48 protein-coding genes and 1 pseudogene (1 of these 49 running past the window's edge) are annotated in these 57,671 nt (G+C 59.2%); 17 read left to right on the top strand and 32 right to left on the bottom strand.

Translation table 11 applies throughout. From position 1 onward, the window contains the following. From galE to ACW9IR_RS00230, 4 genes are all read left to right on the top strand, one after another. Positions 1-352, top strand: partial view of a UDP-glucose 4-epimerase GalE gene (gene galE, locus ACW9IR_RS00245; protein WP_457461040.1) — the 3' portion only. It extends 704 nt beyond the left edge of the window; 352 of the gene's 1,056 nt are visible here — the last part of the coding sequence; its start codon lies beyond the left edge, outside the window; it ends in the stop codon at positions 350-352. After that, positions 349-1,818: a LamG domain-containing protein; glycoside hydrolase family 16 protein gene (locus ACW9IR_RS00240; protein WP_457461038.1), complete on the top strand. Its 1,470-nt coding sequence runs from the start codon at positions 349-351 to the stop codon at positions 1,816-1,818. Before galE ends, ACW9IR_RS00240 begins: the two co-directional genes overlap by 4 nt. A gap of 153 nt (positions 1,819-1,971) precedes the next feature. Further along, a complete protein-coding gene (locus tag ACW9IR_RS00235) occupies positions 1,972-2,991 on the top strand; it encodes an acyltransferase family protein (RefSeq protein ID WP_457461036.1) in 1,020 nt (339 codons plus the stop codon). A 100-nt stretch (positions 2,992-3,091) separates the two neighbouring features. Further along, positions 3,092-3,994: a bestrophin family protein gene (locus ACW9IR_RS00230; protein WP_038361505.1), complete on the top strand. Its 903-nt coding sequence runs from the start codon at positions 3,092-3,094 to the stop codon at positions 3,992-3,994. 43 nt (positions 3,995-4,037) lie between these two features. On the opposite strand, the gene ACW9IR_RS00225 is transcribed toward ACW9IR_RS00230, so the two are convergent. Both ACW9IR_RS00225 and solA read right to left on the bottom strand, forming a co-directional pair. After that, positions 4,038-4,817 (bottom strand): MetQ/NlpA family ABC transporter substrate-binding protein, encoded by a 780-nt coding sequence (locus tag ACW9IR_RS00225; protein ID WP_457461034.1) that lies wholly within the window; start codon positions 4,815-4,817, stop codon positions 4,038-4,040. Continuing rightward, positions 4,814-5,992: an N-methyl-L-tryptophan oxidase gene (gene solA / locus ACW9IR_RS00220; protein WP_457461032.1), complete on the bottom strand. Its 1,179-nt coding sequence runs from the start codon at positions 5,990-5,992 to the stop codon at positions 4,814-4,816. The genes ACW9IR_RS00225 and solA overlap by 4 nt, the downstream gene beginning before the upstream one ends. Positions 5,993-6,365: 373 nt before the next feature. Between solA and ACW9IR_RS00215 the strand changes: the two genes are divergently transcribed. Beyond that, positions 6,366-8,771, top strand: coding sequence for a glucose/quinate/shikimate family membrane-bound PQQ-dependent dehydrogenase (locus ACW9IR_RS00215; RefSeq protein WP_457461030.1), 2,406 nt, complete (start codon positions 6,366-6,368; stop codon positions 8,769-8,771). Between the two features lie 86 nt (positions 8,772-8,857). Next, positions 8,858-10,156 carry a carbohydrate porin gene (locus ACW9IR_RS00210; RefSeq protein ID WP_457461028.1) on the top strand — a complete coding sequence of 433 codons (1,299 nt, stop codon included), beginning with the start codon at positions 8,858-8,860 and terminating at the stop codon, positions 10,154-10,156. 62 nt (positions 10,157-10,218) lie between these two features. Here ACW9IR_RS00210 and ACW9IR_RS00205 read toward each other — a convergent pair whose 3' ends face one another. Together ACW9IR_RS00205 and ACW9IR_RS00200 are read right to left on the bottom strand one after the other, a co-directional pair. Then, entirely contained in the window at positions 10,219-10,479 is a 261-nt protein-coding gene (locus ACW9IR_RS00205; protein ID WP_163013585.1) for a hypothetical protein, read from the bottom strand. A 169-nt stretch (positions 10,480-10,648) separates the two neighbouring features. Then, positions 10,649-11,296: a hydrolase gene (locus ACW9IR_RS00200; protein ID WP_457461026.1), complete on the bottom strand. Its 648-nt coding sequence runs from the start codon at positions 11,294-11,296 to the stop codon at positions 10,649-10,651. Positions 11,297-11,474: 178 nt separating this feature from the next. On the opposite strand from ACW9IR_RS00200, the gene ACW9IR_RS00195 reads away from it, so the two are divergent. Together ACW9IR_RS00195 and alaE are read left to right on the top strand one after the other, a co-directional pair. After that, on the top strand, positions 11,475-12,398 hold the full coding sequence (locus ACW9IR_RS00195; protein ID WP_457461024.1) for a LysR family transcriptional regulator: 924 nt from the start codon (positions 11,475-11,477) through the stop codon (positions 12,396-12,398). Positions 12,399-12,471: 73 nt separating this feature from the next. Next, complete coding sequence (gene alaE / locus ACW9IR_RS00190; RefSeq protein WP_457461022.1) at positions 12,472-12,891, top strand: L-alanine exporter AlaE; 420 nt, start codon at positions 12,472-12,474, stop codon at positions 12,889-12,891. 87 nt (positions 12,892-12,978) lie between these two features. On the opposite strand, the gene ACW9IR_RS00185 is transcribed toward alaE, so the two are convergent. The 14 genes from ACW9IR_RS00185 to gspE all read right to left on the bottom strand — a co-directional run bounded on the left by ACW9IR_RS00185 (position 12,979) and on the right by gspE (position 29,796). Continuing rightward, entirely contained in the window at positions 12,979-13,458 is a 480-nt protein-coding gene (locus tag ACW9IR_RS00185) for a hypothetical protein (protein WP_457461020.1), read from the bottom strand. Positions 13,459-14,132: 674 nt separating this feature from the next. Then, positions 14,133-18,512, bottom strand: coding sequence for a response regulator (locus ACW9IR_RS00180; RefSeq protein WP_457461018.1), 4,380 nt, complete (start codon positions 18,510-18,512; stop codon positions 14,133-14,135). A gap of 43 nt (positions 18,513-18,555) precedes the next feature. Further along, the gene (locus tag ACW9IR_RS00175) at positions 18,556-19,713 is read right to left on the bottom strand and encodes a response regulator (protein ID WP_095118978.1); all 1,158 of its coding nucleotides are present in this window, start codon (positions 19,711-19,713) and stop codon (positions 18,556-18,558) included. Between the two features lie 218 nt (positions 19,714-19,931). Continuing rightward, positions 19,932-22,184 carry a type II secretion system secretin GspD gene (gene gspD, locus ACW9IR_RS00170; RefSeq protein WP_457461016.1) on the bottom strand — a complete coding sequence of 751 codons (2,253 nt, stop codon included), beginning with the start codon at positions 22,182-22,184 and terminating at the stop codon, positions 19,932-19,934. Then, entirely contained in the window at positions 22,181-22,696 is a 516-nt protein-coding gene (locus ACW9IR_RS00165; protein ID WP_457461014.1) for a hypothetical protein, read from the bottom strand. Before ACW9IR_RS00165 ends, gspD begins: the two co-directional genes overlap by 4 nt. After that, positions 22,693-23,304 (bottom strand): type II secretion system protein GspM, encoded by a 612-nt coding sequence (gspM, locus tag ACW9IR_RS00160; RefSeq protein WP_457461012.1) that lies wholly within the window; start codon positions 23,302-23,304, stop codon positions 22,693-22,695. Before gspM ends, ACW9IR_RS00165 begins: the two co-directional genes overlap by 4 nt. Continuing rightward, positions 23,294-24,337, bottom strand: a complete 1,044-nt coding sequence (locus tag ACW9IR_RS00155; protein ID WP_457461010.1) for a type II secretion system protein GspL — start codon at positions 24,335-24,337, stop codon at positions 23,294-23,296. The genes gspM and ACW9IR_RS00155 overlap by 11 nt, the downstream gene beginning before the upstream one ends. Next, on the bottom strand, positions 24,334-25,056 hold the full coding sequence (locus ACW9IR_RS00150) for a type II secretion system minor pseudopilin GspK (RefSeq protein ID WP_457461008.1): 723 nt from the start codon (positions 25,054-25,056) through the stop codon (positions 24,334-24,336). Before ACW9IR_RS00150 ends, ACW9IR_RS00155 begins: the two co-directional genes overlap by 4 nt. Then, a complete protein-coding gene (locus ACW9IR_RS00145) occupies positions 25,053-25,661 on the bottom strand; it encodes a prepilin-type N-terminal cleavage/methylation domain-containing protein (RefSeq protein WP_457461006.1) in 609 nt (202 codons plus the stop codon). Before ACW9IR_RS00145 ends, ACW9IR_RS00150 begins: the two co-directional genes overlap by 4 nt. After that, positions 25,658-26,026 (bottom strand): type II secretion system protein, encoded by a 369-nt coding sequence (locus ACW9IR_RS00140; protein WP_457461004.1) that lies wholly within the window; start codon positions 26,024-26,026, stop codon positions 25,658-25,660. The genes ACW9IR_RS00145 and ACW9IR_RS00140 overlap by 4 nt, the downstream gene beginning before the upstream one ends. Next, positions 26,023-26,460 carry a pilus assembly FimT family protein gene (locus ACW9IR_RS00135; RefSeq protein WP_457461002.1) on the bottom strand — a complete coding sequence of 146 codons (438 nt, stop codon included), beginning with the start codon at positions 26,458-26,460 and terminating at the stop codon, positions 26,023-26,025. The genes ACW9IR_RS00140 and ACW9IR_RS00135 overlap by 4 nt, the downstream gene beginning before the upstream one ends. A 2-nt stretch (positions 26,461-26,462) precedes the next feature. Then, entirely contained in the window at positions 26,463-26,888 is a 426-nt protein-coding gene (gene gspG / locus ACW9IR_RS00130; RefSeq protein WP_110718299.1) for a type II secretion system major pseudopilin GspG, read from the bottom strand. Between the two features lie 9 nt (positions 26,889-26,897). Further along, on the bottom strand, positions 26,898-28,100 hold the full coding sequence (gspF, locus tag ACW9IR_RS00125) for a type II secretion system inner membrane protein GspF (RefSeq protein WP_457461000.1): 1,203 nt from the start codon (positions 28,098-28,100) through the stop codon (positions 26,898-26,900). A 1-nt stretch (position 28,101) separates the two neighbouring features. Beyond that, positions 28,102-29,796 carry a type II secretion system ATPase GspE gene (gene gspE, locus ACW9IR_RS00120; protein WP_457460998.1) on the bottom strand — a complete coding sequence of 565 codons (1,695 nt, stop codon included), beginning with the start codon at positions 29,794-29,796 and terminating at the stop codon, positions 28,102-28,104. 561 nt (positions 29,797-30,357) lie between these two features. Between gspE and ACW9IR_RS00115 the strand changes: the two genes are divergently transcribed. After that, positions 30,358-30,600, top strand: coding sequence for a hypothetical protein (locus ACW9IR_RS00115; protein ID WP_180988089.1), 243 nt, complete (start codon positions 30,358-30,360; stop codon positions 30,598-30,600). After that, positions 30,597-33,323, top strand: coding sequence for a glycoside hydrolase family 3 protein (locus tag ACW9IR_RS00110; RefSeq protein WP_457460996.1), 2,727 nt, complete (start codon positions 30,597-30,599; stop codon positions 33,321-33,323). Before ACW9IR_RS00115 ends, ACW9IR_RS00110 begins: the two co-directional genes overlap by 4 nt. A 14-nt stretch (positions 33,324-33,337) precedes the next feature. On the opposite strand, the gene ACW9IR_RS00105 is transcribed toward ACW9IR_RS00110, so the two are convergent. The 11 genes from ACW9IR_RS00105 to ACW9IR_RS00055 form a co-directional block, all read right to left on the bottom strand. Beyond that, entirely contained in the window at positions 33,338-34,000 is a 663-nt protein-coding gene (locus ACW9IR_RS00105; RefSeq protein ID WP_457460994.1) for a TetR/AcrR family transcriptional regulator, read from the bottom strand. Positions 34,001-34,061: 61 nt separating this feature from the next. Continuing rightward, on the bottom strand, positions 34,062-35,417 hold the full coding sequence (locus tag ACW9IR_RS00100; RefSeq protein ID WP_457460992.1) for an MATE family efflux transporter: 1,356 nt from the start codon (positions 35,415-35,417) through the stop codon (positions 34,062-34,064). Between the two features lie 126 nt (positions 35,418-35,543). Beyond that, positions 35,544-37,127: a phospholipase D family protein gene (locus ACW9IR_RS00095; protein ID WP_457460990.1), complete on the bottom strand. Its 1,584-nt coding sequence runs from the start codon at positions 37,125-37,127 to the stop codon at positions 35,544-35,546. A gap of 23 nt (positions 37,128-37,150) precedes the next feature. Further along, entirely contained in the window at positions 37,151-37,372 is a 222-nt protein-coding gene (locus ACW9IR_RS00090; RefSeq protein ID WP_457460988.1) for a hypothetical protein, read from the bottom strand. 107 nt (positions 37,373-37,479) lie between these two features. Next, the gene (locus tag ACW9IR_RS00085; protein WP_102899704.1) at positions 37,480-38,034 is read right to left on the bottom strand and encodes a hypothetical protein; all 555 of its coding nucleotides are present in this window, start codon (positions 38,032-38,034) and stop codon (positions 37,480-37,482) included. A gap of 87 nt (positions 38,035-38,121) precedes the next feature. Further along, the gene (locus ACW9IR_RS00080; protein WP_457460986.1) at positions 38,122-38,568 is read right to left on the bottom strand and encodes an SPOR domain-containing protein; all 447 of its coding nucleotides are present in this window, start codon (positions 38,566-38,568) and stop codon (positions 38,122-38,124) included. 16 nt (positions 38,569-38,584) lie between these two features. Beyond that, positions 38,585-39,931 carry a glutamine synthetase family protein gene (locus tag ACW9IR_RS00075; protein WP_457460984.1) on the bottom strand — a complete coding sequence of 449 codons (1,347 nt, stop codon included), beginning with the start codon at positions 39,929-39,931 and terminating at the stop codon, positions 38,585-38,587. Between the two features lie 20 nt (positions 39,932-39,951). Then, positions 39,952-40,509 (bottom strand): helix-turn-helix domain-containing protein, encoded by a 558-nt coding sequence (locus tag ACW9IR_RS00070; RefSeq protein WP_007913292.1) that lies wholly within the window; start codon positions 40,507-40,509, stop codon positions 39,952-39,954. A gap of 25 nt (positions 40,510-40,534) precedes the next feature. Beyond that, entirely contained in the window at positions 40,535-41,824 is a 1,290-nt protein-coding gene (locus tag ACW9IR_RS00065; RefSeq protein WP_457460981.1) for an NAD(P)/FAD-dependent oxidoreductase, read from the bottom strand. Between the two features lie 68 nt (positions 41,825-41,892). Beyond that, the gene (locus tag ACW9IR_RS00060; protein ID WP_457460979.1) at positions 41,893-43,227 is read right to left on the bottom strand and encodes an ATP-binding protein; all 1,335 of its coding nucleotides are present in this window, start codon (positions 43,225-43,227) and stop codon (positions 41,893-41,895) included. Continuing rightward, positions 43,224-43,946 carry a response regulator gene (locus ACW9IR_RS00055; RefSeq protein WP_457460977.1) on the bottom strand — a complete coding sequence of 241 codons (723 nt, stop codon included), beginning with the start codon at positions 43,944-43,946 and terminating at the stop codon, positions 43,224-43,226. Before ACW9IR_RS00055 ends, ACW9IR_RS00060 begins: the two co-directional genes overlap by 4 nt. Before the next feature lie 147 nt (positions 43,947-44,093). On the opposite strand from ACW9IR_RS00055, the gene ACW9IR_RS00050 reads away from it, so the two are divergent. From ACW9IR_RS00050 to proP, 3 genes are all read left to right on the top strand, one after another. Next, the gene (locus ACW9IR_RS00050) at positions 44,094-44,405 is read left to right on the top strand and encodes a hypothetical protein (protein WP_095118992.1); all 312 of its coding nucleotides are present in this window, start codon (positions 44,094-44,096) and stop codon (positions 44,403-44,405) included. Continuing rightward, positions 44,405-45,064 (top strand): DUF3313 domain-containing protein, encoded by a 660-nt coding sequence (locus tag ACW9IR_RS00045; RefSeq protein ID WP_102899695.1) that lies wholly within the window; start codon positions 44,405-44,407, stop codon positions 45,062-45,064. Before ACW9IR_RS00050 ends, ACW9IR_RS00045 begins: the two co-directional genes overlap by 1 nt. Positions 45,065-45,335: 271 nt before the next feature. Then, positions 45,336-46,838 (top strand): glycine betaine/L-proline transporter ProP, encoded by a 1,503-nt coding sequence (gene proP, locus ACW9IR_RS00040; protein ID WP_457460974.1) that lies wholly within the window; start codon positions 45,336-45,338, stop codon positions 46,836-46,838. Positions 46,839-46,938: 100 nt separating this feature from the next. On the opposite strand, the gene ACW9IR_RS00035 is transcribed toward proP, so the two are convergent. Further along, a complete protein-coding gene (locus tag ACW9IR_RS00035) occupies positions 46,939-50,763 on the bottom strand; it encodes an nSTAND3 domain-containing NTPase (RefSeq protein WP_457460972.1) in 3,825 nt (1,274 codons plus the stop codon). A 103-nt stretch (positions 50,764-50,866) separates the two neighbouring features. After that, on the bottom strand, positions 50,867-51,493 hold the full coding sequence (locus ACW9IR_RS00030) for a TetR/AcrR family transcriptional regulator (protein WP_457460970.1): 627 nt from the start codon (positions 51,491-51,493) through the stop codon (positions 50,867-50,869). A gap of 158 nt (positions 51,494-51,651) precedes the next feature. Here ACW9IR_RS00030 and ACW9IR_RS00025 point away from each other — a divergent pair, with 158 nt between their 5' ends. The 3 genes from ACW9IR_RS00025 to ACW9IR_RS00015 all read left to right on the top strand — a co-directional run bounded on the left by ACW9IR_RS00025 (position 51,652) and on the right by ACW9IR_RS00015 (position 56,638). After that, positions 51,652-53,034, top strand: coding sequence for an aspartate aminotransferase family protein (locus ACW9IR_RS00025; protein WP_457460968.1), 1,383 nt, complete (start codon positions 51,652-51,654; stop codon positions 53,032-53,034). 270 nt (positions 53,035-53,304) lie between these two features. Next, the gene (locus ACW9IR_RS00020; RefSeq protein ID WP_457460966.1) at positions 53,305-55,008 is read left to right on the top strand and encodes an amidase; all 1,704 of its coding nucleotides are present in this window, start codon (positions 53,305-53,307) and stop codon (positions 55,006-55,008) included. A gap of 334 nt (positions 55,009-55,342) precedes the next feature. After that, a complete protein-coding gene (locus ACW9IR_RS00015; RefSeq protein ID WP_457460964.1) occupies positions 55,343-56,638 on the top strand; it encodes an OprD family porin in 1,296 nt (431 codons plus the stop codon). Between the two features lie 104 nt (positions 56,639-56,742). On the opposite strand, the gene ACW9IR_RS00010 is transcribed toward ACW9IR_RS00015, so the two are convergent. Beyond that, positions 56,743-57,024, bottom strand: coding sequence for an AbrB/MazE/SpoVT family DNA-binding domain-containing protein (locus ACW9IR_RS00010; protein ID WP_150729265.1), 282 nt, complete (start codon positions 57,022-57,024; stop codon positions 56,743-56,745). Positions 57,025-57,585: 561 nt separating this feature from the next. On the opposite strand from ACW9IR_RS00010, the pseudogene ACW9IR_RS00005 reads away from it, so the two are divergent. Further along, positions 57,586-57,671 (top strand): annotated as a pseudogene (locus tag ACW9IR_RS00005) (DUF6124 family protein); the annotation flags it as partial.

Genomic DNA, 57,671 nt, shown 5'->3' with positions numbered 1-57,671 from the left:
CATCCACGTGGTCGACCTTGCCATTGGCCACCTCAAGGCACTGCTGGTGTTGCAGCACAGCCACGGCATCCATTTCTGGAACCTCGGCACGGGGGTCGGCTACAGCGTGCTGCAGATCATCCACAGTTTCGAGGACATCACCGGCATCAGCATTCCCTACCGCTTTGCACCGCGCCGTGAAGGTGACATCGCCAAGTGCTGGGCTGACCCCGCCAAGGCCGGACGGGAGCTGGGCTGGACCGCGCAACGCGACCTGCCACAGATGATTGTCGATGCCTGGCGCTGGCAGTCGTGTAATCCGCAGGGGTATCAGTCTTCCTTCGAAATCCCCGCGTTGCTTGCCTTCAAATGATGTTCTTACGATCGCTGCCGGCGCTGATGTTGCTGTGGGTTACGCTGACTGGCAGCGCCGCTCAAGCGCCTCCCAATGCCGGGCTGGTGCTGTGGCTGGACGCAGCCGATGCGTCCAGCCTGACCGTGAATGCGCAGAATCGCGTGCAGCGCTGGGGCGATAAATCCGGCCAGTCCCATGACGCGATGGTCGACGAAGGCGCCGAGCAGCCGCAACGCCTGGAAAACGCCGTGAATGGCCATGCGGTCGTGCGTTTCAGTGGTACTTCGGCGTTTCTGGGCAAAAGCATTCGCAGCGCAAAAGGACCTGTCACGGTGTTGATCGTGTCCCGCCGGTTGCCCGAACAGGCCGGGGTCGATGCGTGGCAACGGTTGTTCAGTTCACGGGCGCAACCCGCCCACAACGATAATGTCCTGCCGAACTTTGCCATCAGCCTGGCGCAAACCAGCGCGTATGAACCGACGGTGTCGGTCCTGGAACTGCAGGATGTGCCGATCGGCCCGTATGCCGTCGGGCGCAATGCCGTCGGCACGTCGGAAAACTTTCGCGGCGATATCGCCGAAGTGCTGGTCTACGATCGCCCGTTCGCGTCCCTCGAAGAGAGCCAGCAGGCATTTCAGTACCTGGCACAAAAGTGGTCAGTGGCCGTTCCCACCCACGCCGATACGTGGACCCGTGTCGGTCCACTCGGCAAAGTTCCGGCGCGTCAGCACGCCTATCTGCCGCTGTCCGACCAGGCCAATGCCGGGCGCTGGGCATTCAATACGACGCTGTCTGACGACTTCAACGGCAGCAGCCTCGATCCCGCGCGCTGGCACGTCAACAATGCCATCGGCAACGAATCGCTCGGACGCAAACCGGCGCTGTTCACGCCGCGCAATGCCAGCGTCAGCAACGGCCACCTGAACATTGTCTTTCGCAAGGAACCCCTGCCGCAGAAGTACGTCGAGCTTGGCTTCAAGGATTACACCTCAGCCATGGTCCGTACCCGTGAACGCGGTTTCTACGGCTACTACGAAGCACGCGCCAAACCGATGAACTCCGCAGCGTCGAGCGCATTCTGGCTGGCGTGGACGGGCATGGCCGACAACGCTACCGAGATCGACATCTTCGAAATTGGCGGCAAGACCAAAAACGCCGCCTCGGACCGCTCCTACAACATGAACGCCCACTTATGGGCCACGCCGCAGAGTAAAGAACATATCGCCAACGGCAGCACTTGGATCAGCCCTTGGCGCCTGGCCAGTGACTTTCATGTCTACGGCTTCGACTGGCAGCCCGACACCCTGCGCTGGTACGTCGATGGCGTGCTGGTCAGGGAATCGAAGAACCGCCACTTCTTCTTCCCGATGCAGATCGTCTTTGACAGTGAGGCCATGTGGAAATGGTTCGGCGTGGTCGACGACGCTGACCTGCCATCCACCTTCGAAGTCGACTACATCCGCATGTGGCAACGCGGTCCTTAACCGTCACACAACGCCGGGACAGTCGATGCCCCTCCTGCTGCCATAGCTTTCGCCTTGGGTCGAATTTCACTCGGCAGAGTCGTCAGTTCTCGATCAGCGCTAACACGTCCGGAGCGCCCAAACATGAACAACCGACGACTGAAGGAGCTGGATTTGCTGCGTTTCCTGGCAGCGCTCGCCGTGGTGATTTTTCACTACGCCTTTCGCGGGTATGCGCGGGGCGACATGTCGGTCATGCCCTATCCGCTGCTGGCCGAGGTGGCCAAGTACGGTTACCTGGGCGTGGAGCTGTTTTTCATGATCAGCGGTTTTGTCATCCTGATGACCGCGTCGAGCAACAATCTGCAGGTGTTTTTCATCTCCCGCGTGGTGCGCCTGTGCCCGGCATTCTGGGTGTGCTGCACGCTCACGTTTCTGATCACATTGGCTTTCGGACAGCCCCGATTCAGCGCTGATCTTTATCAATACCTGATCAACATGACGTTCCTTGGCGATCTGATCGGCGTCCCGCCCATCGACGGCGTGTACTGGTCACTGTTTGTCGAAATCAAGTTCTACCTGATGATCTCGATTCTCCTGGCCTTGAAGAAAATAGACAAAATCGAATCCTGCCTCGTGCTCTGGCTACTGGTGTCGGCCACAGCGGAAGTCCTCGCTTTTGAAAAGCTGCGCTCGATATTGATCACCGATTACGCGGCCTATTTCATCGCCGGTGCGACGTTCTACCTGATCTGGGCGAAGGGTATGACAAAACCGCGCATTGCCTTGGTGGCGGGAGCATTGGCCTTGGCCACCTTCACCGCCATTACCTGGGCCGAGTCGATCGAAAGCAAATATGCAACTGAATACGATCCCTCGATCATCGGCAGCGTCATCATCGTGTTCTTCATGACCTTCCTTCTGATCGCAACCAACAAAACAGCCGCCATCGGACGATTGAACTGGACGACCCTGGGAGCGCTCACATACCCGCTTTACCTGCTCCATCAAATGATCGGTTTCATCATCTTCAACATGGCCTATCCGGCGGTGAATGCGCACCTGCTGCTGTGGGGCACCGTGGCTTTGATGATCGCTGCGTCCTATGTCATTCACGAAAAGATCGAAACGCCGATGGCCAGACTGATGAAAAGGTCCCTGTCATTTTCCTTCAATCGTCTCCGGGCCGATTAGCCGGCGGCGACGAAAGCTGAAGCGATTTAGCGAACCTTTCCCGCGAAAACAGCGTCCGAGCTAAGGCGTTAACGCTTACCGCCCGCCACGAGGTCTCCGTTTGAAAGCTGCCATCGTCAGAAAATACCGTTTGATCATCAAGACTCTGGGCTATGTCGGCTGGGCGTTGTTCTGGCTGCTGCTCTGGGACATCGCCGTCACCGTCGATTTCATGCTGTTCCTCAACGCCAAACTGAATCTGCCATTGATGCCCCTGACGTTATTGGGTTCGGCATTGATCGTGCTGATCAGTTTCCGCAACAGCAGCGCTTACAACCGTTGGTGGGAAGCACGCACGCTGTGGGGTTCGATGATCAACAATTCGCGCAGCTTCGCCCGCCAGGTGCTGACGTTGCTGGATGATCCCGATGGCGAGGTCAATCCGGTCAAGTCGACCCTGTTGCGCCGCCACGTCGCCTATGTGAATTGCCTCGCGGCGCATCTGCAAGGCCAGCCTTGCCCTGAGGAAGTCCGCGCGTTTATTCCCGCCAATGAATTCGCCCGCAGTGGCACGACCAATAACTTTGCCAACGATATCCTCACCGGCTCGGCGACCTTGCTCGCGCGGGAATACAAGGCCGGGCGCCTGGACAGCATTCGCCTGGCGCGGCTGGAGTCGACATTGGTGGATTTGTCCAACAGTCAGGGCGGCATGGAGCGGATCGCGAATACGCCGCTGCCCTACCCTTATGTGTATTTCCCACGGCTGTTTATTTCGCTGTTCTGCCTGATCGTGCCTGTCGGGCTGGTTGAATCGTTGGGCTGGTTCACGCCGTTGGCCTCGACCGTGGTCGGTTTCATGCTGCTGGCCATCGAACGCATCGGCACCGATCTGCAAAGCCCGTTTCGCCACAGCGAACACCAGATTCAGATGGAAGCCCTGTGCGAAACCATCGAGAAAAACCTGCAGTCAATGCAGCGTGATTCCTTGGGCGATGTGCGCCGGCTTGAAGAGAACGCTTGAAGATGTCGGGAGCCGTCAGCATGTCTGGCGGCTCCCGACGGAGTCAGAACGCCGGCACCACGTCGCCGTGATAACGCTCAAGAATGAACTGCTTCACTTGCGGTGAGTTAAGCAGCGCGCCGAGCTTCTGCACCGCCGGGGCGTTGGCCTTGTCGCGACGCACGTACAGGTAATTGGCGTACGGTGACTCCGAACTTTCGATAAACAACGCGTCTTTGTGCGGCACCAGTTTGGCTTCCAGCGCGTAGTTGGCGTTGATCAACGCCATGTCGACCTGATTCAACACCCGCGGCAACATCGCCGCTTCGAGTTCCTGAAACTTCAGATGCTTGGGATTGCTGACGATGTCCAGGCGCGTGGCCATGATGTTGTCAGGATCCTTCAGGGTGATCAGGCCTTGTTTGGCGATCAGCAGCAGCGCACGGCCGGAGTTGGCCGGGTCGTTGGGAATGGCGATCGTCGCGCCATCCTTGAGTTCGCTGATGCTTTTGATCTTCTTCGAATAGGCGCCGAATGGTTCGATGTGCACGGCGACGATCGGCACTTGATCGCTGCTCGGCCGGTCTTTTTTGTAGGCCTCGTAATACGGTTTGCTCTGGAAGTAATTGGCGTCGAGCAAGCCTTCATCGGTCTGCCGGTCGGGCTGAATGTAGTCAGAGAAGACTTTGACATCCAGCGTCACCCCTTCCTTGGCCAGCTCCGGCTTCAAGAACTCCAGAATCTCGGCATGGGGCACAGGCACCACGGCGATTTTCAGGGTTTCGGCATAGGCATTGCCCATGGCGGCGACCAGCAGTGCTACGGAGAGCGCGACGCGTTTCACGATAGTTTTCCTTCGAAGCGTTTCAGGGAGAAAGAGGACAGATCCAGATCGCTCGAGCCGCGCATGCACCACTGCGCAAATGCTTCGCCGAGCGCGGCGGAATGCTTGAAGCCGTGCCCGGAGCACGCCGAGACGAACAGGGTGTGTTGCAGCGACGGATGCTCGTCGATGATGAAGTGGCGATCCGGGGTCACGGTGTAGGCACAGACCGCCGACTTGAGCACTTTCGAGGTCACGCCGGCGATGCGCTCGTGCACCTGGTGCTCGTACATGTCCTGCGCTTCGGCTGCTGAAACCGTGCGGTCAATAGCCTGCGCGGACGTTGAGGTGTGGTACTGCGCGGTGGCGATTTTCATACTGCTTTCGCCGGGTAGTGCGGGAAAGCCGTAGTTGATTTTGTCGTCGCCGCGACCGTGGGTGAAGATGAACGTCGGTGAGTGGCCGACCAGTCCGGCGTTCTCTTCCAGTTCGAACCAGAACAGTTTCTGCCGGTAAACGCTGAGCAGATTCTCATACGGCTCACCGAGCCACTCGTCGTTCCAGTTGCCTGCGCTGATCACCAGTTTGTTGGCAAACAGCGTGCGCCGGTCGGTGGTGACCGTAACCCCCTCTTCGTTCGAGCTGATCGCCGTGACGGTCTCGCCTTTATAAAGCGTCGCACCGTGTTGCTCGGCCAGTTTGAGCTGAACATCGATGCAGCGCTCGGGGCGCACGAAGCCGCCGCCCGGTTCAAAATAGCCGATAGCCGAGTCGTGCACGTTGGCGAATTGCGGGAAGCGCTGGCGAATCTGTTCGGCGGACAGGACTTCGTGCTCGATGCCGTAAGTCCGCGCCAGGCCGATGGTGCGCAGGGTGAAGTCGGTCGGGTCTGCGGGATCGAACTCGGCGCTCGACGTCAGCACCAGCAAACCCGATTGCTCGAACAGCGATTCCCCGGTCAGTGCCTCCAGCTCACGCCAGATGCGATGAGAGTTGCGCACGATGGGCACATATTGCGCGCCCTCGCCGACCGAAAGCCGAGTGATTCGAGTATCGCCATGGCTGGAACCGAGGTTGTGCGGCGGGTGATGACGATCAATACCGACAACGTTCACTCCCGCTTTCGCCAACTGATAAACCGTCGCCGCGCCCATCGCGCCCAAGCCCAGAACCACCACCTCACATCGCTCGGACATAAATAGCCACCTATCAAAAAGGCGCCAGTTGAGCGGTAAACCGTGGCGAATTCCAAGATTAAAAAAGCATAACCATATAGCTCAGCGCATCCGTTGACCGCTCTGGGACGGGCTGCCGGGTGGTTATTCGTCGCATTTACAACCCGGCGCAAATGATTTACGCCTAAGTGCACGGCAGACGATATCTGTCACAACTCACAATCAATCTGACAGAACAGCTATTTTTGTGCGCATTTCGACAGACATTTCCACATCTGAGCCCCCAGCAGGCGCGAGTCGAAAGCTCGAACTACGCTTCACGTTGAAATTTGTGATTTAACTAGGTAGTTACCTAACTATATAATGCGCGCCTCATTTCAACGGGACACTCAACGTGAAGCAGAGTCAACGCCTCTCGGGCATATCAAAATTCATTCTGATCGGGCTGGGCGTCGTCATCGCCCTGCTCGGCTTGGCGCTGGCTGCGGGCGGCGTGAAGTTGGTCAGCCTGGGAGGCTCGTGGTACTTCCTGGTGGGTGGCTTGGTCATGGCCGTTTCCGGTCTGCTGATCGCGCGCTTCAAGCTGGCCGGCGCGTGGTTGTTCGCCGCGTTCCTGGTGGGCACCGCGATCTGGGCGGTGAGCGATGCCGGCCTGGTGTTCTGGCCGGTGTTCTCGCGCCTGTTCATGTTCAGTGTGATCGGCCTGGTGGTGGCGCTGGTTTATCCGCTGCTCAAGCGTGCCAACGGCGGTGTTGCCGGTCGCGGCGCTTACGCTGTGGCGGCGGTGCTGGCAGTCGGCGTGGTTGTAGCGGCCGGCAATATGTTTGTCGCCCATCCAACCGTGGCGGCAACCGGCACTGGCCCGGGCCTGACCCCGGTCGAGCCGGACAAGGCGCAAAAGGACTGGGCGCACTACGGTAATACCGAAGGTGGCAGCCGCTTCGCTGCGCTGGACCAGATCAACCGCACCAACGTCGACAAGCTGAAAGTCGCGTGGACCTACCACACCGGTGACGTCGCCGAGAGCGATGGCAACGGCGCTGAAGATCAGCTCACCCCGCTGCAGGTTGGCAACAAGGTGTTCATCTGCACCCCGCACAACAACCTGATCGCCCTCGATGCCGACACCGGTAAAGAGCTGTGGAAGAACGCGATCAACGCCCAGTCGAAAGTCTGGCAGCGCTGCCGTGGCATGGCTTATTTCGACGCGACTGCTGCCATCGCTCAGCCAAGCAACTCGACCATCATCGAAGCCAAACCTGCGCCGGCCGCCAATTGCCAGCGTCGTCTGCTGACCAACACCATTGATGCCCGTCTGATCGCAGTCGATGCGGACACCGGCGAGTTCTGCCAGGGTTTCGGCAACAATGGCCAGGTTGATCTGAAGGCTGGTCTGGGTAATGTCCCGGACAGCTACTACCAGTTGTCCTCCGCTCCGCTGATGGCCGGCACCACCGTGGTGGTTGGCGGTCGCGTAGCTGACAACGTGCAGACCGACATGCCCGGCGGCGTGATCCGTGGTTTCGACGTGATCACCGGCGCCATGCGTTGGGCCTTCGACCCGGGCAACCCGCAGGATAAAAAGGCTCCGGCCGACGGCAGCACTTATGTGCGCAGCACGCCGAACAGCTGGGCGCCGATGTCCTACGATCCGGCAACCAACACCGTGTTCCTGCCAATGGGCAGCTCGTCCACCGACATCTATGGTGTCGAGCGCAGCAAACTCGATCACACCTACGGTGCTTCGGTCCTCGCGCTAGACGCCACCAGCGGTGACGAGCGCTGGGTGTTCCAGACCGTGCACAACGATCTCTGGGACTTCGACCTGCCGATGCAGCCGAGCCTGATCGACTTCACCAAGGACGGCAAAAGCATTCCGGCGCTGGTCATCGGCACCAAGGCCGGGCAGATCTATGTGCTCGACCGCGCCACCGGCAAACCGCTGACTGACGTTAAAGAAGTGCCGGTCAAAGCGGCGAACATCCCGAACGAGCCGTACTCCCCGACTCAGCCGAAATCGGTAGGCATGCCAGAAATCGGTGCTCAGCACCTGACTGAATCGGACATGTGGGGCGCCACTCCGTACGATCAGTTGCTCTGCCGCATCGACTTCAAAGGCATGCGCTACGACGGCCTGTACACCGCGCCGGGCATGGACAAATCGCTGAGCTTCCCGGGTTCGCTGGGTGGCATGAACTGGGGCAGCATCTCCACTGACCCGGTGCACGGTTTCATCTTCGTCAACGACATGCGTCTGGGTCTGTGGATTCAGATGATCCCGTCGCAGAACAAAGGCCAGGCCGCTGGCGGTGGCGAAGCGCTGAACACCGGCATGGGCGCCGTGCCGCTGAAAGGCACGCCGTACGCCGTGAACAAGAACCGCTTCCTGTCGGTGGCCGGTATTCCGTGCCAGGCACCGCCGTTCGGCACGCTGACGGCGATCGACATGAAGACCCAGAAAATCGCTTGGCAGGTTCCGGTCGGCACCGTTGAAGACACCGGTCCGCTGGGCATCCGCATGCACCTGCCGATCAAGATCGGTCTGCCAACCCTCGGCGGCACCCTGTCGACCCAAGGTGGTTTGATCTTCATCGCCGGCACCCAGGACTTCTACCTGCGCGCCTTCAACAGCGGCAACGGTGAAGAAGTCTGGAAAGCACGTCTGCCAGTCGGCAGCCAGGGCGGCCCGATGACCTATGTTTCGCCGAAAACCGGCAAGCAGTACATCGTCATCACCGCCGGTGGTGCGCGTCAGTCGACCGATCGCGGCGACTACGTGATGGCTTACGCTCTGCCGTAAACCACGGTGTTCACGTAAAGCGCGGCACCTTCGGGTGCCGCGCTGCTTTCCCCCCTATTGCTCATGTTTTCTGCAGGAAGATTTACATGCTCTCGGCTGTTGGTTTTTCCCGTTCCGACCTGTTCAAAGGCCTGTTGCTGGGCGTCGCATGCACCACTACCCTCCCCGCGCTGGCCGACAACGATTCCGATCTGTTGACTCGCAGCACCCTCACCGGTGACTGGGGTGGCTTGCGTCACCAGATGGATGAACAAGGTGTCAAATTCACCGGCGATTACAGCGGTGAAATGGCTTACAACGCCGATGGCGGTTTGCATCGCTCGGCGCGTTACTCGCAGAACATCAAGCTCGGCGTGCAGTTCGACCTGAGCAAACTGTACGGCGTCGACAATGCCGGCAAGGTCCAGTTGACCATCAACGACCGTCGCGGCAACAGCGCTTCCGAAGACCTCGTCGGCAACCGTCTGCCGATCCAGGAAAACTACGGTGGCCTCTACACGCGCCTGACCGAACTGAGTTACGAGCGCAGCCTGTTTACCCCGGCGCTCAACGTGAAGCTTGGTTACATGGCCATGGGCAACGACCTCGGCGGCCTCGACAGCGGCATTCTGTGCAACTTCATGAACGCCGGTTTCTGTGGCCATCCGTTGAACATGTCCGGTGGCAGCGGCTGGACCAACTACCCCAATGCGCATTTGGGCGTGCGGGTGAAATACGACCTGTCGTCCTCGTGGCAACTGCGCGTAGCCGCGTTCAACGTCGACCCGGAAAGCAACGGCAACTCCAGCCGCGCCTGGCATCTTGGCCCGAAACACACCACCGGCACCGTGGTGCCGATCGAGCTGGTGTACAAGCACGCGGGCACCCTGCCCGGCGAATACAAACTCGGCTACTACTACGACAGCTCCGACGTAAAGCGTATCGGCAGCGACGACGAAGTCTCCGGCCGTGGCGGTCATTACCTGCTGATCGATCAGGCCGTGTGGCGCTCGCCGACTTCCGAAGGCCGCAGCCTGCATGCCTTCGGCCAATACTCGGCGGCCAGCGAAGCGGCTTCGCCGTTCAGCAAGTGGTATGGCACCGGGGTGGTTTTGTACAAACCATTCGAAGGTCGTCCGCGTGACACCGTTGCGCTGGGTTATGGTCGCGCCGTGCCTAACCCGCGCAGCCGTGACGTGCTCCAAGACGCCGCTTTGAACAACGGCACGGCGTTCCCGAACCTGGACAGCGCCGAGCAACTGATCGAACTCGGCTACGGTTATCAGGCCACGCCCTGGCTGACGCTGCGACCGAATATGCAGTACATCATCGAGCCGGGCGCGTTTTCCGGGCAGGACATCGACAATGCGCTGGTGTTTGGTTTGCAGGTCAAAGCGGCGCTCTGATCTCCAAATAGCAGGCAATAAAAAACCCGGTTTGAATGCAGGGTTTTTTATTGTCTTCAAGATCACTTTTTCTTTTTAGCCGGCTTGTCAGCCTTCTTTGAATCCTTGGCCTTCTCAGGCTTGCTGTCCGCTTTTTTGGCAGACTTCTTGGGCTCGGCATCTTTTTTCTTGTCTTTCTTGTCCTTGTCGGAGGACTTTGAAAGCGCCGAAGCCGCCGCTGATTTCTTCTCGGGTGATGACTTTTTGTCTTTCAAGTCCTTGCTGGCTTTCGAAGCGTCACCTTTGTCTTTGCTTTTCTTTTCGTCTTTAGCCACGTTGACCACCTCTCGGAGTGTGCCGTTATTGACACGGGGCCTGTGCGATTGACCACAAGCTAATCATTAGGCGAGCAGGTCTCGGAGCGGTTCAGATTATTTTGCGGCATTAGAAACAAGCCAAAAATGAAGGCCGCGCCAGCTGTCGCCAGCGCCACCTTCAACAACGGCCGGTTGATCAGGCCTTGTTGCCCGCCTCCTGAAGCGCCTTCTCAGCATTGAAGCCGTCGAAGTTTTCAAACACACCCATGAAACCTGGCACGGTTACCTCTCGCGCCCAGTCGCGCTGCAGTTCGCAGTACATCTGCACCCGGCTGATCAGCTTCGCCCCCGCCTGCTCCATTCGGCGCAACGCTGCCTCGTGAGCGGCCAGCGACGTGCCGCCCACCGCATCGATCGGCACATAAACCTCATAGCCTTCCTGAATCGCGTCGAGCACCGGGAAGGTCAGACAGGCTTCAGTCCACAGCGCGGTCATGATCAGTTTCTTGCGCCCGAGCGCTTTGACTGCCTGCTTGAACTCGGTGTCCTCCCAACTGTTGATCGCCGTGCGGTCATAGGTGGGCAGATGGCCGAGTACCGCTTGCAACTCTTGAATTGGCGGTTTGTTGCGGCCGGTCGCGACATTGACGGTCGAGTGGATGATCGGCAGGTTGTAGTTGACCGCCGCCTTCGCGACGCTGGTGATGTTGAAGACCAGTTCATCCCGTGGCATCGAGCGGATCGAAGACACCTGAACCGGTTGATAGTCGATGACGATCAACGCTGAATTCTCGGGTGTCAGCAGTTGATCGGTGTGGGGGTTGCGGATTGCTTCGCTTGCCATTTGCAGGTCCTTTTGTATGGGTAACGCACGTCGATGGAACGGCCGGAGCCCGTGCGGTTTGTGGTTCCAGAACGCATGCGAGTGACGCCGTGCCTGGAAAACCCATTGTGCTGTTCCCCTATCCGCGGCAGTAGTAGCATCCCGAGGCGAACTGTGTCGCGCCAAGGGGAACGCGAAAATGGATATCGAAGAACTGCAAACCTTCGTCGAAGTGGCGGATGCCGGGGGCATTTCCCAGGCGGCGCTGCGGCTCGGTGTTTCGAAATCAATCGTCAGCCGCCGACTGGCCCGGCTTGAAGCAGAACTGGGCGTGCAACTGCTGGCACGCTCGACGCGCGGAGCATCGCTCACCGAGGCCGGTGCGACGTTCCGCGATTACGCCGCCCGAGTCTGCAGCGAAATCGATATCGCCAGGGAAACCATCCTGCCCGCCGGCGCCCTTCGCGGTCGCTTGCGCGTAGCGGTGCCGTTGTCGTTCGGGCCGACGCACTTCGCCCCGGTGCTGGCGGAAATGGCTCGCCGTCACCCTCAGTTGCACATGCAGACCTGCTACAGCGATCGCTTCGTTGACCTCATTACCGAGGGCTACGATTGCGCCATTCGCGTCGGTTATCTGCAGGACTCCAACTTGATCGCAAGGCGTATCGGCCCGGTCTACACCAAGCTCGTCGCGAGCCCGGACTACATCAGAGCGCACGGCGCCCCGGAAACCCCGGACGAGCTGCACGCCCATCAGGCGCTCATGCAAGGCACCGAAGCCTGGCAATTCATGGCGGCTGACAAGGTCATCACGGTTCGCCCGCAAGGACGCTTCAAGGCTGACAATGGCACGGCCCTCGCCGCAGCCGCGGCTGCCGGCCTCGGCGTCGCCTACTTACCCGATTGCCTCACTCACGAACACATCGCCTCGGGTGCACTCGTGCCGATCATGACCAACCATCCACCGCCCCCCGCCGGTGCCTACCTCCTCCGCGCGCCAGGCCCGCATCCCGCGCGCAAGATCCGCGTGCTCACCGAACTGCTGATCGAGTACTTCGGCGAATCTCCGCACCTCGCGGTGCAGCCGCTGTCACAGCACGAAGAAGCGCCGGCGTTTAGCTGAGGAAAGCTGAAGCCATGAAAGGAGAATTGAGGTGCCGCAACGCCTGCAAAGCCCAACGCGTCGGACTGCCTTCTTGGCAGACACCACGGCGCTGATCCTGTTTTTCACCACCACCGGCATCATCAATGAACGTTTCATTGCCGGCATGAACTGGGATCAGGTTCTGCAGGCGCGCCTGCTGGGCGCGGCGCTGATGATTCCGGTCGCGCGACCTTACGGTGTCTGGCGCGATTGGCTAATGACGCGCGCCGGAGAGGGTCGAGTGTCCCGGTTGCTCTGGGACAGCATCGCCCTGGTCAGTTTTCAGGTGCCGATCTATGCGGCGATCATTGCCTTCAGTGGTGCATCGGGAGAAGGTCTGGTGCGCGGCACACTGGGTGCGGCGGTAATGATGCTGGTGCTGGGTCGACCTTATGGGGCGTTTCTTAACGGGGTGCGGAGGCTGTTTGGCTTGCCTCCGGGTGGGGACAAGCCGATGTCGTTGAAGGGTTGAGTGGCTGGGGGAGATTTCAGGGACAGACCACACTCAGAAAAACGTGATCCGTCCTTTAATCCCGCTCTTCTGACCAGTTTAAACGGCTCAACCTCTCGCTCCGGTTTCATAGAAATGGTCAACGCAATAGGCTCGTCCCTTGAGTACACGTTGCTCGCAGTCCTTCGCCAGACAAGCAGAAGTATCCAGACCTCCATGATTCTCGACGATGCGTAGCTTGATCAAGGATTCCATATCAGCTGATTCCCAGCCCTCGGGCGAGTCCAGCTTGCGCGCGTACAGCGGTTGATACTTATCCCACTCGTCGGTTCGCCAAAGCTGCCCACACCCGGGGCATTGCAATAGTTTGACCCAGTCCGCCGTTGCAAGGCAGCGCATTCCTGCGACAAACGCCGTGTACTTCTGACCAACCTCTACCAGGTCCCCCTTAGCGTTGCAGGTACATTGCATTTTCCTACTCCGAATCTTCTTGCTTCTACTCGTTTCAAGGTGAGGGTCTGCTTCTGGCCGAAAGCTCGCTAAAAAAAGCTTGCGATCAACACGCCAGGTTGCAGATTTGCGGTTCAAAGACTTGACTCCGACTGCGCCGTTAAATTGCGGACAAGTCTTTTGCAAAGCGCTCAACCTGGCTGGGGAGGACCAACAAAGACCCATTTATTTGCCAATCACAGTCGTCATCTGACGTTGAACCCAAGTAGACGCGCAAGAACACCAAACCCGGGAAATGAGGATCTAAACAGGCCGAAAGTGCAAAATCCTCGCTCTCAGAAAGCCACTCTTTAGAAACCCCTTCCTCAAGCTGCCCAACCGACGCGAAGAATCCGTCGAGTCGAGGCAGGTGATCTGCAGAGGAGGTCCATTCCGTTGTAATTTCCGCGTGTAGATCAGTGCCCGCGAGTCGAACGACGATACATCCAATCCGGCTGCTACACGGCGTGATGGTCAGCTTCAGCCCATCCTGTTGCATTATTTCTGCTGGCATTTCCGTACCAATGTCACGAGTGAAGTGCCGATATTACTACGTGACCGTGCAGGGGATAGGCAAGTTAGTCTTAGGTTGAAGAATCTGCTTCCGACCGGGAATTGCCCATCACGAATGTCCGCTACTGGCTGGCAGCAATAGACTGAAGCAGAGTTTTCTTTCGCTTAGGCTTCAGCTTTTTTTCGCCATGCAACAAAGAGCAGCATGCCGGCCCCAACCAGCTGCCGTTAAAGGTGAGCGGCCTACCTGCTCACCCGGTTCATTTATCCTGAAGAAGCTGCAAGGCGCGATCAAAGTCGAACAGTTCCACTTGCGCCGCCGCGAGTGTCAGACGTTCTGCCAACGCTCGATCGAGTGGCCTGTTGCGCAGTGCCGCCAGCACGTCCAAAGCCGCCGTATCACCTTCGTCCAAAAGAACAATAAGCCTGTTCATCTGCTCGCTGATTGCCGATTCGTCCAGCAGCTCGTCATCCGTGGAGGCCGTTGTGTCCGCTTTAAGGTCGGCCAGAGCCGCGAGGATCGGGCGCAAGCACTGCTCGACCTGCATCGCTAGCGCTTGCACTACCGTAGCCGGCTCGCCGTTCTGGCAGGCCTGTTCTAACAACGCGCAAGCCTGCGCCACGGCCTTGGCGCCGAGGTTGCCGGCGCTACCGCGCAAACTGTGCGCCAGCCGCCCGGCGGCAGCAGGATCCGGATCGATTCGTGCGGCCTGGAATTGCTCGGCAAAGTTTTTCTGCGTATCGCGAAACTTGCAGAGCAGACGTAAGTAGAGATCCCGCCGGCCCATGCAGGTGGCGAGACCCGCCGCCAGGTCAATGCCCTCAAGACGCTCTGGCAAGCCATCGGCGAAACCTGAGATCAGCGGTGCTTGAGCGGTTCTTGGTTTGATCCACTTTGCCATCGTCGCGAACATGGTTTCGACATTCAGTGGCTTGGAAATATGGTCGTTCATGCCGCATTCGAGCGCGCGCTCGCGGTCACCGTCCATGGCATTGGCGGTCATGGCGATCACCGGAAGCGTGCTGAAGCGCGGTTGCTGGCGAATTTGCCGGGTGGCCGTGTAGCCATCCATCACCGGCATCTGGCAATCCATCAGCACGCCATCGAAGTCATCATCCTCGCCGAGAATATCCAAGGCCTCCTGGCCGTGCGTGGCGAGTCGCAAGTGTATTCCGACGCTCTCCAGCAGCTCGCTGGCCAGTTCCTGATTCAGCTCGTTATCTTCGACTAGAAGCAGCCGCGCGCCATTGAGACTGGCTACGGTACTGGCATTGTGTTGGGAGCGTTCGCCAGCCCGAGTATCGCTGTGCGTGTCTCTGCCCAGCACGACACCGATGGCTTCGAGCAACGATGACGGCGTGACGGGTTTGGTCAGTACCACCGGCAGCTGGATACCCTGGCGTTCGGCTTCTTCGCGGGCTTCCTCGCGGCCAAAAGCCGTCACCATGATGACCGATGGCGTGCGACTCAGACTGGCGGAATGCATTCTGCTCACGGTTTCCATGCCATCCATGCCGGGCATGCGCCAGTCCATCAAGACCAGATCGTAAGGCAGTGCCTTGCGCTCGGCGTCGGCCAACATGCGCAGCGCCAGACTACCGTTCTGCGCGACGTCCACTTCCAGGCCAAAGCTGCGTGCCATGCCCGAGAGAATTTCACGGGCACTGGTGTTGTCATCCACGACAAGCACGCGCATGCCCAACAGCTCGCCAGCCTTGAACATGCGACGCGGCAGAACATTTTGCTGTACGCCGAGTTGAACCTGGAAGTGGAATGTGGAGCCGATTCCCGGCTCGCTCTCGACCCAGATTCGGCCGGCCATCAGCTCCACCAGTTTCTTGGAAATAGATAATCCCAAACCGGTGCCGCCATATTTGCGGGTGATCGAAGTGTCCGCCTGACTGAACGACTGGAACAGGCGTGAACACTGCTCGACGGTCATGCCGATGCCGGTGTCGCGCACCCAGAAATGCAGCTCTACGCTGTCGGTGTGCGCACCCACTTCTTCCAGACCGACCACGATCTCGCCGTGCTCGGTGAATTTGGCCGCGTTGTTGCCGAGGTTGATCAGCACTTGCCCCAACCGCAGAGGATCGCCCAGCAGCGCCGTGGGCAAGTCGGGCGGGATCTGGAACAACAACTCGAGGCCCTTGTCCTCGGTCTTCAGGCCAATCATGGCAGCGAAGCTGTCGAGTACGTCTTCGAGGCGGAACGGCACCTGTTCGAGGTTCATTCTGCCGGCCTCGATCTTGGAGAAGTCGAGGATGTCGTTGATGATCCCCAACAGGTTCTCCGCCGAGCGGTGGACCTTTTCAATGTAGTTGCGCTGGCGTTTGTCCAGATCGGTACGCAGTGCCAGGTGGCTCATGCCGATGATGGCGTTCATCGGCGTACGGATTTCATGGCTCATGTTGGCGAGGAACTCGCTCTTGGCCTGCGTGGCTTCTTCGGCCGCAGCCCTTGCCTCTGCCAGTGCGGTGACGTCGATGTTGATGCCGGTTGCGCGCAATGGCTTACCGTCAGGCGTGCGTGAGAAGCGGTTCAGCGACCGCAGCGTGCGCACCAGGCCATCGTTTTTGCGGACGATCCGGAAGTCGAACTCGACGCGGTCATTGCCACTCTGGATGGCGCTCTCGAACGCGCTGCTGACCCGTGCCACATCTTCGGGGTGCATCAGCGCCTGCCAGTGCGCCAACGTGCCACCGAATCCGCCAGGCTCAAGTCCGAACAGGGTTTCGAGCTGCGGCGTCCAATAATTTGTGCCGCTGACCAGATCGACGTCGAACAGCCCGATGTCACCGGCCTCTTGTGCCAGGTTCAGGCGATCGCTGGCGGTTCGCAGCCGGGCTTCCATCGCGCGGCGATCACTCACGTCACGCACCGAGGCACACACGCAGACGCCACGACCCTCGAGGCGGGGCAAATGGGAAAGGCCGATTTCCACGGAGAACAGACTGCCGTCTTTGCGTACCCCGCTCAGATCGTCAAGATCGCCGCCCATCTGCCGGGTTCCGCCGCTGGCAATGAAGCCGTCACGTAACTTGACATGGCGCTCGCGGGCAGCCTGCGGTACCAGACGCTCGATGCTGGCGCCAATCAGCTCGCCGGGGGCGTAGCCAAACAAGGTGTCCATTTGCGGGTTGGTCATCAGGATGCGGCCGTCGGCCCCCAGCACCAGCATGCCGTCCGGTGCTGCCTCGATGATGCCGCGATACCAGGCCTCGGTGGCGCGCAGTGCTGCCTGCTGGGCCTCCAGCTCTCTGGCCTGGTGTTCCAGTTGCAAGGTTTGCGCGCCCATTTCGTCAGCCTGACGTCGAGTTTCCTGCAGCAGCGCCTGGGCTGCCTCGCTGCGTTCCATAATGGCCATCGCACCGGCCAGCCTGGGCAGGACTTCTTGCAAGAGCAACACCTCGTTCTCCTCCAGCGAGCGAAAGCCTGCCATTTCCACAACGCCGAGCAGGCGCTCGCCACGCAGCACCGGCTGCACCAGCAGATGGCTGGCGGCAACTGCGCCCAACTGCGCGCGCACATGCCAGAACGATTCGGGCAGATCCTCAAGCTGACGGGGTTGGCGATCCAGTGCGCACTGGCCAAGCAACCCCTCACCGAGTTCAAGCTCGGCGGGCAACGGGTGCTCACTGTCCAGCGCATAACCGCCGACTAATTGCAGGCGCGACGCGCCCTCATAGAGCACGTAAAGCGCCCCCTGGCACATGCCCAAACGGGGCGCGATGCGGCTGAAAAAAGCCTGAGCCAATTGTTGCGGTGTCTCGGCCTGTTGCAGATCGACTTGCAGGAGCGAGGCGTGAGCTTTCACCCAACGCTGGCGTTCAAGTTGACAAGCCTCCACCTGCAGCGTCGCAATGGCCCGCGCCAGGTCGCCGGTTTCATTGCGCAGGTCGGTGTGCGGGATCTGGCCGTCCAGCTTGCCCGACGCCAATTCGTCCACGGCCACGCGTACGCGGTTCAGCGGCACGCGAATGGAATAGCTCACCAGCCAGGTCAACAGCAAGGCCAGCGTCGAACCACCCAACAGCAAGATGTACGTGATCGCAGTACTACGCTCTGCGTATTCAGCCAGGTTCTTCGCTGTATCGTGGATGTCGGTTTCCTTGTTTTTCTCGATCTGGTTGAGCAGCCCGTCGCCGCCCTGTTCCAGCGCAAGAAAATCCTTGCTGTTGAGCAACATCAAGGCTTGACCCAAGGAACCCTTGCCGGCGAACTCCAACGCTTCATCGCCATCTTTTTGCAGACGCTGCAATACCCGTTCGAATTCCAGCAGGCTGCTGATGCTGCTCTGTCGGCGCAGTGTTGGACGAACCTGCTCCAGCGCTTCATGGAGTCGTGTTTGGGCGACATTCATCTGGGCTCTGGCGCTGATACGGATGTCCGCGTTGTTGGTAGCGATTGCACGTTGCATGGCGAGCAACAGATGCGGCAACTGCACCCGAACCTCTTGCACATGCTGGATGCCCACCAGATCCTGTTGGTACAGCAGCTGCATTTCATTTCTGAGCGAATACTGGGTGCGCAGGCTTTGCACGCCCAGTATCAGGATCAATATCAGCAGCGCGGCGAAGCCGATGATCAATTTGCTGCGCAGGGACAGGCGCTCGAGCATCTCGAACAGTCTGTTCATAAACGGCCTCTTTCAACTGGATGTGCAAACGGATTCGCGAGGTTCAGGGACGGTCGGCAATCTGCTCAAGCAGAGCTACCTGCCTGGCCATGTCCTGGTCGCTGTCGGCGAAGCGCTCAGCAATTTCGCGGAACTGCTCGGCATTGGCCAGAAACGCGTCACAGATGTCCGGATCAAAATGCGAACCCCGGCCTTCACGGATGATTTTCACCGCTTGCTCGTGGGGCATGCCGGGCTTGTACACGCGACGACTGATCAGCGCATCGTAGACATCCGCCACAGCCATCAAGCGGGCGCTGATCGGGATGTCATCGGTGGCCACGCCTTGCGGATAGCCACTGCCATCCCATTTTTCTTGATGGCCGTAGGCAATTTCCTTGGCCAGATGAAGGAAGTCGACATTTATTCCCAACTGATCCTCGGCGTGCTGGATGGCGTCGCGCCCCAAGGTGGTGTGGGTCTTCATGATTTCGAACTCTTCGGCGGTGAGTCGTCCCGGTTTGAGCAGGATGCGATCGGGAATGCCAATCTTGCCAATATCGTGCAGCGGTGCCGATTTGAAGAGCAGCTTGATCGTGTCCTCGTCGAGGAAGTCGCGGAAGCGCGGGTGATTGCGCAACAGTTCAGCCAGGCGTTTGATGTAGTGCTGGGTGCGGCGAATGTGGTTGCCGGTTTCGTTGTCACGGGTTTCGGCCAGCGAGGCCATGGCGTGGATCGTGACATCCTGGATGGCGATCACCTCGCGGGTACGCCGTTGCACTTCCTGCTCCAGAAAATCGTTCTGATTGCGCAGGAAATCGGCAACGGCCTTGAGCTTGATCTGAGTCTCGACCCTGGCCATGAGCACCGGCGGGATGATCGGCTTGGTGATGTAATCCGCAGCACCGAGGCTCAAGCCGCGAATCTCGTCCTCCGTAGCGGTCATCGAGGTCAGGAAAATGATCGGAATATGGCGAATGCGAGCGTCAAGCTTGAGCTGTTCGGCAACGTCATAACCGGACAGGCCGGGCATCATGATGTCCAGCAGGATCAGATCGGGGAGCGGGTCGGCCTGAAGAAGGCGCAGGGCTTTTTCGCCGCTGTTGGCGGCTTTGACCCGATATTTGTCCTTGAGCAACTCGGCGATGAGCATCAGGTTATCAGGGGTATCGTCGACCACCAGAACAGTCGCTGATGGATAAACGCCGTGAGTGCTATCCATGGTTGTTGGCTCCCTTGCCAGGCAATTAAGGAGTCGGCGTACTTGCACCAATCTCTTGCTGGCAAGCGTAGCTAGAAAAGCTGCAATCGCTAGGTGGATATCTGCAGATGGGTTCGAAGAGGCACTCAATCGAATGCCTGCCACTGGCCGAAGAGCGACGGTCTAGCATCGACCGTCACTATGGGTGGTCAGACTGCCGTCTGCTCCGCCATTACTTGTCACTTGAGCAATTGCATCTGCTGGCGATAGTCATCCGTAACCTGCCGCGCTTGACTCGCACTGGTCACGACCCGTGGGGTGATCAGGACAATCAACTCGGTTCTATCGCGCGACTTTGACGTATTGCCGAACAGCCATTTCAGACCAGGAATTTTCGACAGACCCGGCACGCTGGAGGTGGACTCCGCATTGTCCTGCTTGATCAACCCGCCGAGCAGCACCGTCTGCCCGCTCTGCACAGCGATTTGCGTGGAGACCGAACGGGTCGAGATGCGCGGATTGGGTTGAGCGGTGGTAACTCCGCTGGTATCGGCATCGCTTACCTGTTGCTGGATGTCCATGTACACCAGGCCACCCGGATTGATTCGCGGAACCACATCAAGGATCACCCCCGTCTGCACATACTCCACGCTGCTCAAGGTCGTGTCGGAATTGCTCGTATTGACGGTCGTCTGGCTGATGGGAATATTGTCACCGACCTGAATCTGCGCTTGCTGGTTGTTCATCACCACCAGCGACGGCGCCGACAACACCTGCGTGCGACCGTTGGTTTCGAGTGCATGCAGTGCCACTTGCAGGTTATTGCTGACGAAGGAATAGAACAGCGAATCCGCTGCACCGAGCCCCGCCCCGCCAGCGCCAAGCGCGCCTTGGTTGCCGCTGGTGTTGGCGACGGTTGTGCTCGATGAATTGCCGGCCAGGTTGCCCAAATACCACTGCACACCGAGATCCAGTTCGCCGGTCAGTTTGACCTCAAGGATTCGCGTCTCGATCTGCACTTGCATGGGCAGGTTGTCCAACCGTTTGATAGCCGACTCGATCTCTTTCCACTGCGCCGGACGCGTGCGTACCAGCAACTGGTTGGTGCTCTTCTGCGCGGTGATGCGCACGCTTTGTTGCAGACTCTGCTCCGCCGCTTGACCGCCGGACTCTGCAGTGTCGGCGCTTTCGCTTTCGCCCAGTTCGCCGCCGGACGAATCGTCCTCGGCCTCCTCCTCTTCACCGCTCGATTGCGCACGATTGTTTTCTGCGCCCAGACCGGCAGATGCTTGCGACGTCGTGCCGGAAAGCCCATTACCGCTGCCATTGAGCGACGACAGTGAGGCGGTGCGCAAACCCGGCGCGACCTTGGCGGCAGCGTCTTCCTTGATCGCGCCGTTGCCGTAGATCTGGCGCAAGTACTTGGCCAGATCCGCGGCTTTCATATTGCGCACGTCGTAGACGTACATCTGCGGTTCGTTGCCGCCACCCTCGTCAATGGTCGCGATCCAGTCGCCGACTTCCTGCAGATACGCCGGTTGCGACGAGATGGCGACGATGGAGTTGGTGCGCTCGTTGGGCATGAACTTGACCATGCTCGCCAACGGAATGCCGCTGTCAGGCCCGAACAGCTTTTGCAGTTGCGGCATCAATTCGGCCACCGACGCCCGTTGCAGACCGTAGACGCCGATGGACATGCCCTTGAGCCAGTCGACGTCGAAGGTATCGATGGTGTCCTGATAGTTGGCCAACTCATCCGGGGTGCCGGCCAGACTCAGCACGTTGCGCGCCGGATCCACCAGCAGGAATGCGTTCTCCCGGGCAAACGGTTTGAGCAGCTTCTGCATTTCCGTGGCGGAGATAAAGCGCAGCGGAAACAGTCGCGCGGTGAGGCCGGTGGAAGGCCGGGCGACCGGCATTTCCGGTACCAGTTTGCCCGCGACCGCCTGATTCGACGGCAGGATGACGTAGCGGTCGCCCTGGCGGATCATCGCGTTTTCTGTCCAGGACAGCAGGGTTTCCAGAATCGACAAGGCTTGCTGCTTGTTCACCGGTTTCGAAGTGGAAAAGCTCACATTGCCTTTGACGCCTTGAGCGATGCTGTAATTTTCGTGCAGCAAGTCGCCCATGACGCTGTTGATCACCGCGTCGATTGGCTGGTCGGTGAAGTTGAAGACGATGTCCCCGCCTGGCTCGGCGCCGGCCTTCGCGCCGGCAGCAGGTGCCGCCGGACGCACGAAGTTCTGGCTGCCGCGAATGATCTGCCGACGCGCCGGTGTGGCGTTATCGGACGCTGACGCGCTTGGCGAATCGGCGGGCGCATCCACCACTGGCGCGCGTTGCGAGCCGGTACCGTTGAGTGCTTCCTGCATCAGGGCCGGGTCATTTTGCGTCGACGACGGCGTGGACGCGCAGCCAGCCAAGGCCACGGCGGTGGCCAGGCAAATCAACGGGCTGCGCAAACGAAGGATTTCAGGGAAGCAATTGTTCATGGTCTCGGTACGTTGGGAAGAGTGATAAGAGGCGCCGTTGATGGCGGCGGAAGACGTAGCACGGGCAGGCTCAGCTGGCGGGTCTGGCCCTGGTACATGAAAGTGGCTTGCAGTGGGCTGAGCGCAGTCAGGGTCCAGCCGTTATCCAGCGCTTTGCCGACTGCGAGCTTGAGTGTGCGTTTGTTGGCCAGGCGTAGCAGCGCCCACTGCGCCTGGCCATTGATGACCACACCGGTCAGCGCAACGCCTTGCAGCGCGGCCGTCTCGCCTTTACCACTGACGAGGTCGGGTTTGCGCTCGGGACTGAAAATCGATTGCTGCCAGCTCAGGTTCAAGTCTTGCGCGGTCAATGTCGGCAGCGGCTTTGGCGCGGCACTGGCCGGCAGATCACGTGGTTGACCGGCAGGCAGCCACTGTTCAGCTCGTCCCGCGCCAAGTAACAGCACCACAAAAACTGCGCCCAGCGCCGCGGCGATGGTGAGCAGGAGCAGATCCATACGACTGAACCTCATGCTCCGGGCTCCTTACCGTTGGCCGCTTGCAGATAACCGCGCAATAGCAGATTCACCTGCAAGCGCCCTGCACCTCCGCTGGCTGGCGCGGAGGTTTGACGACGGATGCTCACATGGTCGACAAACAGAAACGGCTGACCATATTCGAGATCGTGCAGCAGCCCGGTCAGCGGCTCCATGGCACATTCGAGAGTGAGGCTGACTTTGACCTGTCGATACGGCTCGGCGCTGTTTTGCTCCGGTGTGATCGGCATGCGCTGCGTGACCTGACACCCGGGCCCCTGATCGGCATGTGCCTTGACCAGATCGAGGCTGCGTTGCATCAGGTCGGCCGCCACGGCGCTGGGGTCGGTGCCGGGCAGCAAGCTGCTGCGGCTGGCCGGGTCGCGCCGGGCTTGTTGCAACTGCTGTTGCAGAGCTTCGCGTTGCTGTAGTGCGCCGGCGTAGCGCTGCTGTTGTTCGCGCAAGCTGTCGGCCTGGTTTTCGATCGCCATAAGAGGATCGAGAAACCAGCTCTGCACCAGCAGCCACCACGCCGCCCACACGGCCAGTGCCAGCACGATCAGCGCTGCGCCGCGCCTTTCGCGGGCGGTCAATTCACGTCGCATCGGCCGGCTCCTTGCGCAACTGCGCGTGCAATGAAAAACGCTCCTTGCCCGTCTGTTCGTCGGGCTGAATGATCCCTTGGAACTGCGCATCGCTCAGGGTCCGGCAGTCTTTGGCGCGAGCAATCAAGGCACTGGCCCGGGCGCTCTGACCGGTGATCGAGACGCCGCCGTCTTCGCTGATGTCCAGTTGCTCGACCCAGGTATCGGCGCCGAGGCAACCGGTGAGGTCCAGCAACACACTGGACACACTGGGCCGGGCGGTCTTGCGTTGCGCCAGATAGCGAGCGGCACCCTGGGTGTTGGCCAGTTCATGACGCAGGTTTTGCAGCGCCTGCACTTGTTCGCGTTGTTGATCGACGGCGTCCTGCATCGTTTCCATTCGCGCCGAGCGCGCGCCCAGCCACATCATCATGCACGCCAGCAACAGACCAACACAGCTCATTGCCAGATAACGCGGAAGGTGGTTACGACGGGCGCCCTGTTGTTTGTATTCGTCGGGCAGCAGATCGACGCCCAAGGGTTCGCCGTTGCTGCCCCGGCAATCGATGGCGTGAACGTGCAAGCCGCGGGCGTGGCAGTGATCAAGCACGGTTTGCAAACGCTCCCGCACAATCGCCACCAGCAGCACCCGCGCGATGCTTTTTCCACGGCCTTGCACGCGGGTGACAAAGTGCATGTCCTCGCGGGGAAACGGCGTGTACTTGTCCAGTTCGAACCCGACCACACTGCGCAAATCGCGCGTGGCCGCGACAGGCAGATCCAGCGGCTGGGCCAGAACCATCGCATAAGGCAACAGCAACACTACCCGGTCACCGCCAGCGTCAGGCAGTGCCTCCGGCAGAGGCCAAGTCAACAGACGCTCGCGGTTGTGCGGCAGCAAACCGCGCTGCATTCGCGCCGGCAGTGCGTTGCGCAGCTCGTGCAACCACGCCTGCCACAAACGCTGGGCAAGGCTGCCGCGCCAGTGGCTTTGCCAATGGCCGTTGACCTGGGCAAATCGCCGAGCCAGAGGCGGTGAGATCAATTGCTTCATTCTTGCCAGCGCAAGACCCGGTAAGGTCGTGCCCCCTCCTTCGATGGATTCAATAACAACGTGACGCGAAGCGTCGTGGTGTAACCACCGGGCAAGGTCGCCCGGCTTTTAACCGTGAAGATCGACCCGGCGGGTGTGACGCTCGGACGTGCTCGCGGCAGGTTCAATGCCTGTTGCAGCCAGGGCGTCGCAAATTGCGGATCCGGCGCCGGCAACCCGCTCCACAACGTCACGTAGGGTGCGGCTCGCTGGTAAATCGCCTGGGTCATGCCCGGCAGCTCGCGCAGTTCCTCGACCATTCGCAGTGGCGCCTGATCATCGGCGCGACGGCGCTCGACGCTTTGCGCCAATTGCCGCGCCTCCCCGGGAGGCGCGCCGCATGCCTGTAACAACCGCGCGATTAACTCCACAGGTGCAACGTTGAGATCCACCTGACCCTGCTCGCTGCGCAGGCTGACGGCCAGTTCGGCATCCTCGAAACGCAAGACGTGCACTTGGTTGTCCGCCAGCCAGCGCCGTTGCGGGTCGTGATCGAGTTGGGCCAGCACCGCCATGGCGATGCCCGCCTCGGCAGCCAGTTGCCCCTGTAGGTGCTGGCGCTGCCAAAGGGCCTGACGGTTCTGCAAATGCACCCAACCCACCAGCCCGGCGAGCAAGGTGCCGAGCAGTGCCAACACCCACAGCACCAGAAGCAGCGCGACGCCGCGCTGACGCTTCATGGCGCAGTGTTCTCGCCGGACAAATCCAGACGCAGGCGAACCACCTGCCTCGGCCATACAACTGCGCCGGCCAATTGCGCATCGATGCGCACCGCGCGCGGCAGCCGTCCGGGCCATGGCCAGCGATCCAGCCACTCAGTGGTTTTCCCCTCGGGCGACACACCCCGATAGCTCAGGTGTAGCGCTCTAACCTGCTGCAACAGCACTTGCGGTTCTCTCGCTGGCTGTAAGGTTTCGCCCTGCAAACGCTGAAGGCTGACCTGCAAACGCCCCTCTACGAGACTCACTTGGTGCCGATAGACACCTCCGCCCACCGTTGCCGGAAGCGGCGCGTAAAACCTCAGGCGGTCAGCGTCGCCCTGAAACATCGGCGATTGGCTTTCACCCGGTTTTCCCGCTGCCAATGGCAAGGCCTGGCCGATCGCGCTGCGCAAGAAATTCTGCGTCGAGCGCACTTCATCGAGGCGGTTGCTGTAGCGTTCGGCCTTGGTCATGGCCCGGTTGGCACCCGATATCGCTGCGCCGATCAATGTCAGCAAGACGCCGAGCAAACTGATCACCACCAGCACTTCCAGCAGGGTGAAACCGCGCTGATTACGCTTCATTGGCCAGCACCGCTGCCTGCACTGCGCACTTGCACGGTGCTGTAGCGGGCATGCCGAGCGCCATCGTCCACTTGCAGATCCAGCCGAAAAGCGTTGGCCGATCCATTAGCGGCGGGGATAGCGCTGACATCCATCTGCCAGCGCACGCCACTCCACTCGCCGTTGCTGCGCCCGGTTACCAAGGCACGATCACTGGCATCGTCAATCAGCGAGCGCGCCACCAGAATCAAACGATCGCTGCGTTGCACTTGCTGCAAGGCGCGAGCGCCGTTGCCGAACGCCACGACCAGAACGCTGCTGCACACCCCCAGCACAGCAAGGGCTGCAAGCATTTCCAGCAATGTGAAACCGCGCTGGCGGTTCAATTGAGCGTGCGCAACTGAACGCTGCCCGTCAGCCAATTGATGTCGATCCGCCAACGCTTGTCGTTGCGCGACAACAACAGGTGCCCGCCGCTGGAGCCGCCATCCGGATAAAACTCGAACGCCGCGCCGAGTCCTTCGGCGGTGACCAGTTGCACCTGCATGTCCTGCGGCAAGCTGTGCGGCTTATGGTCGGGGCCGTTGAAGCGCGCCTTGCGCAGATCGAAACGTGTCTGCGCCGGTTGGCCGCTGACGATGGCTTGCACCCGCGCAGCACGCAGTGACTGCACCAATTGCGTCAGCGCCTGGCGTTCCTTCGCCGATTGCAGGCCCTTGCCTACGCCGAAGCTGATCAAGCCGATGCTGACGCCGATCAAGACGATCACCACCAGCAGTTCGATCAAGGTGAAGCCGCGCGAGCGCTGCAAGGCGTGCACGGTTATTGCCAGTTGCCGAGGTCGGCCTTGTAGCCGTCCCCACCGGGCTGACCGTCCTGGCCATAAAAAATCAGATCGAAACTGCCGTGCTCACCGGGGTAGCGATAGCCGAACGCATGGCCGAACGGATCCTTGAGATCCGAAGGCTTGGCATACGGCCCAGCCCAGCCAACCGCGTTGGCCGGTTTGCTCAGCAACTGCTGCAAGTTGGCCGGCGGGCTGCCGACATCGAGGCCGTAGCTTTCGACCTTCATGCTCAGGCTGGACAATTGCGCCTTGCCGGCGCCGTACTTGCCTTTGTCGACGTTACCGCCAACCTGACGCACGACGATGGTTGCGACGATGCCGAGCAAGACGATCACGGCGAGCATTTCCAGCAGGGTGAAACCGCCTTGCCGACGGCGGCCGGCAGCGTTTGAACGGGGCATGTTTTTTCCTCAAATGTTACTGGTTAGGCTCATCAGCGGGAGCATGATGGCGAGCATGATCACCGCGACCAGCACGGCCATGACCACGGTCAGACTGGGCACCAGGGCCGCGAGCAAACGGTCGATGCCGCGTTTGGCCTCGACATCGAAAACTTCGGCGACCTTGAGCAGCATGGCGTCGAGATTGCCGGCCTGTTCGCCGACCTCGATCATCTGCAGGGCGAGTTCCGGCAGCAGCGGTTGTTCGCCGAAAGCCTGGGCCAGCGTGCCGCCGCCCTTGACCCGCTGGGTGGCCTGCTCGACCTGGGCCCGCAAGGCGTGATTGCCGCAGACCTCGCGGACGATGATCATTGCTTGCAACAGCGCCACGCCATTGCTCAACAAGGTCCCCAGCGTGCGCGCCAGCCGAGCGGCCTCGATACGCTGCAACAATGGGCCGATGACCTTGATGAACAACAGGCGATGGTCATGACGTTGGCGGCGTTGCGGATCACGGCGTGCGACAGCGATGCCCCACGCCGCCATCACCAGAGTTGCCAGCACCAGCTGGCCATAGGCGCTGAGGAATTCGCCGAGAACGAGGATAGTCTGGGTGATCAGCGGAATCGGCACGCCGAGATCACGAAAGATCGGCACGAATTGCGGCACCACATACGCCAGCAATAGCGCCAGCGAACCGAGTACGCCGACGATGAGAAAGGCTGGATAAATCAGCGCATTGATGACTTCGCCACGCAATGTCTGGCTGCGTTCCAGATAATCGGCAAGCTGACGCAGCGTGTGTTCCAGCGAACCGCCCGCTTCACCGGCGCGCACCATGCTGATGTACAAACCGGAGAACTGGCCGTGCTCTTCTTCCAGTGCCTGGCTCAACGGTTTACCGGCCTTGACCTGCTCACGCACCCGCTCCAGCAACGCTCGGCGCCGCAGATCGGTGGCCTGCTTGAGCAGAATGCCCAACGAGCGCTCCAGCGGTTGGCCCGCACCCAACAATGTCGCCAATTGCTGAGTGAAGCTGACCAGCGCGGCGCCATTCGTCGCGCCACGCCGTAAAGAACCCGTCAGGCGATCACCGGCGCAGGCTTCGAGGCTGAGTAACAACAAGCCGCGTTTTTGCAGCGCAGTGATGGCGCCCGCTTCATCGGCGGCTTCCAGACTGCCTTGGCGAGAAACGCCATCGGCGTCCAGTGCGCGGTACTTGAAATGGCTCATGTCAGTCGCCGCGCGTCACGCGCAGCACCTCGTCAAGGGAGGTGATGCCGGCCACCGCCTGACGCAAACCTTCTTCGTACAAGGTGCGCAAACCACCGCGCCGAGCGGCCTGTTCAAGGGTGGCGGCATCGGCCTGGCGCATCAGCAATGAGCGCAGTTCTTCGTTCATCACCAGCAGTTCGGTGATCGCGCTGCGCCCGTGATATCCGCCACCAGCCGCTGTGGTATCGGCGCGATAAAGCAAAATCGGTCGCTGTTCGGTGAACTGCTCCAGCCCGTGTTCGGTGATCATTTGCGGCGGTGCTTCGAATGCGATCCGTGTCTGCGGATCGAGGCGGCGTACCAGACGCTGGGCCAGAATGCCTTTGACCGTGGACGCAATCAGGTAGCTCTCGACGCCCATGTCCAGCAGCCGGGTGATACTCGCCGCCGCACTGTTGGTGTGCAGGGTCGAGAGCACAAGGTGGCCGGTCAACGAGCTCTGGATGGCGATGCGGCAGGTCTCGAGATCGCGCATTTCACCGATCATGATCACGTCCGGATCCTGACGCACGATGGAGCGCAGCGCATTGGCAAAGTCCAGGCCAATGGCCGGTTTGACCTGAATCTGGTTGATGCCTTCGAGCTGGTACTCGACCGGATCTTCGACGGTGATGATCTTGCGCTCGGCGGTGTTGAGCCGGGACAGCGCGGTGTACAGCGTGGTGGTTTTGCCGGAGCCGGTGGGACCGGTGACCAGCAAGATGCCGTGTGGGCTTTCGAGCACGTCGAGGAAGCTGTTCAGGCGTTCACCGTCCATGCCAAGGCTGGGGAAATCGAAGCTCACCGTGCGCCGATCAAGCAGGCGCATCACCACCGACTCGCCGAAACTGGTGGGCACGGTCGACACGCGCAAATCCAGCTCCTTGCCCTGAATGCGCAACATGATGCGACCGTCCTGAGGCAGGCGCCGCTCGGCGATGTCGAGCCGCGCCATGATTTTCAAACGCGAGATGATCGCGGCGGATGAACTCGACGGCGGCGCTTCGGCTTCATGCAGGACTCCGTCGATGCGATAGCGCACCTTGAGCTGGCTCTCGAAGGGTTCGATGTGAATGTCCGATGCGCGCTGTTCCACCGCGCACTGCAGAATCAGGTTGACCAGGCGAATCACCGGCGCCTCGGAGGCCAGATCCTTGAGGTGTTCGATGTCGTCTTCGGCACCCTCGTTTTCGTCCAGCGATTCGATCAACGCGTCCATGGCGCTGCGGCCCTGACCGTAGAGACGTTCGATCAGCGTGCTGACATCAGCGGCTGTCGCCAGCCGCAACGACACACTTTTGCTCGCGCAGTAGCTCATGGCATCCAGGGCATATTGGCTGAGCGGCGGACTGGCGACCACCGTCACCGTTGCCGCATCCGCCGCCACCGCAACAACACCGTGATGACGCAAGAAACGCTCGCTGCCGATCAACAATGGCTCGATGTCCCAAGAGGCTTCATCGAGTTGCAGACGAGGGACGCCAAGCAACGTCGCGTAAGCCTCGACCGCCTGATCATCACGGACACTGCCCAGCCGCAGCAGATTGCGCAGCACCTCTTCTTCGCTATCGCTTTCAGCCAGGCACAGTTTGCGCGCGCGATTGACGTCGGAAGCCTTGACCTCGGCATTGTCGACCAACCATTGGCATATTACGGACTGCGAAGGAAGTTGCATCACACTGTACGTTTCTCTTGGGCGCAAGCAACTAACGAAAGAAATAGCCAAGTTCTTGAACACACTTGGTCAAATCGATCGATCATTAACTTATCTGTTATTGGCGCATTGCCAAAAAGGCTGCTGACAGATTGCACGGGATTAGTCGGCTGATATTTCAACCCATAAAAGACGTGTGCAACAGGCTGAAAATTGACTGCCGGGAAAGCTTATCAGAGCACTAAACCTAATTACAACTAGGTTTATGGCTTGGTTTTTTGTTGCTCATTAATCGAATAAAAAGATGCTTTAACGCTTTAAGCTGCCTTTTTTCGCCATAAAATCAATGAACAGTCGCAATACCGCGCAATCGATAGTAAAAACCTATCAATTTGCCAGCATCAAAAACAACCTCCGAACGTCGCTTTTTCCTCGCATCACTTCCAAACTGGAAAAATAGTTTTGCGAGTATTGAACTTTCATGTGCATGCTTCGGACTTATGTGCGATTTCAAGACTACAAGTCTGCAGTCGTGCATTAACGCTTCCTTCACCAATCGAGAACTGATCGATGCTTCGAATCATGTCGCCCGTTATGGGCGCAGTACTTTTGTGCGCGCAAAGTTTGCCCGTTATGGCAGCGGATTATTCCTCTTCGTCGAACGGCGGTAACGCGGATCAACAGCTTCGTGAACAGATCGAGGCCAAACGCGACCAACTGACCGGCGCCGCCAACCTCGCCCCTGCCACGCAAAACGGCGTTGGCACCCTGCTCGATGCCCCCGTGGAAACCGATGACGCTCCCGCGCAGGTCCAGCAACCATGAACCCGACCAACGCCAACAGGACTTTTGCCTTGTCAGCCTTCAAACACACCCTTGGCTTGAGCGTGCTGACCTTCAGTATCGTCCAGGCCAATCTCGCGCTCGCCGCCGTCACACCCGCTACCGGCAATGAAGTCGAAGCCCGCGTCAGTTCGATCCTCGACAACATGAACCTGTCCGAGAAGATCAACTTCACCCGCGTCAACGACGGCCACATGATCCCTTCCCTGCTCAAGTGGGGCATCAAGGGCACCACGGCGTACGACTCGTCGATGGGTGTGCACGTCAATAACGCCACCTTCGGCGCGCAATACCCGTCGCAGTCGGCACTCGCCGCGACCTGGAGCATCAACCGCGCCAAGGAGTTCGGCCTGGCAATCGCCTATGAAACGAAGATCTCCGGTGGTCAGCAGATGTTGTCCCCGGGCGTGAATCTCTATCGCACGCCTTACAACGGTCGCTCGGCGGAGTACGTCAGTGGCGAGGATCCGTTCCTCGGCGCAGTACTCGCGCCGGCGATTGTCAACGCGATCCAGGCCCAAGGCATCCAGGCCAGCGGCAAGCACTACTTGGCCAACGAGCAGGAAGCCAACCGTCAGGCGGTGAACATCGTCGCCGACGAACGTACCCTGCGCGAGATGTACCTGCCGGGCTTCGAGTCGATGGTCAAGAACGCCAACGTCGCCTCGATCATGTGCGGATTCAACAAGGTCAACGGCGACTACGCCTGCGAAAACCATCACCTGATCACCGAGGTGCTCAAGGGTGAATGGGGCTATCAGGGCACCGTGATCAGCGATTTCAACGCCATTCACAATGCGTTCAAAGGCGCGTGGGCAGGCACCGACATCGACATGCCGTCGGGCCTGCAATTCACCGAAGCCAACCTGATGCCGTACGTCTGGAGCGGGCAACTGACCCAGAACGTCATCGACGACAAGGTCAAACGCAACCTGCGTGCCGTGGTCAGCTACGACTTCCAGGAAAACCTCAACACCGCCAAGACCCTCGACCATCCCGAGTACGGTGCACGCGCTGCGTTGAACACCGCGCGTGAGGCGATCGTCCTGCTGCGCAACGAGAAAACCAGCGCCGGTACACCACTGCTGCCGCTGGCGAAAACCGCCAAAATCGCCGTTATCGGTGATTGGGCCAACCAGGCGCCGGCCTCGCCGTTCGGTACCGCCAACTCGCCGCCGAACAGCTACGTGACTGAACTGAGCGGTCTGCAGCAACTGGCATCGAGCAGCTCGAACGTCACGTATCTGTCCGAGATGAGTCTGAATCCGAAGAGCTCTGTGTGGTATCAGCCGTCTACCGGCAACAGCGACATCAGCAACTCCGGGGTCAAGGCCGAGTACTTCGCCAACACCAGTTTTTCCGGCACCCCGGCGCAGACCCGTGTCGAGCCAGGCGTGAATTTCAACTGGACCACCAGCACCAACGAAACCAATACCGGCACCACCACGGTTTCGGGTTTCAGTCCGAGCGCCGGCAACTTCTCGGCGCGCTTCACCGCGAAGATCAAGCCGCTGATTTCCGGTCCACAGGTCTTCAAGATTCGCGCGGACGGTCCATACAAGCTGTGGGTCAACGATGAGCTCGTGGTGCAGAGCGATGGCGTTCCGTACTCCGCCGACGTGGTCAATGCACTGACGACCTCGGGCAAGACCGCCAACCTGGTCGCTGGCAAGCCATACACCGTCAAGCTCGAATACCAGCGCGTGCAGGGCAACTTCACCCCGGCACTGGGCGGGCTTGCCGGCGTGCAAATGAGCTGGGCGTCGCTGCGTCCACCACAGGACTTGTCGAAGTACGATGCCGTTGTGGTGGCTGCGGGCACCAACTATGAGAACGAAGGCGAAGGCTCCGACCACGGTTATGAACTGCCGGATCAACAGGCGGAACTGATCAAGCACGTGGCCAAGGCCAACCCCAACACCATCGTCGTGATGCACGGTGGCGGTGTCGCGGATATGCAGCCATGGGCGAAGAAAGTCGGCGCGACCCTGCAAGCCTGGTTCCCGGGTCAGCAAGGTGGCCAGGCCCTGGCCGAGATCCTCTACGGCAAGGTCAACCCGTCGGGCAAACTGCCGGTGACCATCGACAAGAAGATCGAGGATAACCCGAGCTACGCGTCCTACCCGGATCCGGCCGCTTATCGCGGCGACAATGCCCTGACCGAGCTGACCTACAGCGAAGGCCTGTACCTGGGCTATCGCGGCTACGACAAGAAACACAGCAAGCCGCTCTACCCGTTCGGTTACGGTCTGTCCTACACCACGTTCGGCTACAGCGATCTGAAGTTGTCCAGCAACGTGATGACGCCGGGCGCCACGGTTGACGTGAAGTTCACCGTGACCAACAAGGGCGACAAGGCCGGTTTCGAAGTGGCGCAGCTGTATGTGCAACCGGTGAACCCGGCAGTCGACCGCCCGGAGAAAGAACTGAAGGGCTTTACCAAGGTGTACCTGCAGCCTGGCGAGAGCAAGACTGTTAGCATCCCGCTCGACTCGCGCTCATTGGCTTACTACGTGGATAACACCGCCAGTTGGAACGTCGATGCCGGTAAGTTCAAGATCCGCGTCGGCACCGACTCAGAGGATCTGGCCCTGAGCCAGACGCTGATCACGCTGTACCCGGAGCAATTGACCACCCGCGACAGCAACCCGCTGCCAGTGCCCCTGCGCAAAGCCGTGCAAGTATCGGCTTCGCAAACGTACTGACCGTTACATGAGGCTCAGGGATGAGCCTTTTGTTGGGTTTTGAGATCGGCGGCCAGACGGCGCAGATAGCCGTCAAAAACGTTCAACACGTCCACTTCGGCCCGTCCTCTCAGCCATTGAATCTGCAGCCCGTCCATCATCGAGAAAATCTCTTGGGCGAGCGCTTTCACGTCCACGTCCTGGCGAATCTCCCCTGCTTCCTGCAATGACCCCAGGTGCGCCTGGGCATGCCCATGAACCATGTCGAACTTGTCCTTGTACCAGGGAAAGGCCGGATGTTTTTCCGACAGACTTTCGGTGTTGATCATCACCGAGGCCTGGCACTCGCCCGCATCCTCGACGCTGAAACTCATGCTCAAGCGCAGAAACTGCAAAAACCCTTCCAGCGTCGGCGCGGTGGCCAGATCACCGAACCGGGCGATCACCCTTTCATCGCGACGATCAAGCAGCGCTCGCAGCAGCGCTACCTTGTTGGGAAAATGATGGAGCAAGCCGACCGTGGTGATACCGGCGATATCGGCGACATCACGCATCGAAGCGCCCAGATAACCATCCCGCGCAAAGACTTCGGTGGCTGCATCGAGCAGCGCCATGCGGCGCATTTCGCCCTTTGGCGCGCGTCGACGCTTGGGGCTCTGCGCATCCGCCGATTCGTTTTGAGTATCCATGACTGCCATAAAATTCCGTTGAAAGTGTGCCCGCCGTCAGGGCCTGCCCGACGGCGGCGAATGTGCTCGTTCAGTGCTGATGCAACGCCTGCTCGCGTCGGGCAAAGAAGCGTCGCGAGACAACCGACGCGGTGACGATCGCGGCGAGGGCCACCAGTGCATTGCCTGTCCACATGCCGATCACGGCGCCGCTGCCGCCAAAAAAGCGGACGCCGACGTACACGAACGGCAGTGTTCCCAGAGTGCCGCGAACCCAGCCGAACACCGGCACCCACCAGGCGCGATTCATTGTCAGGAACATCGACTGTGCGACGAAATCCAGACCAAACACAATCCACAACCCGGCGCCGACCTGACAGAACGCCATGAACAGCGCACGCCCCGCGTCCACCAGATGAAAATGGTCGGCGATCCACGGCCCCGCCAATGCCAGGCAAAGCCACAGCGCCATACCATAAAGGACGACGCAGCGGCGGGTAAAGACCACAATCGCCTTGACCCGGTCATCGCGCCCCGCCCCCAGGTTCTGCGCAATCACCGGCACCAGTGCGCCCGGCAAAGCGAAAAAAACACAGTAGCCAAACTGCAGGATGCGATCGACTACTGCCATCCCGGCCAGCGCCGACGAACCCACGCCCGCCATTACTACCATCAGGTAGGTAATGCCCACGGGCATCGCCAGATTGCCGAGCATCGCCGGAAGTGCCACACGCAAGGTGCGCCCGGTGTGCAGCGCCAATAACCGTAAATGGATCTGCATCGACATACCGATGTGACGCTTGACCCACACCAGTCCGAGAATGAGCGCCGCTGTCGCAGAGACAAGGCAGGACACAGCGGCACCTTCAAGCCCCATGTCAAAGCCGAAAATGAACAACGGATCGGCCACCGCCAACGTCCCCGCCCCCGTCAGCAACACGACGAGCGCCCGCTTGACCTGCCCCTGGGCGCGAAGCATTTGCACGCACATCTGTGTCGCGGCGATCAGAATGCTGGACGGCACCACCGTCCACAGGTATAGCCGTGCATTCTGGTAAACCGCCAGATCCCCGCCGAGCCAGCGTGCCAGTGACTGCGCGAACAGAGCCTCCAGCAGCACGATCATGCCCGCCAACACCAATGCCATGATCAGCATATGGCTGGTGAGTCGGCTCAGCGCCCTGGACGCATGCCGACCGATACGCTCGGAAAGCAATGCGCCGGCACCGATCACCAGTCCGGAGGAAAAAGCGCTGTTGATGAACATCAAGGTCTTGCCCAGCCCGACGGCCGCCAGCAAGCTTTGGTCGTCGAGCATCGACACGTACATCAGCGTCAGGATGTCGACAAGGAAAACCGCAAGCAAACCCAGTGCGCTGGTGCCTGCCATACTCAACACATGTCTGCCGACGGGCCCCTCCGTGAACCTGGCATGGTAAGTGGTCATGTTGATGTTCGAATGTTCCAGGTGGGGCGCGGTGGCCCGGATGATACGGAGGGTAGTCGGCGTATGCCAGAAGATGTCCCGCCGACAGATGAAGTGCAGGTTGCCCCGGGTCACTCGCTGACACCTCTATAACATCCGCTCCAGCCCGATCGTACTGCTCAGCCACGCATTGAAGTGCCGCCACCAACTCCCCGGTTCCTTGGTCAACGTATGCCGCTTGCCGTCATCCTCGGTGACCCAGACCATTTGATTCTCTTCCAGCACGGTGTGGTAACTGAACGCCGGGGCCATACCTTCCAGGGCCAGCTCACGCACCCGTCCGGCGAGTTGCGGATCATCGACCAGCACCCCGACTTCGGTGTTCCACAAGAGTGAGCGCGAGTCGAAATTGAACGAGCCGAGGAATGCTTTCTGCTGGTCGAAAATCATCGCCTTGCTGTGCAGGCTGGAGTCGGAACTGTTGGAAGATCCGCTGTGAAACAGGCGCGGCCCACCGCCTCTGTCGTCGCTGTCACCATTGTCGCCGGATTGGCGCCGTAGCTCGAACAACTGCACGCCATGCTCCAGCAAGGTTTGCCGATACGGGGCGTACGCACCGTGTGCGGCGGGCACATCAGTGGCCTCCAGTGAGTTGGTCAGCAAGCTGATCGACACGCCGGCGTCGGCACGCTCGGTCAAGTACACCACCCCCGGCTGACCGGGCACCATGTAGGCTGACACCATGATCAGCTCCTTGCTGACCCCGTTGAGTTCAGGCGCCAACTGGGTGGCCAACAGCAAGTTCGGGGCGGGTTCGCCTTTCGCCAAGACCTTGCTCGGTGCATCCCACAGCGCTTTGCTCCAGGCCCAGATCAACTCCTGACGCCAGACATGCAGGCGTGGGTGCGTGGTGTAGGTCATCAGTTGCTGGTAAAGCGCATGATTCTGCTTGCGCGTTTCCTCCAGGGATTCATCCAGCCGGGTGCGGCTGTTTTTCAGGTCCGTGAGCGACGGTTTGATCGAGAGAAACTGCTCGATGGGCTTGCTCAGCGCACTGTTCCAATACTGGTCAAAACTGTGCCCCAGATGCTCCGCAACCGGACCAACACTGAGCATGTCGATGTCTCTGAAGTTCTTGTCGGGCTGCGCATCAAAATACTCGTCGCCCAAATTGCGCCCACCGACAATTGCCACGCAGTTGTCCACCACCCACAGTTTGTTGTGCATGCGTCGATGTTGCTGCGACAGGTCGAACAGCCGGCCCATCGTCCGCGTCACAACGGTGCTGCGGCCCAGGTGCAGCGGGTTGAATACGCGGACTTGAATCCGCGGATGCGCAGCCAGCGTCGCGATAATCCGGTCGAGGTCATCGCTAGTGGTGTCATCCAGCAAAATCCTCACGCGCACGCCACGGTCGGCGGCGTCCAGCAGTTCGCTCACCAGTATTCGCGTGCTGATGCCGTCGTGAACGATGTAGTACTGCAAGTCGAGGCTGCTTTGCGCGTTGCGAATCAGCTCGGCGCGGGCCGAGAACGCCTCGGCACTCTCGGATAACAAACGAAAGCCCGATCGGCCCTGATAAGGAGCGGCCTGGGCCTGGATAGAACGACCGAACGCTGAACCGCTCGCTGGCAAGGCCTGACTGGGCTCGTGAGGAACATTGACGGTCGTACAACCGGTAAAGAGCAAGGCAAGCAACAGAAAAATAAACAGCGGCTGTCGGATTTTCACGGAGCGTACTCCGATGGTGACAATCAGGGATGCCGGATCCCGAAGAACGGCCTGTTGGTTCCCTCCATCACTCTGGTCGTCTCGACCTTGCGCACTGTTTCTTCGATTTGCGGGGTTGTTTCTGGAGCGTAGTCCATCCACTGACAATGGCGGGAGCTGCCAAGGTGGGAAAACAGTGTGTCGAGCACAAGCTGGAAGAAAAAAACACAACTGGCAAAGCTGATAAAAATGACACCGCGACTCATTTTCGTATCCACTACGATTTTACTGAGAGAGGCTGGCGGCTCGTGGCACCCTATCTTCCCGTCACAAGCACTGCAATCGGTCGCGTTTGCGTTGTCGGCCGATAGAATTATTTACGGAAAAATGTATAGCCAATGATGTAAGAGCCAAGTTCATTAGTGTGCGCAGTCACCCACACAGCATATATACCGCGACCAATTCGCTCATCCAGCTCTTTTTTGTTTGTGCAGAGTTCAATCCTCCGATGGGTGTTCGGATCGTTGATCCATAGACCTGCCTCGCAGTATTTGGACGGCCCACGATAGGTAACCTCATACTCAGACTCATAACTAACAACTTCACCAGGCAACAGGTAGACGCTGACATCATAAATGTTTAAAGAGCAAATCAAGCCCACGCTAAAACCGCCCAAGAACGACTCTATAGCGCTTTTTGTCGCTTTGCCGGCGCGGATTGCCAGCCCCGTAAAAACAACCCCAAAAAGAGTACCAATCAGCAGGTATGTCGTTAACTCGGGGATTTCCGGCATTAAAATGGTTCGTGCTGAAATGCCAACGGTCCAGAACAAATAACTAATCCACGCCCCCGTAAGCAAAAACACAATAGCTGCAACAGCTCGTTTCTTTAGTTTTTTCTTTGTTGAGCACGTCGTTGTTTCTTGCATGCTGTTTTCACTAATTACTTGGCTGGTTAGTTAAACGTATCTTTGAAATTATCTGTGGCTTTCAGGTCGCAATCCCCTTTTAACCGATCATGCATCAGTATCACGTTGCGGCAATATGCCAAAGGCGTCTCTGACTGCAAATATCGCCTTACCCGTGACAAAAAACCGGTAGCGAAGATCGTGTTGACCACCCAGTGGAATCTGGTCAGACCAACCCGCTACCCCTAGTGCTCTGAGCTCGTGCTCAAAGGCCACGGCGTTGGCTTTGGATTTGAAAAAGCCAACACAGTGGTCATGACGCATCGCCATGATGTGATGAAAGAAGAACTCGCAAGCGTGCGACTCGCTGCTTGAAACATAGATTGGCTGTGAATCCTCACCTCGCTCCGTGTAACAGACTTGCCACTGCGTGCCCTTGCAGCTCAGACAAAAGACGTCGGAAGCGGCGCCACGAGAGCCGATGGAATAATTGAACGGGTTGCATCCTTCTTCTAACAAGCGTTCTGCAAGCTCGCGTGAATTCATTACATTCAAGAAATTGCCCTCGCCTTCACAAATACCAGCGATATTCTCGCGCAGTGATTTCCTGCATAAACGCCAAATGATCCTGGCGCTTGTTCTCGCAATACACATCGACAAACTCCGCACCCAGCCCCTCGCGCAACTGCGGCTGATGCTGCATCGCGCGTACGGCTTCGAACATCTCCTTGGGGAAATCAATTCCGCTGCTGCGGTCTTCGTTCAGCGGTGCGATCGGCTCTTTGGCCGATTCCAGTCCATATTCCAGCCCCACCAGAATCGCCGCCAACACCAGATACGGGTTGGCATCCGCGCCCGCCAAGCGATATTCAACCCGCAGGTTCTTCACGTCCGACTCGGGAATCCGCAAGCATGCATCGCGGTCTTCAAAACCCCAACTGGCCTTGGTCGCGGTGTTCACCGTACCGCCCAAACGGCGCATCGAGTTCTGGTTCGGCGCGAAGATCGGCATGCTGTGCGGTAGCAGTTCCAGGCACCCGGCGACTGCATTGCGCAACGACTGCTGCTGATTCACCGCCAACAGGTTATTGCCATCAGCATCGTAGAGGCTGACATGCACATGCATGCCGCTGCCCGGATGCTGCAAGTAAGGCTTGGCCATGAAACTGGCGCGGTAGCCGTGCTTGAGCGCCACCCCGCGCGTGCTGCGGCAGAACAACGCGGCCCAATCCGCCGCGCGCAAACCGTCGTCGAGATGGCCGAAGTTGATTTCAAACTGACCGGGGCCGAGTTCTGCGGTGATCACCGTGGCGTCGATACCTTGCGCCCGCGTGGCTTCGACCATTTCATCCAGCACCGGAGCGAAGCGTGAAAGACGTTCGATGTGCAGATTCGGTTGATCATCGGCATCGTCAGTCAGGTCGTCGCGGGGGAACTGCGGCAGACCGTCGCGCAGTTTTTTATCGAACAGGTAGAACTCCAGCTCAAAGGCCACCACCGGATGAATGCCTTTGCGTGCCAGACGATCAAGCACCTGCGCGAGGACTTCACGGGGTTCGAATTCGATCGGTTTTTCGGTGCCGTCGGAAGTGATCAGCATCTGCCCCAGCGGCTGCGCTTCCCATGTCACCGGTTTCAGTGTGCCCGGCACCAGACGGCGCACGGCGTCCGGGTCGCCGTCATTGAAGCAGTAATCGCCGATCGGAAACAAACCACCCTGCACGCCCAGCAGTACGCAGTTCTGCGGCAACTTCAGGACGCTGCCTGCGGCGACTTTTTCGAGCATGTCGACCGGATAACGTTTGCCGTAAAAGTGCCCGGGAATGTCCAGGCAAATCAGGTCGACATAACGCACCTCGGGGTAGCGTTGGCGAAAGGCGCGCACTTCGGCGAGCAGGTCAGCGCAGACAGCGTCCATTGTATTTATCCTTGTTGTAATCAGGTGTAGACCCAGAGCACGCGAGTCAGCTGCTCGGTGAGGTTGCCGTAGCGGCAGCGGGTATGACTGTCGAATTGAAAGCTGTCGCCGGCTTTCAAAGTGGTCGGTTCTTCGTCGTCGCCCAGCCATAAGGTCAGCTCGCCTTCGAGGACATAACCGCCCTGCTCCGAGCTGTCGGTCAGATGGCGATCACCGCTGCTAGCACCGGCTTCGAGATGACTTTCGAGCATCGAGAACGAGGCGCGGATCTGCGGCGACACCAGAATGTCGGTGATGCCATTGGCGTAATACAGCGTGCGGCGCTCGTCCGGGCGCGTCACCCACGGCAGCTCCTTGGGCTTGGGCAGGCTGTAGAAATAGGTGGTTGGTACGCCGAAGGTTTCGCTGATTGCGGTCAGGTCCGCCACGGTGGGCCGCGACAGTCCGCGCTCGACCTGCGAGAGAAAACCCACCGAGCGGCCGATCTTGTCGGCCAGTTCCTTCAGGGTCCACTTCTTGTGCTTGCGCAGGTCGTGGATAAGGATCGCCAGTGCGGCGATTTCTTCTTGCTTATTCATGTTCGCTGATTCCGAAAAAGTCTCATCAAATGCTGTCGCGCAGTCGATACCAGGCCTTCCCAATGGCCTCTAACGGTGCAGCGAAATGTTTGCCGCCGGGGAAACTGCCGTTGCTCAAGTCCTGATACAACGCCAGTTCATCCCCGTCGCCAAGAATCGCATCGGACACCGCACGCGCGGCGGCCAATGTCGGCAGAACGCCGTGGCCCGAGTAGCCTTGCAGCCAATAACGGTTGCCCTCGCCGCCAACGTCCGGCGTGCGCTTGATCGTCAGATCGATGTGCCCGCCCCAGGCGAAATCGATGCCGACGCCCTTGAGCTGCGGGAACACCCGCTCGAGAAACGGCCGGGTCGCTGCCGCAATGTCTTTGGGCATGCCGCCCAGATAGGTACAGCCACCACCGAACAACAAACGGTTGTCCGGCGTGCGTCTGAAGTAATCGAGGACGAACTGGTTGTCGGTCACGCACACGTTGCGCGGCAACAGCGCCGTGACCTGCTCGGACGCCAGCGGTGCGGTGGCGACCTGGTAAGTGCCCACCGGCAGAATGCAGCTGGACAGGTGCGGGTCGAGTTCATCGAGATAGGCGTTGCACGCCAGCACCAGCACGTCAGCGCGAACCGCACCGCGCTCGGTGTTGACCCGAAAACCAACGCCCTGCTCCTGATAACTCAACGCTTTGCTTTGCTCATGGATACGCCCGCCGGCCCGCTCGATGGCGGCCGCCAGGCCCAAGGCCAGTTTCAGAGGATTGAGGTGCGCGCCCTCAGGGTCGTAAAGCCCGGCCTGATAGCGGTCGGTGGCCACCCATTCCGGCAGTTGTTCTCGAGGGATGAACTGCAACACATCGTGGCCCCACTTGTGGCTGGCGTCGTGTTGCCATTCGCGGAGCAGACTGACCCGCCGTGGCATCACCGAGGTCCACAGGTGCCCGGGGCGATAGTCGATGTCGAAGCCGTGACGACCCGGCAATTCACGCAATTCCCCAGCGGCCCACCGCATACCGTCCCACAAGCGTTTCGCCCGCTCCTGACCCAGCGCAGCTTCCAGCGGCGGCATATCGCACGACCAGCCGAGAATGGCTTGCCCGCCGTTGCGGCCCGACGCGGCCCACGCCACGCGACTGGCCTCCAGCACGATCACGCGTTTACCCGCCAAGGCCAGACGCAGCGCCGTGTGCAGGCCACTGAAACCGGCGCCGATGATCACCACGTCGACGTCATGTTCACCTTCCAGAACAGCGCGATGGCGCAGAATATCGGCGCAACTGCGGGCGTAATAGCTGTCGACGTGCTGGCTGGATTGCAGGAACATTCGCGGCCTCATGAAATTATCTTTCTATAATTTCATGAAAATCTACAGAATAAATTTCACGCCAGCAACTATCCGTTACGCGGCAATTCGACCCGCGCCAGCAATCCTTGGCCACTACGGTTGCTCAACGTCAGTTCTCCGCCCTGCTCTCGCACAATCGCCCGCGCCGCTGAAAGCCCCAGACCAACGCCCCCGGTATCGCGATTGCGCGAAGCCTCCAGACGAAAGAACGGATCGAACACCTGCTCCAGCGCCGCCTCGGGAATACCGGGGCCTTCGTCGCTGACCTCGATGCAGATCGAATACTCATCACACTTCAATGCAATGACCGGGCGCTGCGCATACTTCAGCGCATTTTCCAGCAGATTGACGATCACCCGCTTGATTCCCAGCGGTCGCCCCTCGTACACCAGATGCGCCGGGCCATCGAAATCAACGTGCAGGTGTTGGTCGCGGTAGTCATCGACGATGGTCTGCAGCAGCTCCGACAGATCAAATGCTGTGGTTTGCTCACGGTGGGTGTCTTCGCGGAAGAACGCCAACGCAGCGTTGATCATCGACTGCATCTCTTCAACGTCGCGAATCAATTTGCCCTGATGATCGAGGTCTTCCATGAACTCGCTGCGCAAGCGCATGCGTGTCAGCGGTGCACGCAGGTCGTGGGAAATTGACGCGAGCATGTGCGTGCGCTCGGCGATGAAATGCTGAATCTGCGCCTGCATGGTGTTGAAGGCGATGATCGCCTGGCGAATTTCGTCAGGGCCTTCGAGCTTGATCGGCGGTGCGCGCAGGTCGGTGCCGAAACGTCTGGCGGCCCGCGTGAAACGCTGCAACGGATTGGCCAGTTGCCGGGTGGCGACCCAGGCGACGAGCAATGTGGCAATCAGTCCCAAGGCGATGACGATCGCAATACGCACGCCAAATTCCAGACCCCAACTGCGCTCCGGCGGGATAAATGACAACCAGCTGCCATCGACCAATTGCACGACGGCGGCGTAATGCGCCTGGGGACTGCCGTTCGGCCAGTCGCCTGGGCTGAACACCTCGATTTTTCGATCTTTGCCCAACAGTTGCTGCAGCACCGGCACCCTGCTCGCTGGCAGGCGAAGGCCGTCGCTGGGCAGATCGAAATCCGCGCGCTGCGCTTGCCACGACACTTGCAGCATGGCGCTGCTCGCCGCCGCGGCCAGTTGCGGGCGCAGGTTGGCCGGGGCCGCTTCGATCACCCGCGAGGTCGCGGCAATCTGCTCCAACAGGCCGGTGCGCTCAATCGGTGGTCGCGCCCAGATGCCGGCGACTTGTACGAACAGTGCATTCAACGCCAGCGACGCGACCATCGCTGCCACGATGGTCAGGGCGATGTGCCGACGCAGCGTGTCGCCACGCCACAGTCGACGGATCATGAGCGTGTGACCTTGGCGGTGAACAGATAGCCGCCGTTGCGCACCGTACGAATCAGGTCCGGGCGCTTGCTGTCGGGCTCGATCTTGCGGCGCAGGCGACTGACTTGCACATCGATGCTGCGATCGAAGGCGTCATGCCCGTGGCCGTGGGTCAGGTCGATCAATTGCTCGCGAGTGAGGATGCGCTGCGGATTATCGAGGAACACCACCAGCAAATCGAACTCGCCGCCGGACAGCGGAATCATCACGTTTTCCGGTGAGCGCAATTCGCGGCAGGTGATGTCCAGATGCCAACCGGCGAAGCCAATCACCGGGCGTGAAGGCTCAACTGCTTGACGCTGTTCGCCGGCGCGACGCTGCAAGGCGCGCACCCGGGCGAGCAATTCCTGCGGGGCGAACGGTTTGGTCAGGTAATCGTCGGCACCCAGTTCCAGACCGACAATGCGATCACTCAACTCGGCCATGGCCGTGAGCATGATGATCGGAATGCCCAACTGCGCACGCACCTTCTGGCACAGGCTCAGGCCGCTTTCGCCGGGCATCATCAGATCAAGAATGATCGTGTCCGGACGGTTCAGTGCGATTGCCGCCCACATGGCTTCGCCGTGGGGCGCCACGTCGACTTCATAGGCGTGCTGCACGAAGAACTTCTTCAGCAGCGCGAGGATTTCCACGTCGTCGTCGACGAACAGCAGTCTGCTCACGGTCACAGGATCCATGCACCAAAAAAAGCCAATCTAAAGCCATTTTGCCGCCCGGGTCATTTATTTCAATCGAGCAACATTTCTACGTGCCAGACATCAAGCGGACATTCTCTGGCAAAACCGCGCGGGCACTCTGCAGCTATTTCCAACGGGGGGATTGGCATGAAGGTATTGAACAGCAAACCGGGCATCACGCAGCACAACGGTAATCGGCCGTTGATTCTAAGCCAGCGCACCGCAGCGCTCGGCCCGGACACACCGGTGGTGTTTCAGGAATCGTGCATGGGGGTTTCCCCTGATCAAAGCACAGTAGTGCTGCGCCGTTACTTCGAGCATTTCAGCCCGACCAACGCGCACTGGGTGGAATACGTGCACAGCGTCAACACCGCTGACCTCATGAACTGGATCATGGCCCATGGTCGATTGCACATCGAATGCTCGGACAACCTGGCGCAAAACAAGGAAGCCGTTTGATGTCGCGTATTCGTTCACTGTCGCTGTCAATTGTCACCACGCTGAGCCTGGCGGCGTGCAGCAACAAAACGCCGGAACATAGCGGTTTTCTGCATGACTACAGTGTGTTGAGCGAGCGCCGGTCGCCGTCCGGTCAGTCCGTGTTGGCGTGGGTCAGCCCGGCCCTCGCCCGGGGTCGATACACGCAGGTTTATCTGGCGCCAAGTCAGTTCTACCCAAGTGCCGAGCCAACACAACGGATTCCGCTGAGCACCCTTTCCGGCGTGACTGACTACTACGACGCGGCGCTGCGGCTGGAATTGAGCAAAGTGATGCATCTGGTCAATCAACCCGGGCCGAACACCCTGATAGTGCGCCCCGCTATCACTCAAGTGACCACCAGCACTCAGGGTTTGCGCTTTTACGAGTGGCTGCCGGTCACCCTCGTCGCTGCCGGTGTCAGTACGGCGACCGGCATCCGTGATCAGGACAGTGAAGTCGCCACCGAGGTGTCGTTCGAGGACGGTTCGACCGGCGAAGTGATTGCCGAAGTGGTGCGCAAAGGCACCGGGGTGCCGCTGGAGAACGACAGGCAAGTGCTGACCGCCGATGACGTCAAAGTCGTGCTGGATGGCTGGGCTAGCGACCTGCGGCAATCGTATACGGCCATCCGCCGGTAAACACATATTCCTGTAGGAGCTGCCGAAGGCTGCGATCTTTTGATCTTGGGACGCGGAGCGTCCCCGGCTGCATTCCCACGCAGAGCGTGGGAACGATCAGCGTGGGAACCAACAAGATCGCAGCCTTCGGCAGCTCCTACACCGGGGCGACAGGAAAAAAAGCGCCGGGCAGTGAATTATTTCGTGTCCTCATGTATCTGAGCCAAAGAGTACGCGCCATCAAAAAGATGGCATCTACGCGGTACGATGGATCAGCACAGAGAAGACCCGGATGAAATCACGCAAGAAAACCGTCAAGCCGATCGGCCTGAACGACATCACCATTGTCGACGACGCCAAGATGCGCAAGGCGATCACCGCCGCCGCACTGGGCAATGCCATGGAATGGTTCGACTTTGGTGTGTACGGCTTCGTCGCCTATGTACTCGGCAAAGTGTTCTTCCCCGGCGCCGACCCGGGCACGCAGATGATCGCCGCGCTGGCGACGTTCTCGGTGCCCTTCCTGATCCGGCCGTTGGGCGGCTTGTTCTTTGGCGCTCTGGGCGACAAGTACGGACGACAGAAAGTCCTCGCCGCGACCATCGTGATCATGTCGCTCAGCACCTTTGCCATCGGCCTGATCCCGTCCTATGCCTCCATCGGCATCTGGGCGCCGATCCTGCTGTTGCTGGCAAAAATGGCTCAAGGCTTCTCGGTGGGTGGTGAATACACCGGCGCGTCGATCTTCGTTGCCGAATACGCGCCGGACCGCAAGCGCGGCTTCCTCGGCAGTTGGCTGGACTTCGGCTCGATTGCCGGTTTTGTCCTGGGTGCCGGTGTGGTGGTGTTGATCTCGACAACGCTCGGCGAAGCCAAGTTCGAAGAATGGGGCTGGCGCCTGCCGTTCTTCCTCGCCTTGCCATTGGGCATGATCGGTCTCTACTTGCGTCACGCCCTGGAAGAAACCCCGGCGTTCCAGCAGCACGTTGAAAAGCTTGAGCAAGGCGATCGCGAAGGCCTCGCCGGTGGCCCGAAAGTCTCGTTCAAGGAGGTCGCGACCAAACACTGGCGCAGCCTGATGACCTGCATCGGCGTGGTGGCGGTGACCAACGTCACCTACTACATGCTGCTCACCTACATGCCAAGCTACCTGTCGCACAACCTGCACTACAGCGAAAACCGTGGCGTGCTGATCATCATCGCGATCATGGTCGGCATGTTGTTCGTGCAGCCACTGATCGGCTTTGTCAGCGACAAGATTGGCCGCAAGCCTTTCATTGTCGTGGGCAGCATCGGTTTGTTCATTCTGGCGATTCCGGCGTTCATGCTGATCAACAGCGGCAAGATCGGTTTGATCTTCGCCGGCCTGCTGATGCTGGCCGTGCTGCTGAACTTCTTTATCGGCGTCATGGCCTCCACCCTGCCGGCGATGTTCCCCACGCACATTCGCTACAGCGCGTTGGCGGCGGCTTTCAACGTTTCGGTATTGATTGCCGGCCTGACCCCGACCGTGGTCGCCTGGCTGGTCGAGAGCACCAACAATCTGTACATGCCGGCGTATTACCTGATGGTGATTGCCGTGGTCGGTCTGGTCACCGGTGTGACCATGAAGGAAACCGCCAACAAGCCATTGCGTGGCGCAGCCCCGGCGGCATCTGACCTGGAAGAGGCGAAGGAATTGCTGCAAGAGCATCACGACAATATCGAGCAGAAGATCGAAGACATTGATGCTGAAATTGCCGCGCTGGAAGCCAAGCGCAAGGAACTGGTACAGCAGCATCCGCGAATCAACTGAAGCCTGAAGTCCGTGAACCCAAACAAAAAAAGCACCTCAGGTGCTTTTTTTTGCAGGCGCTATTGCAATCACTCTGGGTCAGCCGTTGATCTCTCGCTGATTATGCAATCCAGTCTTCCAGTTCTTCATGTTCGTAGACATACGACTCGTTTAGGCGGTCGAGTAATACCTTCCGATGTTCTTCGACAACAAAGAGTTCGCTTTCAACACACCCGATGTCTTTGAAGCGTTCCGTAATCGCGTCGCACGTCGCGTAATGCTTTGGAAGATTGTTTTCGAAATTTTCGAGAAATTGCCTTAATGCCTCACTGGCAAACTGGCGTCGAATCTCTTGGTGCTCTGGCGCCTGGAAGTCCTTGAACCCTTCAGTAATCATCTTCCTCAAATCGTACGAGACTTCGAGCAAAGAGATATCGGCGGGAAATAACCTTATCAACCGGAAGGCATGGTCATTCCCCACCCAACTGCCCGCCTCTCCCAGATCGTTAAGCACTCTTGGCACATGAGGCACCATGGCGGCGAACCAATCGTCCAGCAAATGCCCCGGCGCTTGATCCAGCAAGAGACTCCAGGCATCAGGCATGAACCCGCCATTATTCTGGATTTTATGCTCGAGAAGCCGCTCAAAAACCTCTTGAGGAAAGTGTCCGACCAGCTTGCTCACAAAACCGGAAACCTTCGAATCATCCGCGCCAGATGTAATATGCGACCAGGCTTTTTTGAATAGTTTATGCGTCGGGTCCAAAGCGATGGTTTCGATGATCGATTCCCAGCGATTATCCGCGCGACGATGCGCGGCCACCTGATACAAAATCCCGGGACTGCCCATATAGATCATCAATGAGCGCTCAATGATTTCGGTCTCAAAACTCTGAAAATTTCCCATCGTCGGTAGATTTCCTAACGGAAACACCAGATCCCAGACGTCTTGTGGAACAGCGGACCGTGTCACTGCCGCCGCCTTCAGCCAGGTCTGATCGTCGCGATCTTCGCGCAGGTGACGAAGAAACTGATCCCGGTCATCGGTGGACAGCTGGTCCCAGCTGTCTACCATTTCCACGACAAGTCTCAATTGCGCACCTGTACCCTTCAAGTTGAACAGACGTTGCAACCGCGCAGGCCGTAAACCGACTGATGTGGTGGTACCTCTGATCAACAGATCCGTGACCGCCATGGCATAGTCGCTGGGCATCGTCCTCGATGCCACGCGCTCCACCAATCCGATCCAACTGTCGATAATCCGTATGAAGTCAGACTGTGGCAGTTGTGTCATTCCTTTCTTGACAGCGCCATACAATCGGGGATCGTTCATGTTGACGCCTTCAGGGAAAGCGTCCAGAAGATTCGGCAACAAGCTGGCCAACAAATCCCGAGGCACGGGATCGTCGTACCCACCATCGGTGTTCTTCAGCAGTACCTTTATCATTGTCGAGGCCGAAGCAGGGAGCATCGAAAACCGCTGCAAACCGGCAATCAACACGGATCTTCTCGCCACTGTGCAGTCCGGCCAGACCTGTATTGCCCCTTCCAGTGCCGCTTGCGCCACAGCAGGATGCTGATCAGCGAAAATCTTCTGCAAAAGATCCTCATCGCCGACATGAACACTGCTGATCCATAACTTCGCGGCTTTTGCCCTGAGCAACCCCAGGTCATAGCTAAGCAAGCGCAGCAATACTGGCGCCGACAGCTTTTGCCGATCACCTTCCAGATAACACATTGTTTTCCAGGCATGTTCGGCGCTGACGTCCGCTGCATTTTCACTGCTGAAAGCAGCTACATAGGCAGCAACTTCATGCCACTCGTAGGAATCGTAAAACCGTCCTTCAATGACATTGTTGTCTCCTGGCGGCAGCGCCGCCTCGCCTCTTTCCCACAGCACATGCGACAGGTTGAGAAAAGAAACCGCACTGACCCAGCTTGCAAAACCTGATTTCTGGCCTTCGGGAATATCGTCCAGCGAATGAAGAAGAAAATAGAAGCAGGCATCTTTGGTCGCCAGGTACCTGGACCCAAGCCCCGCGATCGCCAAGTCAATGATGTTTTGTCCGCGCTTGGACAACTTCAAGATCAGATAAACCCAGCGCATTGCGATTGCTGCTGATTTTGAGGTTTCGGATGACAACGAAAATAACGCTCTGCTGTTGTAATCCATCAGCCTTTTGGCCATTGATGAAATAGGCGCCTCGGCTGAGCACTCAGCCGCTGATCGGTAAAACGGGTGAGAAAAATTGAAGCGCTCTACACCCGTTTCAACGATGATCCGCCGCTGTTCGAGTCTATCCAGCAAAGTCTGGTTTTCCGTAGAAAACGTTAAGGACTGGTACTGCTCGACTTCCGGCTCAGGTTGATTGTGCACCGCACCAATAGTGTAGGAGACCCCGAAATAACTGGCAGCGCCATATTGTTTGTCCGTCCCGTCACCGTGCAATACGTACTTCAGATCCTGTAATGAGCACCCGTCATCCTGGGACGTAGCGACAGCCAAGGCCTGCAGTAACGGCGCAAATCCTTCGTCTGTCAGCGCCAATGCCAAAGACTTCGAATCTTCGCGGGCCAGACGAATGGCCTGCTGTAGATCAGCGACATCGCTTAACCTGTAATGCGACGCCGCCAAGTGCATCAGACAACCAGGTTCTATATCCAGTTCTCCATTGTCCAACGCCTTCAGGACATTGTTGAACAGACTGTCCGGCATGGAAAACTGGTTGTGCAGATCCCGCCAGAGTTCAACCAGGAATGTTTTGTCGAGTTTGCCCAGGTCATGCCATTTGAATCGGCCCAGGCTCGAGTCTGAAAGGCCCGTCTTATGTGAAAACTGCAACAGCCGGTCTTGCACTTGAGAGACGATCAGTTTTCGCGATGGCGATAGTTTCGCTGATAGCTCCGTGAGTTTGGCCAGTGCTCGGCCTGGATCGGCAGCCACATAAGAACCGCCCAATGGATCGTCCACGACTGCCAGTCGCTCACCGGGGGCTGTGTCCAGCAGGAAGCGTTCGACCTCTTCAAGATTGCTACTGAGTTTTAATTGATAGCCGTTTCCTTCGAACTCTGCTGCCACCCAACGCCCGGCATTGGTTTTACCGACGCGCGGTGCGCCTGACAGCAGCAAAATGTTGTTCCTGGACAGCTCTTGCACCCACGCATCTTCACAACCACGGCGTACATAGGCCCTGGGTCTGACTTGTTCGGGAAGGTGCGTATTGAGCTCTTGCAACAAGTCGGGGAAAACATCAGTTTTGCTTTCTTTGGCCTTTTTGATCAGCGCAATAAGCCTGGCAGTGAGTAGTTCGCATCGATCAAGCGGCACCCGCAGTTGCCGCATCCTGCTTTCGCAAGATTGCCGCACCTCGTCGTCCAGGGTTTTCTCCAGAACAATGACTCGCGTCAGATTCTCCCGGAGCCGCGTGACTTTGGCTTGACTCAAAAAAGCCTCGAGATGCTTCGCTCGTTGAACATCCAGATCCGAACCTGCGGCTTTCAGTTTTGCGGCGCACAGCCCCAATTCGCGCAAAAGTTCGCGGCCGATTTCAATGGAAAGCTTTTTGTCATGCGCTTGCCATGCAGCGCCTGCGCCCTTGTAGAGCAATGAGACCTGATCGCTGCAACGCCCAGTGGCGACGAAGACCACGGTTGTTTCAGGGGTGTCCCACAGCCGCTCAAGCAAGGTGTTGTCAGCCTTCTTTTCTTCAAAATGCACCAACCAGTCAGCGAGTACCGACAGCGTTACATCCTCTTTACCCCCCTTGACCTGGATTTCTATTGTTTCCGCGCCGGTGCCAGACGGAATTCGCAGCTTTGCATCTTCCCCGGCCTTGGGCTCAATCAACAACTCGACGCCCGCGGTTTTTATATGGCGCAGGAAAATCTCAACACACACCATGTCTTGAAAGTCGTACTTCTTGGGCCCTACGGTCGCAATCGACATAGTTCGTCCTGAAAATCGAAAGGTAATAATGGCTGGCAATCTGGTGGTGCTGGATGACGGAACATCGTAGTTCCGTCAGAGACCTCTTGAGGTTCGCTTCCCATCAAAGGGCTGGAGGTTGCTGCTCATGCACTAACATCCCATGACACAACAAACCCAACACGCTGCGCATATGCCGGGCATGCGCTGGCCTGTCCGGCGTAACTTCAGTCGCCAGACGAATGAATGCCATGTTCGCGTATTGGTTGAACAGCGTCGCCACGATGTCGATATCGACGGATTCGCGCACGTTGCCCAGCCCCTGAAAATGCGTGAGCAACGCTTTGGTTTCTTCGATCACCGCCGCATTCCATGGACTTAACGCCTGCGCCAGTTCCCCGGTGAGCAGAAACGGCGCCAACTCGCGCCACAGTGAGGCCGGCATCGCTTGCAGTTGGTAGTCGGTCATCAAGCGTTCGAATTCGCACAACGCCTCAAGCGGATCGCTCTGGACATCGAAGTTTGCCCGAGCGTCACGCATCGCCTGCTCGTCCGGCTGTTTCAGCAGTGCCAGCAAAATCTCCTGTTTACCGCCGAAGTAGTTGACTACGGTCGGCGCTGAAACGGCGGCGGCGTTGGCGATCTGTTCAAGCGTGGTCGCGCCGAAACCGTGTTGGATAAACAGCTTCAGCGCCGCTTGGGCGATGACTTCCCTGCGCTGTTCCTTTTGCCGCTCTCTGAGCCCGCTCATGCCGTATCTGCCAGACGATTGCTGATAGCCCGCAGACTACGGACATCCTTTTTCACCGACAAATATTTTCTTTACAAAAATATTTTATGGTGACAAATATTGTCCGTGCACTGCTGGAATGAAATGCACTCACTTGCCTCAGTCTTTGGAGATCCGCCATGTCCGCCGAATTCGATTCGACCCGCACTACCTGCGATTACCAAGCCTCTGACGCCGCTCACCACATCCATGCGTTCGTCGATCAGAAGGCCCTCAACGAGGAAGGCCCGCGGGTGATGGTCAGCGGTGATCGGCTGGCCTTGTGGGACAACGACGGCAAGCGTTATCTGGACGGCATGTCCGGCCTGTGGTGCACCAACCTTGGTTACGGGCGCAAGGATCTCGCCGCTGCCGCGACCGCGCAGCTGGAACAACTGCCCTACTACAACATGTTCTTCCACACCACTCACCCGGCGGTGATCGAGCTGTCCGAATTGCTCTTCAGCCTGCTGCCCAAGCACTACAGCCACGCGATCTACACCAACTCCGGCTCCGAAGCCAACGAAGTGCTGATCCGCACCGTGCGCAAGTTCTGGCAGGTGATGGACAAGCCCGAGAAGAAAATCATGATCGGCCGCTGGAACGGCTACCACGGCTCGACCCTCGCCGCGACAGCATTGGGCGGGATGAAATTCATGCACGAAATGGGCGGCACCATTCCTGATGTCGCGCACATCGATGAGCCGTACTGGTTCGCCCACGAAGGTAATCTCAGCCCGGAAGAATTTGGCCTGCAAGCCGCGCGGCAACTGGAAGAGAAGATTCTCGAACTGGGCGCCGACAAGGTTGCCGCGTTCGTCGCCGAACCGTTCCAGGGCGCGGGTGGGATGATCATTCCGCCGGCGACTTACTGGCTGGAAATCCAGCGCATCTGTCGTAAATACGATGTGCTGCTGTGTGCTGACGAAGTGATTGGCGGTTTCGGCCGCACGGGTGAGTGGTTCGCCCATCAGGCATTCGGTTTTGAACCGGACACGCTGTCGATCGCCAAGGGCCTGACCTCGGGTTACATCCCCATGGGCGGTTTGATTCTGTCGCGGCGCATGGCCGAGGCGTTGGTAGAAAAAGGCGGCGTGTTTGCCCATGGCCTGACCTATTCCGGGCACCCGGTGGCGGCCGCTGTGGCGATTGCCAACCTCAAGGCCTTGCGCGATGAAGGCGTGGTCACTCAGGTGAAAACCGACACCGGCCCGTATCTGCAGAATTGCTTGCGCGAAGTGTTCGGCAATCACCCGTTGGTGGGTGAGATTCAGGGCGTGGGTTTGCTGGCTGCGTTGCAGTTTGCTGAAGACAAGGCCAGCCGCAAGCGCTTTGCCAATGAAAACGACATTGCCTGGCGTTGCCGCACGATCGGTTTTGAGGAAGGGCTGATCATTCGTTCGACATTGGGGCGGATGATCATGGCGCCGGCGTTGATTGCCACGCGTACGGAGCTGGATGAGTTGATCGACAAAACGCGGATTGCGGTGGATCGTACGGCGCGGGAGTACGGCGTGTTGTGATCGGCTGAAGGAATATGGCGGCCGTACTACCGCTATCGCGAGCAGGCTCACTCCTACATTTGGAATGCATTCCCCTGTAGGAGTGAGCCTGCTCGCGATGGGGCCTGTAGGGTAGAAAATCGGTTGGAGATCAATCCCGCCGATTACTCCATGCGCCGCTTGATGTTAAATAGGCGCCAGTCTTAACCTTGTCGCTTATAGCTGTGCAACGAGAACCGATATGAACACCCATTCCAAGAAAAGCACCCGAATTCAAACAGCGGTGAGCGCATGATCGAAGTCACCGAAGTTTCCATTGCCCAACTGCGTGCCGCGCTCGAGTCCGGCCAGACCACCGCAGTCGAACTGGTGCAAGCTTATCTGGCGCGTGTCGACGCCTACGACGGCGCTGACACCCCCACCGCGCTGAATGCCGTGGTCGTGCGTAACCCTGAAGCATTGAACGAAGCTCGGGCGTCCGATGCCCGTCGTGCCGAAGGCAAAGCCCTCGGCCCGCTCGACGGCATTCCTTACACCGCCAAGGACAGCTATCTGGTCAAAGGCCTGACCGCAGCATCCGGCAGCCCGGCCTTCGCCGATCTGGTCGCCTATCGCGATGCCTTCACCATCGAGCGCCTGCGCGCGGCCGGGGCGATTTGCCTGGGCAAGACCAACATGCCGCCGATGGCCAATGGCGGTATGCAACGTGGCGTCTACGGTCGCGCCGAAAGCCCTTACAACGCCGATTACCTCACTGCGCCGTTTGCCTCCGGCTCGTCGAACGGTGCCGGCACCGCCACTGCCGCGAGTTTCGCCGCGTTCGGTCTGGCAGAAGAAACCTGGTCAAGCGGGCGTGGCCCGGCGTCGAACAATGGTTTGTGCGCCTACACGCCGTCGCGCGGCGTGATTTCGGTACGTGGCAACTGGCCGTTGACGCCGACCATGGACGTCGTCGTGCCTTACGCACGCACCATGGCCGACCTGCTCGAAGTCCTCGACATCGTCGTTGCCGAAGACCCGGACACCCGTGGCGACCTCTGGCGCCTGCAACCGTGGGTGCCGATCCCGAGCGTCAACGAGGTGCGCCCTGCCGCTTACGCTGATCTGGCCGCTGACGCCAAAGCGCTGGCCGGCAAGCGTTTCGCCGTCCCGCGCATGTTCATCAATGCCGACCCTGAAGCCGGCACCAGCGAAGCCCCGGGCATCGGTGGCCCGACCGGCCAGCGCATCAACACCCGCGCCTCCGTGATCGACTTGTGGAAGCAGGCGCGTCAGGCCCTCGAAGCCGCCGGTGCCGAAGTCATCGAAACCGACTTCCCGCTGGTCTCCAACTGCGAAGGTGATCGCCCCGGCGCGCCGACCGTGTTCACCCGGGGCCTGGTCTCCAAAGAGTTCCTTCACCATGAGCTGTGGGACCTGACCGCATGGGCGTTCGACGATTTCCTGCAAGCCAACGGCGACCCGAAACTCAATCGTTTGATCGACGTCGACGGGCCGAAAATCTTCCCCCACGAACCGGGTACGCTGCCTAACCGTGAGGGTGATCTGGTGGCGGGCATGGATGAATACGTGCGCATGGCCGAGCGCGGCATCACGCCGTGGAATGAAATCAGCACTGTACCCGACGGCTTGCGTGGTCTGGAGCAGACCCGGCGCATCGACCTCGAAGACTGGATGGACAAACTGGGCCTCGACGCCGTGCTGTTCCCGACGGTCGCTGACGTCGGCCCGGCGGACGCGGACGTCAACCCGGAGTCGGCCGACATCGCCTGGAGCAACGGCATCTGGGTGGCCAACGGCAACCTCGCGATCCGTCACCTCGGCGTGCCGACCGTCACCGTGCCGATGGGCGTGATGGCCGACATCGGCATGCCGGTCGGCCTGACCTTCGCCGGCCGCGCCTACGACGACTCGAACCTGCTGCGTTTCGCCGCTGCGTTTGAATCGACCGGCAGCAAACGCCAGATCCCGCCGCGCACGCCGCCGCTGGCGTAACGCTTTTAAAACTGTAGGAGCGAGCCTGCTCGCGATGGCGGTGTGTCAGCCTGAATAAACTTGACTGACACGCCGCCATCGCTGGCAAGCCAGCTCCCACAGGTTTCAGTTTCAGTCACAAAATCTACAATCAACCCAAATCCCCTGTGGGAGCGAGCCTGCTCGCGAAAGCGGTGTGTCTGCCGACAGAAATATCGCCTGATGCACCTCCTTCGCGAGCAGGCTCGCTCCCACAGGTTTTGTGTAACCCCGTAAATTCAGCACATCCACTCAATCCCCTGCCCTGCATTCCCGCGATCATCCCAGCCATCTTAATTGCCGCTGGCCACTGACCATGATCGACCGCGCTCCCTTGCGCTTCACCCTGCTCGCGCTGCTCTGCGGTCTGACCACCACCGCCCACGCCAGCGGTTTTTTCGACGACGCCAAAAGCGAAATCCTCAGCCGCAACTTCTACCTGAGCAACGACTATCGCTCGCCCTCAGCGTCCGGCAAAAACTACAAACAGGAATGGGCTCAAGGCTTTATCGGCACCTTCTCATCCGGTTTCACCCCCGGCACAGTCGGTTTCGGCATTGATGCCCACGCCTTTGCCGGACTGAAACTGGACGGCGGCAAGGGGCATTCCGGGACGGGGCTGCTGCCGGTCGACAGCGATGGCCGCAGTGAAAACGACTACTCCAGCGCCGGCGGTGCGCTCAAGTTGAAGACCTCGCGCACCACCCTCGCCTTCGGTGAAATGACCGTGGAAACCCCGGTGTTCGACACCTCCGACAAACGCCTGCAACCGGAGTACGCCACAGGTTTTCTGCTCAACAGCGCCGAGTTTGACCATATCAATCTGGTAGCCGGGCATTTCACCGCGTTCAAGAACCAGGACAGCTCCTCCGGCAAAGGCAACTTCTACGGCTACGGCGCCAATACCGAGGTCGGCGGGATCAGTTTTCTCGGCGCCGATCTGTTCACCGATAGCCCCGTTGGCGGCGCGCTGTATGCCTCAGACCTCAGCGACACCTGGCACCAGTACTACGGCAACCTGCACTTCAAACAGTCCGGCGTGCTGCTCGACGCCAACCTTTATCACACTCGCGATACCGGCCGAGCGCTGGCCGGCGCCATCGACAACACCGCGTTCAGCCTCTCAGGCAAATACGCCTTCGGCCCCCATGCGGTGATGCTCGGCTGGCAACGAATCAATGGCGACACGCCGTTCGATTTCGTCGGTGGCGACTCGATCTACCTCGCCAACTCGATCAAATACGCCGACTTCAATGGCGCCAACGAACGCTCATGGCAGGCGCGCTACGACCTCGACCTCGGCGCCTTGGGCATCCCCGGCCTGAGCTTCATGACCCGTTACGTCAGCGGCAGCCACATCGACGGCACCCACGCGCCCAAGGGCGGTGCCTACAATCCGTTCGACGCGCAAAGCGACAGTTACCAGCCGCAGCAAGGTGACGGCGGCAAGCACTGGGAGCGCGATATCGATTTGAAATACGTCGTGCAATCGGGCGCGGCCAAGGATCTGTCGGTGCAGGTCTCACATGTATCTCACCGGGCCAATGAAGCGCAGGCCGGCGATGACATTGACCGGATTTACGTGGTCATCCAGTACCCACTTGGTTTCTAACCCACCGCCCATCCCGATTTGAAACGCTATCCCGTGTAGGAGTGAGCCAGCTCGCGAGCAGGCTCACTCCACAGGGGATGAGGAAAATTCGCTAATCAAGCAATTTAAAAACGCATACTCTTCACTAGCTTCGAGCCTTCTTTCACAAGATCGAAATCGACCTCCCCGCCCGGTTTTATACTCATCTGACGCCTTTGCTCTTCAGGAACAATGAGGTAGTAATTTTCATCCGTAGCCGCTTCGGAATAGCCGTACAGATTTTCTGTGACGCCCTGAAGGACTTCACCGTTCGTGAGGTCGTTGATGCTGGTAGCTGAATTCAATTTTTCAGCCTTGATAGTCACCTCGCCCGAGCTTTCGTCATAACTTACGAATCTGCCTTTCATTTCTCTTTCTCCCTTGCCATCGTAGAACTGCGCGCACCAAACGTGATGCGCCGCCATCAATCAAATCGCAAATGCACCTGTTCCACACCTGTAAAACCTGACAGGTAAGAGCGGCTTTCAGATGAAAGGTAAAGTTGGGAAATCGCACCGAAAATCTGGCCGACTCTACAAATCGCAAGGATCTTTCAGGGGCAGACCACGTTTTCACCCAGACAGGCACCCAGTCTTTGACTTTTAAACTCCAGTGTTTAAAGGACACCTCTAGATACGCCTACAAGGCTACACATCCTTGCGCCTTTGCCCACAGCTACGCCAGAATCCGCCGGCTTGTGCGCCTTGGGCCGGGTCTCTATCGTGGATCGGTCGCTGACAAATCAGCGATCGGGTCTCGCAGCCCGTCGATCTCTGGACGCACAACACCCGCTTGTTTATGGCGGCTGTACGTGGGAGACCTTCGGGTCTGCCGGTTCTAGAGTCCCGGTCTGCGACCCGCGTATAGCTGCCACCTCCTTTTCGTTGGGAGTTTCACCATGATCAAACCAACGCCAAACCCACCCGAAACTCATACCCGCGTCGCAGCGCAGGACACTGCTGGGGATCGCGCAATTGATCATGCTCGGCGAACTGGCGGTGAATCGGGTGATGGA

The organism is Pseudomonas sp. SDT291_1_S447, from assembly GCF_054070155.1.
Note: the sequence above shows the minus strand (reverse complement) of the source record. Positions and strands in the feature narration are given on the sequence as shown.

Excerpts from the sequence above, each read along its gene's own strand:
- ACW9IR_RS00165 (WP_457461014.1), bottom strand. The coding sequence starts at position 22,696 with ATGAGGTTCAGTCGTATGGATCTGCTCCTGCTCACCATCGCCGCGGCG.
- solA (WP_457461032.1), bottom strand. The coding sequence starts at position 5,992 with ATGTCCGAGCGATGTGAGGTGGTGGTTCTGGGCTTGGGCGCGATGGGC.
- ACW9IR_RS00200 (WP_457461026.1), bottom strand. The coding sequence starts at position 11,296 with ATGGCAAGCGAAGCAATCCGCAACCCCCACACCGATCAACTGCTGACA.
- ACW9IR_RS00010 (WP_150729265.1), bottom strand. The coding sequence starts at position 57,024 with ATGAAAGGCAGATTCGTAAGTTATGACGAAAGCTCGGGCGAGGTGACT.
- ACW9IR_RS00065 (WP_457460981.1), bottom strand. The coding sequence starts at position 41,824 with ATGTTCCTGCAATCCAGCCAGCACGTCGACAGCTATTACGCCCGCAGT.
- ACW9IR_RS00145 (WP_457461006.1), bottom strand. The coding sequence starts at position 25,661 with ATGAAGCGTAATCAGCGCGGTTTCACCCTGCTGGAAGTGCTGGTGGTG.
- gspE (WP_457460998.1), bottom strand. The coding sequence starts at position 29,796 with ATGCAACTTCCTTCGCAGTCCGTAATATGCCAATGGTTGGTCGACAAT.
- gspF (WP_457461000.1), bottom strand. The coding sequence starts at position 28,100 with ATGAGCCATTTCAAGTACCGCGCACTGGACGCCGATGGCGTTTCTCGC.
- ACW9IR_RS00045 (WP_102899695.1), top strand. The coding sequence starts at position 44,405 with ATGTCGCGTATTCGTTCACTGTCGCTGTCAATTGTCACCACGCTGAGC.
- ACW9IR_RS00110 (WP_457460996.1), top strand. The coding sequence starts at position 30,597 with ATGAACCCGACCAACGCCAACAGGACTTTTGCCTTGTCAGCCTTCAAA.
- ACW9IR_RS00240 (WP_457461038.1), top strand. The coding sequence starts at position 349 with ATGATGTTCTTACGATCGCTGCCGGCGCTGATGTTGCTGTGGGTTACG.
- ACW9IR_RS00085 (WP_102899704.1), bottom strand. The coding sequence starts at position 38,034 with ATGCAAGAAACAACGACGTGCTCAACAAAGAAAAAACTAAAGAAACGA.
- ACW9IR_RS00070 (WP_007913292.1), bottom strand. The coding sequence starts at position 40,509 with ATGAATAAGCAAGAAGAAATCGCCGCACTGGCGATCCTTATCCACGAC.
- ACW9IR_RS00035 (WP_457460972.1), bottom strand. The coding sequence starts at position 50,763 with ATGTCGATTGCGACCGTAGGGCCCAAGAAGTACGACTTTCAAGACATG.
- ACW9IR_RS00015 (WP_457460964.1), top strand. The coding sequence starts at position 55,343 with ATGATCGACCGCGCTCCCTTGCGCTTCACCCTGCTCGCGCTGCTCTGC.
- ACW9IR_RS00020 (WP_457460966.1), top strand. The coding sequence starts at position 53,305 with ATGATCGAAGTCACCGAAGTTTCCATTGCCCAACTGCGTGCCGCGCTC.
- ACW9IR_RS00175 (WP_095118978.1), bottom strand. The coding sequence starts at position 19,713 with ATGGATAGCACTCACGGCGTTTATCCATCAGCGACTGTTCTGGTGGTC.
- ACW9IR_RS00075 (WP_457460984.1), bottom strand. The coding sequence starts at position 39,931 with ATGGACGCTGTCTGCGCTGACCTGCTCGCCGAAGTGCGCGCCTTTCGC.
- ACW9IR_RS00030 (WP_457460970.1), bottom strand. The coding sequence starts at position 51,493 with ATGAGCGGGCTCAGAGAGCGGCAAAAGGAACAGCGCAGGGAAGTCATC.
- proP (WP_457460974.1), top strand. The coding sequence starts at position 45,336 with ATGAAATCACGCAAGAAAACCGTCAAGCCGATCGGCCTGAACGACATC.
- ACW9IR_RS00195 (WP_457461024.1), top strand. The coding sequence starts at position 11,475 with ATGGATATCGAAGAACTGCAAACCTTCGTCGAAGTGGCGGATGCCGGG.
- ACW9IR_RS00105 (WP_457460994.1), bottom strand. The coding sequence starts at position 34,000 with ATGGCAGTCATGGATACTCAAAACGAATCGGCGGATGCGCAGAGCCCC.
- ACW9IR_RS00055 (WP_457460977.1), bottom strand. The coding sequence starts at position 43,946 with ATGGATCCTGTGACCGTGAGCAGACTGCTGTTCGTCGACGACGACGTG.
- gspG (WP_110718299.1), bottom strand. The coding sequence starts at position 26,888 with ATGCCCCGTTCAAACGCTGCCGGCCGCCGTCGGCAAGGCGGTTTCACC.
- ACW9IR_RS00100 (WP_457460992.1), bottom strand. The coding sequence starts at position 35,417 with ATGACCACTTACCATGCCAGGTTCACGGAGGGGCCCGTCGGCAGACAT.
- ACW9IR_RS00150 (WP_457461008.1), bottom strand. The coding sequence starts at position 25,056 with ATGAAGCGTCAGCGCGGCGTCGCGCTGCTTCTGGTGCTGTGGGTGTTG.
- ACW9IR_RS00155 (WP_457461010.1), bottom strand. The coding sequence starts at position 24,337 with ATGAAGCAATTGATCTCACCGCCTCTGGCTCGGCGATTTGCCCAGGTC.
- ACW9IR_RS00115 (WP_180988089.1), top strand. The coding sequence starts at position 30,358 with ATGTCGCCCGTTATGGGCGCAGTACTTTTGTGCGCGCAAAGTTTGCCC.
- ACW9IR_RS00090 (WP_457460988.1), bottom strand. The coding sequence starts at position 37,372 with ATGAGTCGCGGTGTCATTTTTATCAGCTTTGCCAGTTGTGTTTTTTTC.
- ACW9IR_RS00025 (WP_457460968.1), top strand. The coding sequence starts at position 51,652 with ATGTCCGCCGAATTCGATTCGACCCGCACTACCTGCGATTACCAAGCC.
- ACW9IR_RS00180 (WP_457461018.1), bottom strand. The coding sequence starts at position 18,512 with ATGAACAGACTGTTCGAGATGCTCGAGCGCCTGTCCCTGCGCAGCAAA.
- ACW9IR_RS00060 (WP_457460979.1), bottom strand. The coding sequence starts at position 43,227 with ATGATCCGTCGACTGTGGCGTGGCGACACGCTGCGTCGGCACATCGCC.
- gspM (WP_457461012.1), bottom strand. The coding sequence starts at position 23,304 with ATGCGACGTGAATTGACCGCCCGCGAAAGGCGCGGCGCAGCGCTGATC.
- ACW9IR_RS00050 (WP_095118992.1), top strand. The coding sequence starts at position 44,094 with ATGAAGGTATTGAACAGCAAACCGGGCATCACGCAGCACAACGGTAAT.
- gspD (WP_457461016.1), bottom strand. The coding sequence starts at position 22,184 with ATGAACAATTGCTTCCCTGAAATCCTTCGTTTGCGCAGCCCGTTGATT.
- ACW9IR_RS00210 (WP_457461028.1), top strand. The coding sequence starts at position 8,858 with ATGCTCTCGGCTGTTGGTTTTTCCCGTTCCGACCTGTTCAAAGGCCTG.